The sequence below is a fragment of the Thermohalobacter berrensis genome (genome assembly GCF_003609645.1).
GTDB lineage: Bacteria > Bacillota > Clostridia > Tissierellales > Thermohalobacteraceae > Thermohalobacter > Thermohalobacter berrensis.
Map to the genome: position 1 here is coordinate 57,672 of NZ_MCIB01000040.1, position 49,485 is coordinate 107,156.

The 49,485-nt window shown below is 31.4% G+C and carries 53 protein-coding genes and 1 other annotated feature (1 of these 54 cut by a window edge); of the genes, 49 read left to right on the forward strand and 4 right to left on the reverse strand.

What is annotated here, in order from left to right; translation table 11 throughout:
- The 5 genes from dnaX to BET03_RS13260 form a co-directional block, all read left to right on the forward strand.
- A protein-coding gene (gene dnaX / locus BET03_RS13240; RefSeq protein WP_243096953.1) for a DNA polymerase III subunit gamma/tau crosses the window boundary here: on the forward strand, positions 1–673 show its 3' portion. It extends 1,037 nt beyond the left edge of the window; the window shows 673 of its 1,710 coding nt (coding positions 1,038–1,710); the start codon falls outside the window, past its left edge; the stop codon is at positions 671–673.
- 71 nt (positions 674–744) lie between these two features.
- Positions 745–1,074, forward strand: coding sequence for a YbaB/EbfC family nucleoid-associated protein (locus BET03_RS13245; RefSeq protein ID WP_120170771.1), 330 nt, complete (start codon positions 745–747; stop codon positions 1,072–1,074).
- A 49-nt stretch (positions 1,075–1,123) separates the two neighbouring features.
- A complete protein-coding gene (gene recR / locus BET03_RS13250; RefSeq protein WP_120170772.1) occupies positions 1,124–1,723 on the forward strand; it encodes a recombination mediator RecR in 600 nt (199 codons plus the stop codon).
- A 389-nt stretch (positions 1,724–2,112) separates the two neighbouring features.
- Entirely contained in the window at positions 2,113–2,292 is a 180-nt protein-coding gene (locus tag BET03_RS13255; protein WP_120170773.1) for a DUF6897 domain-containing protein, read from the forward strand.
- Positions 2,293–2,600: 308 nt separating this feature from the next.
- Positions 2,601–2,918 carry a MazG nucleotide pyrophosphohydrolase domain-containing protein gene (locus BET03_RS13260; protein ID WP_120170774.1) on the forward strand — a complete coding sequence of 106 codons (318 nt, stop codon included), beginning with the start codon at positions 2,601–2,603 and terminating at the stop codon, positions 2,916–2,918.
- Positions 2,919–2,986: 68 nt separating this feature from the next.
- Here BET03_RS13260 and BET03_RS13265 read toward each other — a convergent pair whose 3' ends face one another.
- Together BET03_RS13265 and BET03_RS13270 are read right to left on the reverse strand one after the other, a co-directional pair.
- Positions 2,987–3,202, reverse strand: a complete 216-nt coding sequence (locus BET03_RS13265) for a hypothetical protein (RefSeq protein ID WP_120170775.1) — start codon at positions 3,200–3,202, stop codon at positions 2,987–2,989.
- Positions 3,203–3,357: 155 nt separating this feature from the next.
- Positions 3,358–3,537: an aspartyl-phosphate phosphatase Spo0E family protein gene (locus BET03_RS13270; RefSeq protein ID WP_243096954.1), complete on the reverse strand. Its 180-nt coding sequence runs from the start codon at positions 3,535–3,537 to the stop codon at positions 3,358–3,360.
- A gap of 269 nt (positions 3,538–3,806) precedes the next feature.
- On the opposite strand from BET03_RS13270, the gene BET03_RS13275 reads away from it, so the two are divergent.
- From BET03_RS13275 to BET03_RS13410, 28 genes are all read left to right on the forward strand, one after another.
- The gene (locus BET03_RS13275; protein ID WP_120170776.1) at positions 3,807–4,088 is read left to right on the forward strand and encodes a YaaL family protein; all 282 of its coding nucleotides are present in this window, start codon (positions 3,807–3,809) and stop codon (positions 4,086–4,088) included.
- Between the two features lie 82 nt (positions 4,089–4,170).
- A complete protein-coding gene (locus BET03_RS13280) occupies positions 4,171–4,443 on the forward strand; it encodes a pro-sigmaK processing inhibitor BofA family protein (protein ID WP_120170777.1) in 273 nt (90 codons plus the stop codon).
- Between the two features lie 119 nt (positions 4,444–4,562).
- Positions 4,563–6,476: a sigma-54-dependent Fis family transcriptional regulator gene (locus BET03_RS13285; protein WP_120170778.1), complete on the forward strand. Its 1,914-nt coding sequence runs from the start codon at positions 4,563–4,565 to the stop codon at positions 6,474–6,476.
- Between the two features lie 165 nt (positions 6,477–6,641).
- Positions 6,642–8,465 (forward strand): aldehyde ferredoxin oxidoreductase family protein, encoded by a 1,824-nt coding sequence (locus tag BET03_RS13290; RefSeq protein WP_120170779.1) that lies wholly within the window; start codon positions 6,642–6,644, stop codon positions 8,463–8,465.
- Between the two features lie 117 nt (positions 8,466–8,582).
- The gene (locus BET03_RS13295; RefSeq protein WP_243096955.1) at positions 8,583–9,662 is read left to right on the forward strand and encodes a tungsten cofactor oxidoreductase radical SAM maturase; all 1,080 of its coding nucleotides are present in this window, start codon (positions 8,583–8,585) and stop codon (positions 9,660–9,662) included.
- A gap of 20 nt (positions 9,663–9,682) precedes the next feature.
- Positions 9,683–9,907 (forward strand): MoaD/ThiS family protein, encoded by a 225-nt coding sequence (locus tag BET03_RS13300; RefSeq protein WP_120170780.1) that lies wholly within the window; start codon positions 9,683–9,685, stop codon positions 9,905–9,907.
- Positions 9,908–10,585 carry a HesA/MoeB/ThiF family protein gene (locus BET03_RS13305; protein ID WP_120170781.1) on the forward strand — a complete coding sequence of 226 codons (678 nt, stop codon included), beginning with the start codon at positions 9,908–9,910 and terminating at the stop codon, positions 10,583–10,585.
- A gap of 687 nt (positions 10,586–11,272) precedes the next feature.
- Complete coding sequence (locus BET03_RS13310) at positions 11,273–11,860, forward strand: 2-oxoacid:acceptor oxidoreductase family protein (RefSeq protein ID WP_120170782.1); 588 nt, start codon at positions 11,273–11,275, stop codon at positions 11,858–11,860.
- Complete coding sequence (locus tag BET03_RS13315) at positions 11,850–12,152, forward strand: 4Fe-4S binding protein (protein ID WP_120170783.1); 303 nt, start codon at positions 11,850–11,852, stop codon at positions 12,150–12,152. Before BET03_RS13310 ends, BET03_RS13315 begins: the two co-directional genes overlap by 11 nt.
- A gap of 15 nt (positions 12,153–12,167) precedes the next feature.
- Complete coding sequence (locus BET03_RS13320) at positions 12,168–13,349, forward strand: pyruvate ferredoxin oxidoreductase (RefSeq protein WP_120170784.1); 1,182 nt, start codon at positions 12,168–12,170, stop codon at positions 13,347–13,349.
- Positions 13,350–13,361: 12 nt separating this feature from the next.
- Positions 13,362–14,294: a thiamine pyrophosphate-dependent enzyme gene (locus tag BET03_RS13325; RefSeq protein WP_120170785.1), complete on the forward strand. Its 933-nt coding sequence runs from the start codon at positions 13,362–13,364 to the stop codon at positions 14,292–14,294.
- A 170-nt stretch (positions 14,295–14,464) separates the two neighbouring features.
- A complete protein-coding gene (locus BET03_RS13330; RefSeq protein WP_183108863.1) occupies positions 14,465–15,091 on the forward strand; it encodes a 50S ribosomal protein L25 in 627 nt (208 codons plus the stop codon).
- A gap of 218 nt (positions 15,092–15,309) precedes the next feature.
- The gene (locus tag BET03_RS13335) at positions 15,310–15,942 is read left to right on the forward strand and encodes a 50S ribosomal protein L25 (RefSeq protein WP_120170787.1); all 633 of its coding nucleotides are present in this window, start codon (positions 15,310–15,312) and stop codon (positions 15,940–15,942) included.
- Positions 15,943–16,334: 392 nt separating this feature from the next.
- Entirely contained in the window at positions 16,335–16,511 is a 177-nt protein-coding gene (locus tag BET03_RS13340) for a hypothetical protein (RefSeq protein WP_183108864.1), read from the forward strand.
- Positions 16,512–16,635: 124 nt separating this feature from the next.
- Entirely contained in the window at positions 16,636–17,478 is an 843-nt protein-coding gene (locus tag BET03_RS13345; RefSeq protein WP_120170789.1) for a fumarate hydratase, read from the forward strand.
- Between the two features lie 66 nt (positions 17,479–17,544).
- Positions 17,545–18,099, forward strand: coding sequence for a Fe-S-containing hydro-lyase (locus tag BET03_RS13350; protein WP_120170790.1), 555 nt, complete (start codon positions 17,545–17,547; stop codon positions 18,097–18,099).
- Positions 18,100–18,109: 10 nt separating this feature from the next.
- Positions 18,110–19,273, forward strand: a complete 1,164-nt coding sequence (locus BET03_RS13355) for an NAD(P)-dependent malic enzyme (RefSeq protein WP_120170791.1) — start codon at positions 18,110–18,112, stop codon at positions 19,271–19,273.
- Between the two features lie 15 nt (positions 19,274–19,288).
- Positions 19,289–19,786 (forward strand): hypothetical protein, encoded by a 498-nt coding sequence (locus BET03_RS13360; protein WP_120170792.1) that lies wholly within the window; start codon positions 19,289–19,291, stop codon positions 19,784–19,786.
- Between the two features lie 117 nt (positions 19,787–19,903).
- Positions 19,904–20,086, forward strand: coding sequence for a sigma factor G inhibitor Gin (locus tag BET03_RS13365; RefSeq protein ID WP_120170793.1), 183 nt, complete (start codon positions 19,904–19,906; stop codon positions 20,084–20,086).
- A 132-nt stretch (positions 20,087–20,218) separates the two neighbouring features.
- Entirely contained in the window at positions 20,219–22,303 is a 2,085-nt protein-coding gene (locus BET03_RS13370) for a choice-of-anchor J domain-containing protein (RefSeq protein ID WP_120170794.1), read from the forward strand.
- Between the two features lie 114 nt (positions 22,304–22,417).
- Positions 22,418–23,836, forward strand: coding sequence for an aminotransferase class I/II-fold pyridoxal phosphate-dependent enzyme (locus BET03_RS13375; protein WP_120170795.1), 1,419 nt, complete (start codon positions 22,418–22,420; stop codon positions 23,834–23,836).
- Positions 23,837–23,848: 12 nt separating this feature from the next.
- Entirely contained in the window at positions 23,849–24,472 is a 624-nt protein-coding gene (gene tmk / locus BET03_RS13380; protein WP_120170796.1) for a dTMP kinase, read from the forward strand.
- 12 nt (positions 24,473–24,484) lie between these two features.
- The gene (locus BET03_RS13385; protein WP_120170797.1) at positions 24,485–24,814 is read left to right on the forward strand and encodes a cyclic-di-AMP receptor; all 330 of its coding nucleotides are present in this window, start codon (positions 24,485–24,487) and stop codon (positions 24,812–24,814) included.
- A 12-nt stretch (positions 24,815–24,826) separates the two neighbouring features.
- Positions 24,827–25,279 (forward strand): YaaR family protein, encoded by a 453-nt coding sequence (locus BET03_RS13390; protein ID WP_120170798.1) that lies wholly within the window; start codon positions 24,827–24,829, stop codon positions 25,277–25,279.
- A gap of 12 nt (positions 25,280–25,291) precedes the next feature.
- Positions 25,292–26,272 carry a DNA polymerase III subunit delta' gene (holB, locus tag BET03_RS13395; RefSeq protein WP_120170799.1) on the forward strand — a complete coding sequence of 327 codons (981 nt, stop codon included), beginning with the start codon at positions 25,292–25,294 and terminating at the stop codon, positions 26,270–26,272.
- A 3-nt stretch (positions 26,273–26,275) separates the two neighbouring features.
- Entirely contained in the window at positions 26,276–27,103 is an 828-nt protein-coding gene (locus BET03_RS13400; RefSeq protein ID WP_120170800.1) for a PSP1 domain-containing protein, read from the forward strand.
- A gap of 118 nt (positions 27,104–27,221) precedes the next feature.
- Positions 27,222–27,392, forward strand: a complete 171-nt coding sequence (locus tag BET03_RS13405) for a DUF362 domain-containing protein (protein WP_120170801.1) — start codon at positions 27,222–27,224, stop codon at positions 27,390–27,392.
- 157 nt (positions 27,393–27,549) lie between these two features.
- Positions 27,550–28,323 (forward strand): tRNA1(Val) (adenine(37)-N6)-methyltransferase, encoded by a 774-nt coding sequence (locus BET03_RS13410; RefSeq protein WP_243096956.1) that lies wholly within the window; start codon positions 27,550–27,552, stop codon positions 28,321–28,323.
- Positions 28,324–28,364: 41 nt separating this feature from the next.
- Here BET03_RS13410 and BET03_RS13415 read toward each other — a convergent pair whose 3' ends face one another.
- Positions 28,365–28,814: an Lrp/AsnC family transcriptional regulator gene (locus BET03_RS13415; protein ID WP_120170803.1), complete on the reverse strand. Its 450-nt coding sequence runs from the start codon at positions 28,812–28,814 to the stop codon at positions 28,365–28,367.
- 325 nt (positions 28,815–29,139) lie between these two features.
- On the opposite strand from BET03_RS13415, the gene BET03_RS13420 reads away from it, so the two are divergent.
- From BET03_RS13420 to rsmI, 6 genes are all read left to right on the forward strand, one after another.
- Positions 29,140–30,327 (forward strand): pyridoxal phosphate-dependent aminotransferase, encoded by a 1,188-nt coding sequence (locus tag BET03_RS13420; RefSeq protein WP_120170804.1) that lies wholly within the window; start codon positions 29,140–29,142, stop codon positions 30,325–30,327.
- 13 nt (positions 30,328–30,340) lie between these two features.
- Complete coding sequence (locus tag BET03_RS13425) at positions 30,341–31,720, forward strand: oxaloacetate decarboxylase subunit alpha (protein WP_120170805.1); 1,380 nt, start codon at positions 30,341–30,343, stop codon at positions 31,718–31,720.
- A 37-nt stretch (positions 31,721–31,757) separates the two neighbouring features.
- On the forward strand, positions 31,758–32,066 hold the full coding sequence (locus BET03_RS13430) for an OadG family protein (protein WP_120170806.1): 309 nt from the start codon (positions 31,758–31,760) through the stop codon (positions 32,064–32,066).
- Between the two features lie 23 nt (positions 32,067–32,089).
- A complete protein-coding gene (locus BET03_RS13435; RefSeq protein ID WP_120170807.1) occupies positions 32,090–32,476 on the forward strand; it encodes a biotin/lipoyl-containing protein in 387 nt (128 codons plus the stop codon).
- A 27-nt stretch (positions 32,477–32,503) separates the two neighbouring features.
- On the forward strand, positions 32,504–33,613 hold the full coding sequence (locus tag BET03_RS13440) for a sodium ion-translocating decarboxylase subunit beta (protein WP_120170808.1): 1,110 nt from the start codon (positions 32,504–32,506) through the stop codon (positions 33,611–33,613).
- Between the two features lie 848 nt (positions 33,614–34,461).
- On the forward strand, positions 34,462–35,310 hold the full coding sequence (gene rsmI / locus BET03_RS13445) for a 16S rRNA (cytidine(1402)-2'-O)-methyltransferase (protein WP_120170809.1): 849 nt from the start codon (positions 34,462–34,464) through the stop codon (positions 35,308–35,310).
- Between the two features lie 47 nt (positions 35,311–35,357).
- Here rsmI and BET03_RS13450 read toward each other — a convergent pair whose 3' ends face one another.
- Positions 35,358–35,600 carry an AbrB/MazE/SpoVT family DNA-binding domain-containing protein gene (locus BET03_RS13450; RefSeq protein ID WP_120170810.1) on the reverse strand — a complete coding sequence of 81 codons (243 nt, stop codon included), beginning with the start codon at positions 35,598–35,600 and terminating at the stop codon, positions 35,358–35,360.
- 170 nt (positions 35,601–35,770) lie between these two features.
- On the opposite strand from BET03_RS13450, the gene BET03_RS13455 reads away from it, so the two are divergent.
- The 10 genes from BET03_RS13455 to BET03_RS13500 all read left to right on the forward strand — a co-directional run.
- Positions 35,771–36,787 (forward strand): DNA double-strand break repair nuclease NurA, encoded by a 1,017-nt coding sequence (locus BET03_RS13455; protein ID WP_120170811.1) that lies wholly within the window; start codon positions 35,771–35,773, stop codon positions 36,785–36,787.
- A 743-nt stretch (positions 36,788–37,530) separates the two neighbouring features.
- A complete protein-coding gene (locus BET03_RS13460) occupies positions 37,531–39,381 on the forward strand; it encodes an ATP-binding protein (protein WP_120170812.1) in 1,851 nt (616 codons plus the stop codon).
- A gap of 41 nt (positions 39,382–39,422) precedes the next feature.
- Complete coding sequence (locus BET03_RS13465; protein ID WP_120170813.1) at positions 39,423–40,850, forward strand: CCA tRNA nucleotidyltransferase; 1,428 nt, start codon at positions 39,423–39,425, stop codon at positions 40,848–40,850.
- Between the two features lie 786 nt (positions 40,851–41,636).
- Complete coding sequence (locus BET03_RS13470) at positions 41,637–42,212, forward strand: nucleoside recognition domain-containing protein (RefSeq protein ID WP_120170814.1); 576 nt, start codon at positions 41,637–41,639, stop codon at positions 42,210–42,212.
- A 4-nt stretch (positions 42,213–42,216) separates the two neighbouring features.
- Positions 42,217–42,747: a spore maturation protein gene (locus tag BET03_RS13475; protein ID WP_120170815.1), complete on the forward strand. Its 531-nt coding sequence runs from the start codon at positions 42,217–42,219 to the stop codon at positions 42,745–42,747.
- A gap of 1,032 nt (positions 42,748–43,779) precedes the next feature.
- Positions 43,780–44,024: a binding site (T-box leader), on the forward strand.
- 57 nt (positions 44,025–44,081) lie between these two features.
- Positions 44,082–46,016 (forward strand): methionine--tRNA ligase, encoded by a 1,935-nt coding sequence (gene metG / locus BET03_RS13480; RefSeq protein WP_120170816.1) that lies wholly within the window; start codon positions 44,082–44,084, stop codon positions 46,014–46,016.
- Between the two features lie 75 nt (positions 46,017–46,091).
- A complete protein-coding gene (locus BET03_RS13485; protein ID WP_120170817.1) occupies positions 46,092–46,619 on the forward strand; it encodes a hypothetical protein in 528 nt (175 codons plus the stop codon).
- Between the two features lie 21 nt (positions 46,620–46,640).
- The gene (locus BET03_RS13490; protein WP_120170818.1) at positions 46,641–47,408 is read left to right on the forward strand and encodes a TatD family hydrolase; all 768 of its coding nucleotides are present in this window, start codon (positions 46,641–46,643) and stop codon (positions 47,406–47,408) included.
- Between the two features lie 71 nt (positions 47,409–47,479).
- Positions 47,480–49,189, forward strand: a complete 1,710-nt coding sequence (locus BET03_RS13495) for a methyl-accepting chemotaxis protein (protein WP_120170819.1) — start codon at positions 47,480–47,482, stop codon at positions 49,187–49,189.
- Positions 49,190–49,300: 111 nt separating this feature from the next.
- Positions 49,301–49,485, forward strand: a 185-nt coding sequence (locus BET03_RS13500) for a hypothetical protein (protein ID WP_147417161.1), incomplete at its 3' end; no start/stop codon positions are given.

Sequence of the window (49,485 nt, forward strand, 5' to 3'; positions counted from 1 at the left end):
AAGTAGTATTATAAGGACTATAAACATACTGTCTGAGGCAGAAAATAAGAGTAAATGGTCGTCACAACCTAGAATTATACTAGAGGTAGCTATTATAAAATTATTAAAACCTTCCTCAGATTTAAGTGTAGAGGGACTTATAGAGAGGATAAATCAATTAGAAGAAAAGCTAAAAGGTGGAACTATTAGTGTTGTAAAAACTAAAAAGGAAGCTAAAGTAGAAAAATCTAAAGATAACTATCAAAAGCAAACCATAAATATAGAGGAAAAAGCCAAAGAAAAAATAGAAACTAAAACTAAAAAGGATTCATCAAACAATACTTCTGGAAATATAGATATAAACAAAGTATCAAAATCTTGGCCAGATATTTTAAAAAGAATTAAAAAGGATAGGATTAGTATACATGCACTTTTAATGGAGGGTAAACCAACCAGTTTAGAAAATGGAATACTAACTATATCTTTTGATGAAGGCTTCGGTTTTCATAAAGATGCAGTAGAAAAGAAGGGAAATAGGGAATATATAGAGAAGGTAATTAGTGATTATTATGGTATTGAATTAAAGATAAAGCCTGTTATGGCTGGTGAAACAGCCCCAAGTGAAAAGGATCAAGATATAGTTAATCAGGTTATAGACATATTTGGAGAAGACATTGTTGAAATTGAAGAATAATTACAAGTGTAGTTATGTTGAATTAGAAATATAAAATTAAATTATTAGATAAATAAAGGAGGATGATTTAAATGGCAAGATTCCCAGGTATGGGAAATATGAATAAAATGATGAAACAGGTCCAAAAAATGCAAAAGAAAATGGCAGAAATGCAAAAAGAATTAGAAGAAAAAGAGGTTGAAGCAAGTGCAGGTGGTGGAGCAATTACTGTAAAGGTTAATGGTAAAAAAGAAGTATTAGATATAAACATAGATAAGGATGTTGTAGATCCAGATGATGTAGAAATGCTTCAAGATTTAATTATAGCTGCTACAAATGAGGCACTAAGAAAGGCCGAAGAAATGGTATCAAGTGAAATGCAAAAAATCACAGGAGGAATGAATATACCAGGCTTATTCTAGTGATTTAAGATATAAAACTTGTATATGAAAATCTAAAGGGATGAGTGATATGGAATATTTTGCATCACCTGTTGCCAGGCTTATAGAAGAATTTTCTAAATTGCCTGGAGTAGGTAAGAAAACAGCTCAGAGACTTGCTTTTTATGTATTAAATATGGATAAAAATGAAGCAGTAAGCCTTGCTAATGCTATAGTTAATGCTAAGGAAAAAATAAAATATTGTAATATATGTAGCAATTTAACAGATGGTGATATTTGCTATATATGTAGAGATAAAAGAAGAGACCAGACCACTATCTGTGTAGTTGAAGACCCTAGAGATATTATTGCAATGGAAAAAACTAAAGAATACAAAGGGTTATACCATGTATTACATGGAAGTATATCTCCAATGGATGGTATAGGGCCTGAAGATATAAGAATTAAGGAACTGCTTCACAGAATACAGGGTTCTGATGTAAAGGAAGTAATACTTGCTACTAACCCTACAATAGAAGGTGAAGCAACAGCAATGTACATTTCTAAGCTTTTAAAGCCTATGGGTATAAAGACTACGAGAATAGCCCATGGAATTCCAGTAGGTGGAGATTTAGAATATGCTGATGAAGTTACGTTATCAAGGGCTTTAGAAGGTAGAAGGGAAATTTAGAAATATAATTGACAATGGACAATTGGGAATTGACAATTAAAAATACAGATTGAGAAAGTAGCGCAGACTTTAGTCTGCGCTTATTTAATACTTTCTTTTAAAAAGAAATATAATATTAAAAATAATTAAATAAATAGAAATTTATAAAGGAGAATCATGTATTAAGTGGAATTCTTTTATAGTACCTTTTAAAGGAGTGGCTTTATTTCTGTTATGTGTTTCAAAAAAGTCAAAATTAACTAGAAGAAGGTGATATACATTTGAATTTTTCAACATGGATTAGTATATATATGCCATTATTTGTAGTGTTCTTTATCATTCTGCCACACCAAAATAAAATTAGAAAATATATATTATTTAAAATCAAAAGGAGAAAGGGGTTAATAACTATGAGTAATGATGTAATAAAAAAATATATAGGGAAAAAATGTAAAATAACTACAGGGTCCCTTGGTACAACAGTAGTAGGTAAAATAGTTGAAGTAAAGGAAAACTGGATTGAAGTTGAAACTAGAAAGGGTAATGAGTTGATAAATGCTGACTTTGTACAGAGCATCAAGATAAAATAGGCTTTATAAATGTATATATCCCTTTTATTAAGTGAAATTGATTATAATAAATATTCGAAGCTTGTATAAAAGAAGAAGGATTTAATTCAACCTGGTGATTTTGATATACTGAAAGATTCATTTGACGTTGTTAAATATATTGAGAATAAAGAAAATAGGGGATTTTTTGCAACTTATATTTTCCAAAAGAAGTAGACTTATACCATAATATTTAACAATGAGTTAGCATGAAATATTAACTAATAATCTTTATACTTTATTTTTTAGTGCTATATTAAAAAGAAAAGCATATATTTAGGAGAATCAATATGAATTTACAAGATATTCAACACAAGATAGACAAATTTACTAAAGAAAAAGCTATAAATTCAAGGGTTGACATTAGAATAATTGATCTGGCTTCAGAAGTTGGAGAATTATCTAAGGAAGTTCTAAAAGGAACTGATTATGGTAATAAAAAATTTGAGAAAACAAAAGAATGGAAAAGTGAACTTGGAGATGTACTATTTTCCCTTATATGTATTGCTAATGAAACTAATACTGATTTAGAAGAATGTTTAAATTCTGTACTTAACAAATATGAAGAAAGATTTAAAAATAAAGGTGATTTAGGTTCTAGCAAGTAGATAAGTTAAACTCAATACTTCAATTGAATATTCTGGAATAAATGGGAGTTAAGATAGTTTCCTATACACTAATAATATTGATTTAGGGTTGATTTAGCACTAAACAAGCCTTTATAATGAATAGCCCTTGATTTATGATAGTATTCTAATTCTGCATACTTATAATATAAATCATGTTTGTCTGCATTAGCCATCTTCATTCTAGCATAATGTTCTGAAAATGCTGCATGCTGTAGAAATTTTTCTTGATAATATCGTACATTAAGCATTTGATTATATTTCATTCTTTAAACCCCTTAATAGCTTATTTAATAACAATATATCAAATAAACCAATTGATGTTATACATTAGGGAAAATTAATAAAAATATTATTTGAAAATGTTAATTTTTTATCAAAAATCATTAAAGCCAATAACTTAAAGTTATTGGCTTTATATCTATATTAAACCAATTTTTTTATGGAAATTGTTTAAAACTCTATCTAGTTGTTGACTTACTGATATAACTTCAGGATCTAGCAAATTATTCTTATTCTTTATTAAATAATGTAATCTCCTTCGTAAACATTCCATCTTATTCATTTCATTTTTTGCCTTATTAATATCATAATCCTCCATGAAATCACCTTCCAAAGATAGATATAAGATAATTTATCAATAAAACTATAAATTCCTTATAAACACACGGAGAGTATTATATAACAATATTTTGTAAAACTCAATACTATTTTGTAAAAATAGTAGATAATTAGAAAAAAACTGATCCTTTAGTCTTCATGCAAATAGGGACGTTTTCACAAGCTCTACTTAAATTTTTAATAACTTAGAAGTATAAAAAGTTTAAAATTGTAAACAATTATGTCTAAAAAAGGGTTGGGGGTAAAATTATGTGTAAATTAGAAGATAATATTAAGGATAAATCTAACCTTATAAACATAATTTACAATATAAGAAATAAGTTCAAAACTCCTAAAAAAGATAATCATGATAATGATGATTTTTTGAAGGCCTTAGATGAAGCCCATAAAGAATGGAAAGATGCGGAAAACTATTTTAAAAATGTTACAGATAATGACTTAATAGATTATGCTATATATGAAATGAAAGCTGCAAGGAAGAAATATATATATCTTTTAAAAGAGGCTAAAAGAAAGGGAATAAAAGTATAATAAAAGAATAATGTAATATTTATGTCCAAATTCCTATATATTAAATTATAGATAGGTAATTTAATATATGGGAGAGGATTTTATGGGTATTGGTATAGAGCTTAGTGTTATTTTGGCATATGCATTTGGTCTTGTATTGTTATATTTTATTGCCTGTTTTTTATTAGTTCCATTAAAATTCTTAGTTAAATTAATTGTAAACGGGATAATAGGGGGAGTAATTTTATTATTAATAAATTTCTTTGGTAAATTTATAGGTATAGCAATAGGAATAAATCCAATAACTGCTTTAATAGTAGGTTTTTTAGGAGTGCCAGGTATAATACTCTTACTAGTTATTCAGTATATTATATAAGATTTAGAAGCTGATGGTTTAAACCATCAGCTTTTTTAACAACAAATTACATTTCCAACTTTTTCTCATACTGACAAAATGGTATAATCAAAAAATAAAGACTTCAGGGGGAAGGGAAAGTGAAAGCTTATATAAAGAAATCCCATGAAAGATGTAAAAAAATAGGATTAGATGTAAATAGAAAATATAGCAAAACTATAATTAATGGGGGAGAACTACAAAAAAGATTAGAGAAAAATAAAGACTTAATTTTAACGGCAAAGCCGATTATAAATCAACTTTATAACTTTGTTAAAGGGTCAAACTTTTTTGCTATATTAACAGATGAAGAAGGGTGTATATTGAATGTGATAGGAGATGAAAAAATTTTATCAGAGGCCTTTTCTCTTAAGATGGTTCCAGGGGCTTTTATGAATGAAGAGAATATAGGAACTAATGCAATGGCTGTTGCTTTAAAGGAAGGTATGCCTGTACAGGTATCTGGTTCGGAACACTTTATTAAGGCATATCATAGATGGACATGTTCTGCTGCACCTATAAAAAATAATGAGGGGAAAATAATTGGAACCTTAGACTTAACAGGATATAGTGAATTTGTCCATTCACATACACTTGGAATGGTTGTAGCAGCTGTTAACGCTATATCTAAAATGCTTGAAATAAAGAAATATACTGAGAAACTTGAAATGGCAAAAATATATACTGAAACTGTTGTAGATAGTATTCATGCTGGAATATTAACATCAGATTTACATGGCAATATAAAAACGGTCAATAAATACGTAACTAAGATGTTTGGATACAGCGTAGAGGAGATGAAACAAAAAAAGATATGGGAGTTATTTGATGGATGGGAAAGGGTTAAAGAAACTGTATTGTCAAATTGCAGCTTCTTAGATAATGAAGTGTTTATAAATGCTAGAAGAAATAAGCTGCAATTTAACCTTAGTGTTTATCCTATTTTAGACAATAATGATGAATTAAAGCATTTAGTATTTGTTTTTAAGGAAGTTAAAAAGGTAAGGAAGCTTGCTAATAAAATAATGGGAAGACAAGCGATTTATACCTTTGATAAGATAATTGGCAAAAATAAAGATTTTATTAAAGTAGTTGAATTTGCTAAAAAAATAGCAGATAGCAGGTCAACAATACTTATAACTGGAGAAAGTGGTACAGGAAAGGAAATATTTGCCCAGTCTATACATAACTATAGTGATAGACGGGAGGAACCCTTTGTACCTATAAACTGTGGAGCTATACCTAAAAACCTTATAGAATCAGAACTTTTTGGATATGAAGAAGGGGCTTTTACGGGAGCTAAAAAAAGAGGACATCCGGGGAAATTCGAAATAGCTGACGGTGGAACAATCTTTCTAGATGAAATTGGAGAAATGCCATTAGATATGCAGACAAGACTTTTAAGGGTTATAGAAGAAGGAACTGTAAGTAGAATTGGAAGCACTAAAGAAATAGTTGTTAATGTTAGGATAATTGCAGCAACTAACAAGGATTTATATGAGGAAGTAAAAAAAGGGAATTTTAGAAAGGATTTATTTTACAGATTAAATGTACTTCCAATTAAACTTCCAGCTTTGAGGGAAAGAAAAGACGATATTCCCCTTTTAATTGAATACTTCATAAAGAGAAAGTCTAAAAAATTAAATAAAAGGAGAATTAAAATTTCAAATGAGCATATGGAATATTTAATTAACTATGAATGGCCAGGTAATATACGGGAGTTAGAAAATTATGTTGAATTATTGATTAATACTGAAGGGATTACAGATTTTACATATAAAAACAATAGGACCATAAAGTTAGAGTTTAACAGAAAGAATATATATGAAGAGTTGACATTAGAAGAGGTTGAGAAAAGACATATAATAAATATGCTTAAAAAATATGAAGGAAATATAACAAAAACCGCGAAAGTTTTAGGTATAGGTAGAAATACATTATATAGAAAGATAAAAAAATATAAAATTGACTGTGCTAAAATGGAACACCGTTCTGTTATGGAACGTAAAATATAGAAATCTATGTTCTATTATGGAACGAATCTTTGTATTTTATTTTTTAGTAAAAAAATCAAAACTATCAAAAGTAATGAAAAAGGGCAGCCTACTAGGCTGCCCTTTTTGGTATGAATTTTGCTATTTATTATTTATATAGTTATAAAAAGAAAAAGGGGGAGTTTTATGTACGGTTATAATGGGAAACTTTTAAGAATTAATCTTAGGGAAAAAACCGTAAAAACTGAAGATTTAGATTTAGAAAAGGCAAAAAAATATATAGGTGGTAGAGGATTAGGTACTAAAATATTAATGGAAGAAGTAGATCCAAAGGTTGACCCTTTAAGTCCTGAAAATAAACTAATATTTATGACAGGACCACTTACAGGTACACCTACACCAACTGGTGGTAGATATATGGCTATTACTAAATCACCGCTAACTGGTACAGTTGCTTGCTCAAATTCTGGGGGACATTGGGGAGCAGAATTAAAATATGCAGGATATGATGGAATAGTTTTTGAGGAAAAGGCAGATTCACCTGTTTACATAAGTATTGAAAATGATACTGTTGAAGTTAAAGATGCATCTGAATTATGGGGGAAGACTGTATCAGAAACCACTGAAGCCCTTTTAGAAAAGTCACCTGAAAAATCAAAGGTTCTTACTATTGGACCAGCAGGTGAAAAACTTTCTAAGATAGCAGCTATTATGAATGATAAGGATAGAGCAGCTGGACGTTCAGGTGTAGGTGCTGTAATGGGTTCTAAAAACTTAAAGGCCATAGTAGTTAGGGGAACTAATAAGGTTAATGTATATGATAGTGATAAACTAAAGGCTGTTTTCTCTGATAGTCTTAAGAAAATAAAAGAAAATGGTGTAACCGGAGAAGGATTACCTACCTATGGAACTGCTGTATTAGTTAATATAATTAATGAAAATGGTGTGCTTCCAACAAATAACTTCCAGAAAGCACAGTTCGATAAAGCTGATGATATAAGTGGAGAGACATTAGCAGAAAAATATCTTGTTAAGAGAGAGGCTTGCCATAGATGTCCAATTGGTTGTGGAAGGTACTGCAAGGTTGATGATATAGAAGGTGGAGGGCCTGAATACGAAACACTTTGGGCATTTGGATCTGACTGTGGTGTATCAGATTTAAAATCAGTAATTAAGGCTAACTATTGGTGTAATGAGCTAGGTCTTGATACAATTTCAGCTGGTGCAACTATTGCTGCTGCAATGGAATTATATGAAAAGGGATATGTTAAGGATGATGAATTAGATGGATTATCGTTAGAATTTGGAAATGGAGAAGCAGTGGTAGAATGGACTAAGAAGATGGGAAGAAGAGAAGGCTTTGGTGATAAACTTGCAGAGGGTTCATATAGGTTAGCAGAAATGTATGGAGTACCTGAGTTATCAATGTCAGTAAAGAAACAAGAACTTCCAGCATATGACCCAAGGGGAATACAAGGACATGGGCTACAATATGCTACATCAAATAGAGGAGGATGCCATGTTAGAGGTTATATGATTTCTCCTGAAATTTTAGGAGAGCCTGAAAAATTAGATAGATTTTCATTAGAGGGTAAGACTGAATGGGCAAAAACATTCCAAGATATAACTGCAAGTATAGACTCATTAGGATTATGTCTATTTACTTCATTTGCCCTTGGGGCTGAGGATTATGGTGAATTATATAATGCAGTTTGTGGTACAGATTATACAGGAGAAACTATTTTAGAAGCCGGCGAAAGAATATGGAATCTAGAAAGAATATTTAACTTAAGGGCAGGAATAGACCCTAAAGAAGATAAATTGCCTAAGAGGTTACTAAAAGATCCTATTCCTGAAGGACCTTCTAAGGGATGGACCCATAAACTAGACGAACTACTACCTAAATATTATGAAGCAAGAGGATGGGATAAAAACGGTATTCCAACAGAAGAGAGATTAGAAAAACTAGGAATTGATGATGAAGGTTTAGCAGAGCCTGCTTGTGAATAAATAGGATAAAAAGTTAAGTTATCAACAATGGGGACTTCTTTGAAAGTCTCCTTTGTGGATAAAATTTTAATTTAGCCACAATTCCACAATTAATGTAATATAAAGGTGTTGATATGATTGGAGAAAATAGGCTGTACACCTAAATTTTTTAAAACAAGATATATTAAGAAAATTTATTTAGAACTTACAGATAGATGTAACCTTAACTGTACGATTTGTTATAGACGAAATTGGAAAGATGGTTTTTCGGATATGTCTAAAGATACCTTTAATAAATTTTTAAAGGATATTAAGGATATTAATGGGCTAGAAGAAATTGTTTTAGGTGGTATAGGTGAACCTACTATTTATGAGGAAATTTTAGAAGTACTTACTAGATTAAAAGAATATAATCTTAATATAACAACCAATGGAACGTTGCTTACAAACTCTTTAGTAGAAAAGATTGTTGATACAGTAAAAAAAGTAACAATATCTGTTGATGGTGTAGGCAAACAATTTGAAGATATAAGAGGGACAAATCTACGGATTATTTTAGAAGGAATTAAAAGAATCCAAGAGTTAAAAAATAGGAGGGGTTCTTCCTATCCAAATATCCAACTTCAGTTTGTTTCTTCATCTGAAAACGTAAGTAACATATTTAAGGTAATGGATTTAGCAAAGGAAATAGGATGCTTTAATATAATTGTATCCCATTTACTTCCTCAAACAGAAGAAAATAAAGATACTATACTTTACACTATAGATAGAAATGATAAGCTAAAAAATTTATGGAATAAGATAAGAAATTATTCTTTTAGAAAGGGAATTAAAATATATCTACCTAATGTAGAGCTAAAAACTGAAAGGAACTGTGATTTTATTAGAGATGTTACTACCTATATTACAGCAAAGGGTGAAGTAGTTCCTTGTTATAGATTTTCCCATGATTCTAAGGAGTATGTTTTTGGAAGGGAGAAAAATGTTAAAAAGCATAGTTTTGGCAATATCATGGATAAAAGCATTCTAGATATATGGAACTCAAAAGAATACAGAGAGTTTAGATATTATGTATACACTAACCAATTCCCTTCATGTCCAGATTGCGATTTAGTAGAAGGATGTGAATATCAAAAAGATACTTTAGAAGATTGCTATGGGTTAAGTCCAAGTTGTGGAGATTGTATGTGGGCAAGGAGATTTGTAAAATGTCCATAGATTTTTAAGGAGGTGGGTAAGTGAAGATAGAGGTAAGACTATTTGCAACTTTAAGGAAAGGTAGAGGAAAAAAGGTGTATATTGAAGAAGATGAAGGTTTAACTCCAAAAGACATTATAGACCAACTGAAAATCGATGAAAAGGATGTATCAATTTTACTTGTAAATGGAAGGGACGGAAAACTTGATACAGTACTTAAAGATGGAGATATAGTTTCATTATTTCCCCCCGTTGGAGGTGGTTAAATGAAACGCTACATAAAAAATATGAATATGCTTACAAAAGAAGAAAACGATAGATTAGGTAAGTTTAAAGTATGTGTTGTTGGATGTGGTGGATTAGGTGGATATGTTATAGAAATGTTAGCAAGATTAGGAATAGGATATTTGACTGTAGTTGATGCTGATAAATTTGACGAAACAAATTTAAATAGGCAAATTTTATCTAACACAGATACTTTAGGAAAAAGTAAGTCTATTACAGCCCAAGAAAGAATAAAGTTAGTTAATCCTTTGGTAGAAGTTGAACCCATTAATAAAAGGGTTACAAAGAATAATTGTGAGGATATTATTAAGGGGCATGATGTTGTAGTTGATGCTGTTGATAATATAGATACTAAAATTATTTTACAGGATACTTGCTCTAATATAGATATACCTTTAGTCCATGGAGCTATAGGGGGATGGTATGGACAAGTAACTACTATATTCCCCGAAGATAAAACATTAGATATTTTATATGTTTCTAGAGATAAAAAAGGAATAGAAAAAGAGCTTGGGAATCCATCTTTTACTCCAGGACTAGTAGCATCTATACAAGTAAGTGAAGTGTTAAAAGTATTAATAAAAAGGGGTAAGCCTTTAAAAAGAAGAGTATTGTTTATTGATACCTTTGAACAGGAATATGAGGTTATAGATGTTTAATACAAATAACAATTTACAGTTGATAATTTACAATTAGAAATACAATTAAAAATTAGAAATACAATTAAAAATGTAAAATTGAAAATTAAAAAATACAGTCATTAGTCCTTAGTTTTTAGTCCTTAGCTTAAATGTTGTTGAGGGATTACGAATCCCTCAACAACAAACCTAACCACTACCCACTAATCACCAAAAACTGCATTTGAAAGGCAATTGAGAATTGACAATTAGAGATGGTTGTTAGGAGCATGTAGTTAGGAAAATACAGTTACTAGCTTTGGTTATTAGTTCTTGTTTTTACTAAGAGCTAAATTTAAACCTTTGCTGATGGATTCACAATCCATCAGCTTTTTTGGTTCTACTAAATACTTCTATTGAATAATTTATAAATATCTGTTATACTTAAAAATGTTAGCTGTTATATACCCACAATACAGTTTAAGTCCGGGATTAAAAAACTGTTATACATTATTCGACAAACTGTATTATAACAGCTTTCAAATTTATCAACTGTAGTATAACACAAAAATTATATTATTAACCAAACTCATGAAAAATATCAAAACTTTTCAAAATTTCAAAAAAAAATAAAGGTTTTAGGAATTATTTCTAGAAATAATTCCTAGGATGAATATTGTTATTTCGTATTTTTTAAATTATTTTTTAACTATGAAGGGAGGAAAAACGATGTCAAAGGAAATGATTGAAATCCGTTGGCATGGACGTGGTGGACAAGGTGCTAAAACTGCGTCATTACTATTAGCTGAGGCTGCTTTCTCAACAGGTAAGTACATTCAAGGTTTTCCTGAGTATGGCCCAGAGAGAATGGGTGCTCCTATAACAGCTTATAACAGAATAAGCGACGAAAAAATAAGAATTCACAGTAATATTTATGAACCAGATTATGTAGTTGTTGTTGATGAAACATTATTAAAGGACGTAGATGTTACTGCTGGATTGAAAAAAGAAGGAGCTGTAGTAATTAACTCAGCTAAAAATCCAGAAGAATTAAGATCACTTTTAAATGGGTATGAAGGAAGTATATATACTGTTGATGCAAGAACAATTTCAATGGATACATTAGGAAAGTACTTCCCAAATACTCCAATGCTAGGTGCAATAGCAAAAGTAACAAATATCATGGAAGAAGAAGAGTTATTTAAGGCTATGGAAGAATCCTTCCAACACAAATTTGCTACAAAGCCAGAAGTTATTGAAGGAAACATGGAAGCTCTTAAGAGAGCATACAAGGAGGTGAAGGGAAGTGAAAGATAAAAAGACTCCTTTAGGAGGAAATGTTTCTTGGAAGGAAACAACACCAGGTGGAATAATCTATGATGCAGGTAATGCAACTAGGTATAAAACTGGTGAATGGAGATCTATGAAGCCAGTTTGGAATAAAGATAAATGTAAGCAATGTATGTTATGCTTCCCAGTATGTCCTGATTCATCAATATTAGTAGAAGATGGAAAAATGACAGGAATAGATTATGACCATTGTAAAGGATGCGGTGTATGCGTAGAAGCTTGCCCATTTAATGTATTTGATTTTGTGAAAGAAGAATAGTAGGGAGGGAGATAAATGGCTATTAGAGAGAGATTAAGTGGTAACGAAGCAGTTGCAACTGCTATGAAACAAATAAACCCTGATGTTGTTGCAGCATTTCCAATTACTCCATCAACAGAAGTACCTCAATACTTCTCACAATTTGTTGCTAATGGTTCAGTAGATACTGAATTCGTAGCTGTTGAGAGTGAGCACAGTGCTATGAGTGCTTGTGTTGGTGCTTCAGCTGCAGGAGCAAGAGTTATGACTGCTACTTCAGCGAACGGTCTTGCATTAATGTGGGAGATACTTTATATAGCGGCATCATCAAGGTTACCAATAGTAATGCCTGTTATAAACAGAGCATTATCAGCACCAATTAATATTCACAATGACCACAGTGACTCAATGGGTGCTAGAGATTCAGGTTGGATTCAATTATATTCAGAGGATAATCAAGAGGCTTATGATAACATTATTCAAGCTATAAGAATAGCAGAACATAAAGACGTACAACTTCCAGTAATGGTATGTATGGATGGTTTTATTGTGAGCCATGCTGTTGAAAATATAGAATTATTAGAAACTGAAAAAGTAAAAGAGTTTGTTGGTGAGCGTGAATTAGAAGATTATCTATTAAATGCTGAGAGACCTGTTTCAATGGGTCCATTAGATTTACCACCACACTATTTTGAGCATAAGCGTCAACAAGCTGAGGCAATGAAGAACGCTAAGAAGGTCATCTTAGAAATTGCTGAAGAATATGAAAAACTAACGGGAAGAAAATATGGATTATTTGAAGAATACAAAATGGAAGATGCAGAAGTTGCAATAGTAGTTCTTAACTCTACAGCAGGAACAGCTAAAGAGGTAGTAGATGAGTTAAGAGAAAATGGAGTAAAGGCTGGATTAATTAAGCTTAGAGTATTTAGACCATTCCCAGTAGATGAATTAAAAGAAGCTTTAAAAGATTTAAAAGCTGTTGCTGTTATGGATAAAGCTGATAGTTTCTCAGCTGCAGGAGGTCCTGTATTTACAGAAATTAGAGCTGCTCTTTATGATGTTGAAGATAGACCAGAAATAGTAAGTTACATCTATGGTCTTGGTGGAAGAGACGTAAGAGTGGATGACATTAAGAAAGTTTACGATGACTTAAAAGAAATTGTTGAAACTGGAAAAGTTGAATCAGTTTACAACTATTTAGGTGTAAAAGAATAGGAGGTGTAGTAATTGGCTTTAAATCTAAGAGAAGCTGTTAAAAGACCTGAAAGATTTACAGGTGGACATAGATTATGTGCAGGTTGTGGTGCTTCAGTTACTGTACGTTCAGTACTTAGAGCCCTAAAACCAGAAGATAAGGCAGTTATAGGTGCTGCTACAGGATGTCTAGAGGTATCAAGTTGCTTATACCCATATACAGCTTGGAAAGATTCATTTATTCACAATGCTTTTGAAAACGTAGGTGCTACAGTAAGTGGTGCCGAAGCAGCTTATAGAGTATTAAAGAAAAAAGGAAAAATTAATGATAATTATAAATTTATTGCATTTGGTGGGGACGGAGGAACATATGATATAGGTCTTCAGTCATTATCAGGAGCTATGGAAAGAGGACATGATATGGTTTATGTATGCTATGACAACGGAGCGTACATGAACACTGGTATCCAAAGATCATCAGCTACTCCAAAGTTCGCAAATACTACAACTTCACCAGCAGGTAAAGTTGTACCTGGTAAACAGCAATTTAGAAAAGACTTAACACAAGTTATGGCTGGACACCATATTCCTTATGTTGCTCAAACTGCTCCATTTGGAAACTTTAATGATATTCATGCAAAAGCTGAAAAGGCTATTTACACTGAAGGCCCAGCTTTCTTAAATGTATTTACTCCATGTCCACGTGGATGGAGATATGATACTCCAAAACTTATGGAAATAATTAAATTAGCAGTAGAAACTTGCTACTGGCCATTATACGAAATTGAAAATGGTAAGTGGAAGTTAAGCTACAAGCCTAAGAAGAAGCTTCCAATTGAAGAATTCTTAAGACCACAAGGTAGATTCAAGCATCTATTCAAGCCAGAAAATCAACATCTAATCGAAGAATTACAAAAAGAAGTTGACAAAAGATGGGAAGCACTTCTTGAAAAGTGTGAAGAATAAAAAGAAACGGCTGTTTTTTAACAGCCGTTTTTCTTTTTATAGGACTTTTTATGTTTAAAATAAAAATTTTAGGGTATAAATGTTAAGAAAATTCAAATATTTATAAATTTTTTATTAAACAAATAAATATATATTAAACAATAAACTAAATTAACTGAAGGGGGATGTTTATGGGAATACCAAAGTTAAAAGCAGAATTAAGAGAGAATGGGGGAAAAGCTTATTCTAAAAAATTAAGAAAAGAGGGATTTTTACCAGGTGTTATTTATGGCCATAATAAAGAAACAAGGCCTCTAAAAGTCAAGATAGCTAATTTAAAGAAAATACTAAACAGATATGGTATTGGTACTACTGTAAATATAGAATTAGAAGGCGAAGTAGTTCCAGCAATAATTAAAGAAGTACAGGATGCTATTGTTAAAGATGATTTAGTTCATGTAGATTTTCAACAATTATCTGCGAATGAAAAAATAAGAGTTCATGTACCTATCATTCTATTAGGTAAAGATAAAGCAGGAAGCTCAACAAGTACAATCCAACAGCAGTTAACAAAACTTGAAATGCAATGTTTCCCTAAATATATACCTCAAAATGTTACAGTAGATGTTTCAAATCTTGAAGAAGGAGAATCAATTACTATAGAGGATTTAGATATATACAATAATGAGAATATACACATTATGCATGAACCAAAGGAAATAGTAGCCTCATTAACTTCAACTAGTAGAGAAGAGAAAGAGGAAGAGAAGGAAGAAGTTTCTTTCTTTGAAAGTACTACAAGTATATTAGATTCTTAGAAAATAATAATTGTTAAACCTACATCTCTTAATATTTATGTTTAAAATACTGATGGGATTAACCCCATCAGTATTTTTTTGCCAAAAAAGTATACTATGAAAAGTACCAAAATACCAGAGAAAAAGTAATATAACTCTCTTAACGAAGTGATTTTATGACTAAAAATTATTGACTTTGGCCATACTGAATAAAAAACACTTAATTAGGAGGGGAGATTATGGATGCAATAGTGAACAGTAATTTGAGAAATGAGGTTGGAACTAACCAATCTAATAGACTAAGACGAAATGGGTATGTGCCTGGAGTTTTGTATGGTCAAAATCTTACTAATTATCCTTTAGAGATTGATGCAAAAGAATTAAATAGAATAATAAGGCAATATGGACAAAATGCACTAATAGATATAGATGTTAACGGGGTTAAATATCCTGCCATAATTAAAGAAGTACAAAGAGACCCTGTGAATGGAAGGATTATTCATGTTGACTTTCAATATATAAATACAGAAAAGAAGATACATACTACTGTACCGATTGTATTATCAGGAAAAGAACAGGCTGAAAAAAGAGGAGTTTTGCAACAACAAGTTAAAGATTTAGAAATAGAATGTTATCCAAATAGTGTTCCTAAGCATATTAAGGTTAACGTTTCAAACTTACCTGTTGGCAAATCATTAAAGGTGTCTGATGTAGAATTTGGAGAAGAACTTACAGTATTAAATGATAATAATGAAATTATAGTATCATTATCTACAGTAGAATATGAAGGGGATCACGAAGGAGGTGAAGAGAGCTTAAGTGAAGTTCCAGAGGAAATTGGCCAAACAGATACTGAAGCAATAGACAATTAGAAATAATTTAAAATTGAAAATGTAAAATGGGAAATTAGAAAATACAGTCATTAGTCCTTAGTTTTTAGTTCTTAGCTTAAATGTTGTTGAGGGATTACGAATCCCTCAACAACAAACCTAACCACTACACACTAATCACCAAAAACTGCTTTTTAAGTAACGTTTTACTACCTAGGCCAAGTAACGGCTTTCATAGTCATCACCTATATTGCAACAACTAGACAGATAATATTAAAATTATACAAATACTAACAAGTAGTTCTATACTACTATGGAAAAAAGAGAAAAAAAGTGGTATAATGTAAAAAAAAGTAAAATGAGTTTACTATATTTAGGGTATGGTGATGCCTATGAAGATAATTTTACTAATAATTTGCATAATCCCTATATTTATGTTTCAAGCATTTATAATATCTGATGTTATAAAGAATGCTTGGAGAAGAAAAACTAGGACAACTTTAAAAAGGAATCATTCTTATAATACTTATACCAACTATACATATAAGAGTTATAGAAGAAGGTATAAACCTACAAAACTTAACGGAAGTAATATAAGAATAGCAAAGTAAAATACTGATTAAAAAATCTGGTGGATATATCCACCAGATTTTTTTATTTGATATTTATATAAAGTTTTTATAGAATAATAAGCATAAAGTTTCATCTTAAAATTAAAAGAGAAGAAGGGGAAATATGAGAAAAATACATGTAAATACCATAATTAAGAAGATAAAGAATATGTGTATTAAAGGAAATTATAATCTTGGAGTAGATGTAATTGAAAGTTTTAAAAAAGCAAAAGAAAAAGAGGAGTCACCTATAGGAAAAGATATATTAGATAAGCTGTTATTAAATGCAAAAATAGCCAAAGAAAATGAAGTACCAATATGCCAGGATACAGGAATGGCAGTTTTTTTTATAGAGATTGGACAAGAAGTATATATAGAAGGTGGAACACTTACTGATGCAATAAATGAAGGAGTAAGACAGGGATATAAAGAAGGGTACCTAAGAAAATCTGTTGTAAAGGATCCATTATTCAGAGAGAATACTAACGATAATACACCTGCAATAATACATTATGATTTAGTGGAAGGTGATAAACTAAAAATATATTTTGCTCCAAAGGGATTTGGAAGTGAAAATATGAGTGCTTTAAAGATGTTAAAGCCATCAGATGGTATTAATGGTGTAAAAGAATTTGTTTTAGATGTTGTAGAAAAGGCAGGACCTAATCCCTGTCCACCAATAGTAGTAGGAGTAGGGATTGGAGGGACAATGGAAAAAGCAGCAATTCTAGCTAAAAAGGCTTTGTTGAGAGATATAGGAACATTTAATAAAAAGGAACATATTAAAAACTTAGAAACAGAATTACTTGAAGAAATAAATAAACTGGGAGTAGGCCCCCAAGGATTAGGAGGAAGAACAACAGCTCTAGCTGTAAATATTGAAACCTATCCAACACATATAGCAGGACTACCCGTAGCAGTTAATATAAATTGCCATGCATCAAGACACCTTATGGTTGAATTATAATTTGTAATTGGGAAACTAATAATAAATGATAACTGGTAATTGTAACCAGGCAAATGAGGTGATTTTTTGAAAAATATAGAAATTACTACTCCATTAACTGAAAGTATTGTAGAGAAACTTAATGCAGGGGATAAAGTTTATATTACAGGAACAATATATACTGCTAGAGATGCTGCACATAAAAAGATGATTGAAACTCTACATAATGGAGAAGAACTACCCTTTGATATAAAAGATTCAATAATATATTATGTAGGACCATGTCCACCTAAACCTGGCCAGATAATAGGTTCTTGTGGACCTACAACTAGCTACAGAATGGATGATCTTACACCACCATTATTAGAACTAGGATTAAGGGGCATGATTGGTAAAGGTAAGAGAAACCAAAAAGTAATTGATTCTATGATCAAAAATAAAGCTGTATATTTTGCTGCAATAGGTGGTGCAGGAGCTTTAATTTCAGATTGTGTTAAATCCTCAGAAGTTATTGCATATGAGGAATTAGGTACAGAAGCAGTAAGAAAATTATGTGTAGAAAAGTTACCGGTTATTGTTGTTATTGATTCTAAGGGTAATAATTTGTATGATATAGAAAACAAAAAATACAAGATAAAGTGAGGAGTAAAATATGGACATTAAGAAAAAAGCTTTGGACATTCACGAAAAAAACAAAGGAAAAATATATATAAAATCAAAAATAGAAGTTAATGATAGGGAAAGTTTATCACTTGCTTATACCCCTGGGGTTGCTGAACCATGTAGACATATTCAAAAAGATAAAAATAATATATATAAATATACTGCCAAAGGGAATATGGTTGCTGTAATTACAGATGGTAGTGCTGTTTTAGGATTGGGTGATATAGGAGCAGATGCAGCACTTCCAGTAATGGAAGGTAAGTCTATACTTTTTAAAGAGTTTGCAGATGTTGATAGTTTCCCTATATGTATAGATTCAAAGGATATAGATACTGTAGTAAATACAGTAAAACTTATAAGCTCATCATTTGGTGGAATAAACTTAGAAGATATATCAGCTCCTAGATGCTTTGAAATAGAAAAAAGACTAAAAGAGGAGTTAGACATACCGGTATTTCACGATGACCAGCATGGAACAGCAGTTGTAGTTTTAGCTGGATTAATAAATAGTGTAAGATTACTAGACAAAAGTTTAGAGGATTTAAAAGTTGTAATAAACGGAGCAGGAGCTGCAGGTGTAGCAATTGGAAAGTTACTTATAAAGATAGGTATTAAAGATATAGTTATTTGTGATAGTAAGGGAGCAATCTATAAAGGTAGGGAAAATCTAAACTGGATAAAAGAAGAAATGGTAGCTATAACCAATCCTAAAAACGAAAAAGGAAGCTTAAAAGATGTCATAAAAAATAGAGATGTTTTTATAGGGGTTTCTGCTCCAAATGTACTTACAGGTGAAATGATTGAAACAATGAATGAAAATCCAGTAGTTTTTGCCCTTGCAAATCCTATACCTGAGATTATGCCAGATAAAGCTAAAAAACATGGTGCTAAGATAATAGCTACTGGAAGATCTGATTTTGATAATCAAATAAATAATGTGTTAGCTTTTCCAGGAATATTTAGAGGTGTTTTAGATGCAAGGGCTAAAGAGATAACAGATGATATGAAAATAGCCGCAGCAAATGCCATTGCTTATGTCATAGATGATAAAGAACTAAAGGAAGATTATATAATACCTGATCCTTTCGACAAAAGAGTTACAAAAGCTGTTTCAGAGGCCGTAAAGGAAGTGGCCCTCAAAAATAGTAAATAGAAGGGAAGGGTTACTATGAAGGGGTTTGTGAAGGAAATAAATTCGAAAAAAAGAAGGCCTCTTTGGCAAGTCCTATTAGTTGCTTTTACAGCTATAGTTTTTTTAAATATACTCATCACTTCTTGCAATTATCTAGGTAATAAGTATGCAGCTATTACTAGTATTGGAATTCTTGCAGGTTTTGTAGTATTATCTTCTTTTGTTGTAAAGAGATTATTAAGAAGTTATGTATATACACTTTTTAATGATAAGTTAATATTTGAACAGGTTATTGGGAATAAAAGAGATGTTGTACTAAGGGTTGAACTTGATGATATAGATTATATAAAACCATATTCTGAAATAGATAGTGTAGATAATCCACAATTCACCTACAAATTTATATGTGATAAGAATTATAATAACTGTTATTTTGGGGATTTTTATAAAGGTGGAAGAAAATATAGGTTTGTATTTAGACCTAGTGATAGGCTAATAAATATTATAAATAGTAAAGTGAACCTAAACTGCTGATGGGTTTTTATCCATCAGTTTTTTTGTACATGAAAACGGGCACATCAGTTGTGTTGTAGGAATAAAATAATAAAAAGGGTCAATAATTATTATAAAACTGTTTAAGGGGTTGGTTATGTGGATTTAAAGTGTAAAATATGTGGGGACAACAATAAGAAGGGGATAGAGTTGTTAGGAGCACATATTTGCAGAGAATGTGAAAAGAATATAATGAAAGCTAAAATAAATGATATAAGATATAACTACTATAAGTTAGTTATAAAAAAAGTATGGTTAGATTACATACTTACCTCCTTCTAAAATGGCATGGATTAAAGACCATGTCATTTTTTAATTCATTATAATTTATATCATATTTTTTCCTTAGTCTTTATATATATATAATAGGTTGTCTAATTTTATTTACATTTATATTGTAAAAGGAGGGAGTTTATGAAAAAGTTATTATCAATTCTTTTAATTTTTACTTTAATATTTAGTACATTTTCAGTATTAGGAACCTCAAAAGTTGAAGCTTCAAGAAATGACTGGGATACACAAAGATATGGAGATGTTTTAGATATTGGTCCTAAGCTTAGGAAATTAGAAGATGATGAAGAATATAGGGAAAAGCTAGACAAAAATATAAAAGAAAAGGCAGCTAAAATTAATTTTAATGAGGTGCAAACGGCATCTGAAGAAGACCAAAATAGTAATTTTACATTTAATGGAGGAACTAAATTCTTTTTAGGATATGATAATGGTAATTACTATTTTAAAGAGTTTACATTAAGAAGTATTGGAGAACACGTTGAAATTTGGGTAGCAAATGATTTATCATATGGAGATGATGATGATAGACCAGCTCATATAGTTACTCAAGAACAGGTAGATAAATTAAGAGACGAGTTTGACAATAATATATATATAAAAGATACAGAATTCTTTGGAAAACCTGATGCCCATACAGGGGAAAAATCTCTACTAGAAGATTGGGGATCTGTTCCTGAAGATTACTATGTTCCACAAGATGGAAAAGAGAGAGTAATTATATTAGTAGATAATATAAGGGATGAAAATTATTATGACCCTACATATCCTTTCTTTATAGCAGGATTTTATTCATCAGCATATGAAGCATATTTTGATAGAAACATAATAAATATTGACAGTAGTAATTGGGAAGAAAGGCTTGAATCAACATTTTTCGGAACTACAGCCCATGAATTTCAACATTTAATTCATGATGATAATGACTCAGATGAGGAAACATGGATAAACGAAGGTATGTCAGATTTTGCTGAATATCTATGTGAATATGGACATCCTATGGGACATGTAAATTTCTTTTTAGACCACCCAGAAAATTCATTAGTAGTATGGGATGAATACTATTCTTATCCTACTGGACCAGAAACTTTAGCTGATTATGGCCAAGCATATTTGCTTCAGTTATATTTCTATGACCAGTTTGGTAAAGAATTTGTTAGGGAACTAGCAGTTGATAGTGATAATGGAATAGAAAGTGTAAATAAAATACTAAAAGAATTTGGTGTTAACAAAAGCTTTAATGACATATATAGAGATTTTAGTGTAGCTTTAGCAGTGGATAAACCAGAGCCAGGTAATGGTGTATATAACTTTGAAAGTATAGATTTACAGGTTAATTTTGAATCTGCATTAGAAACTGATAAACCTGGTGTACCAGCTTGGGGTTCTGATTATATAAAGCTTGAAGAAGCTAAAAAAATTGAAAACATGATTATGGATGGAGTAGAATTACTTCCGACACCTTGGAAAGTAGTAGACAATCCACTAGGAGAAGGTAAAGTATTATGGGGTAACCAAGGAAATGAGATGGATAACTTCTTAATTTTTGAAGCTGATTTAACTGATGTTGATAAGGCTACTTTGAAATTTGACAATTATATTCAAATAGAGGAACAATGGGATTTTGGAATAGTTCAGGTTTCAACGGACAACGGCAGAACATGGACTACTTTAGAAAATGTAAATACAAGAAGTGATATAGTTGAGGATGGATATCCAAAGATTAAAGAAAACTTACCAGGATTTACAGGATACTATGATAGCTGGGTAAATGAAGAATTTAACCTAACACCATATGCAGGAAAGAAGGTTCATATAGCATTTAGATATATGACAGATTGGGGCTACAATGACCCTGGTTGGTTTATAAAGAATATAGAAATACCTGAAATAGGATTAAAGTTTTCAGGAGAGTCTTTAGAAGGCTTTATGAGTCTAAATGAACTTCTTAAAGATTATGTAGAGTATCAAGTTTCTTTTGTTAATGAAAAGTCATTAGGGAATGGAGAAAATATATCTAATTATAGAGTTTTAAATATTGATCCATACAATGTAACTGAGGAACAAGTAATTAAATTAAGAGATTTCTTAAGTGGTGGAAATAACTATATGATTATATGGTATGCTGCTGGAATTGGAGATAAAAATCCAGTAGATTATAGCTACAAGGTAATAACTAAGAATGAAGCAGCGAAAATAAAGAAATAGAATCTGTAATTAAGAAACCCTACATCTTAAGATGTAGGGTTTTTTAAATATTTATCTTACATGGAAGGAAAACATTAATAAAAATTAGAATTAATAATTAGGGAGGTAAAAAGTATGGACATGCCTATCGTTAAAGGATTAGAAAAATACGCAAAAGAAAACAATATAAGGTTTCATATGCCTGGACATAAGGGCAGAAATTCATTATTAGAATGGGGTAAGCTTATTCCACAAATAGATGTGACAGAAGTAGATGGTACAGATAATTTGCATAATCCAACATCTATGATATTGGAAAGTCAAGACCTAGCAGCAAAAACCTTTGGGGCTAAAAAGACTTTTTATTCAATAAATGGTACTACTGGAGGCATATATGCAGCTATAACTTCAGTTTGTAAGCCTGGAGATAGAATACTTATACAAAGGAACTGTCACAAATCTGTATATAATGCAACAATACTAGGAAGATTAGAGCCAGTGTATGTTTATCCTGAATATGATGAAGACAATAATATAGTTTTAGGAATAAATCCTTTGGACATACAAAACATGTTAGAAAAATACAATGATATTAAGGCTATAGTTATAACATCACCTTCATATTATGGTATATGCTCTAATATAAAAGAGATAGCAAAAATAGTACACAGGTTTGGTAAAATACTAATAGTAGATGAAGCCCATGGTAGTCATCTAAAGTTTAGTAAAAGACTACCGGAATCAGCTTTAGAAGGTGGAGCGGATATAGTAATACAAAGTACTCATAAGACTCTTCCAGCCTTTACTCAAGCTTCTATGGTTCATGTTGGCACAGATAGAATAGATACTGAAAAGCTTAAAGAAAGAATGACACTTTATCAGACTACTAGTCCTTCTTATATACTTATGGCTTCTATAGATATGGCTAGAGCATATATAGAAAAAAAGGGAACAAGTAGACTTGATCTAATTATTAATGCTATAGAAGAAAATATTTTTAAGCTAAAAGATTTGGATGGAGTTAGAATATTTGATAATAATAGTATTAAAAGTAATAATTATTCTTTTGACTTAACTAAAGTATTGATAAGCCTTAAGGGTATAAATATAACAGGAAGAAGGCTGGAAAAGATATTAAGACAAAATTATAAAATACAGCTTGAGATGTCCGATTTGTATTATGGTATAGCTTTAACATCAGTTTTAGATGAGCCTAAATATATAGAAAAACTTACTAATGCTATAGCTGATATATATAATAAAAGGGATTATAGATTAGACATAATACCAACAATAGATGTAAAATATATTAAAACAGAGACCGTTATGCCATTATATAAAGCATACTATAAAGAAAAGAAGCTATTAAATCTTAACAAATGTAATGGAAAAATTGCTGGAGATTTTATAATACCTTATCCTCCTGGTATACCCCTTGTAAGTCCAGGAGAGAGGATAAATAGTGATATAATTGAATATATAAAAGTACTAAAGGAAAATAACATTAACATTTTAGGTATACAAGATGAAAGCAAAATAAAAATAATAGAGTAAAGGAATGGTAGAATGAAGGGATTATTCATAACAGTAGAAGGTCCAGATGGATCAGGGAAAAGTACTCAAATAAAGTTATTATCAGAATATCTACAAGACAAGGGTTATGATATTGTAATTACAAGGGAACCCGGAGGGACAAAAATAAGTGAAGATATAAGGGAGATTATATTAGATGATAAGAATACAGGTATGTCCCCTGTAACAGAGGCATTATTATATGCTGCATCAAGGGCTCAACATGTATATGAAAAGGTGATTCCTGCTTTAAAAGAAGGGAAAATTATAATATGTGATAGGTTCGTAGACTCTAGTTTAGTATATCAGGGAATTGCCAGGGGATTAGGAATAGAGAAGATTAAAGAGATAAATGAATTTGCTATACAAGGAATTAAACCAGATGTAACCCTATTTCTTAATATAGACCCTGAATTAGCTTCGTTAAGGAGAAGGGCAAGACAAAATCAGGATAGATTAGAAAAGGAAAGTATTGAATTTCATAAAAAGGTTTATGATGGTTATTTAAGGCTAACAAAAATGTATCCTGAAAGAATTAAAATAATTGATGCTAGTAAGAGTATAGAAAAGACATTTAATCAAATTAAAAATGAAATAGACTGTTTGTTAAAAAAATAAGGGGGAATTTCAATGAAATTAGTTATTGCCATTGTTCAGGATGAAGATGCTCCTAAACTGGTTGATAATCTTATGAAAAATAATTATAGGATAACCAAGTTAGCTTCAACAGGGGGATTTTTAAAATCGGGGAATACTACCCTATTAATAGGAGTAGAAAAGGAAAAGGTTGATGATGTAATAGAAATTATTAAAAAATTATGCAAATCTAGAAAGCAGGTTACAACTTCACCTTCACCAACTCCTATGACAGGAGGGGTATATATTCCATATCCAGTTGAAGTTCAGGTTGGAGGTGCTACAATATTTGTTGTGGATGTAGATAAGTTTGAGAAGGTTTAGGAGGATAAGTTTATGAAGATAAGTGATATTCTAAAGAAACCCTCTGGAAAAATAAATATAGACTTTAATGAAAATAAAAATAGGAATAATATAAAGGGAAATAGTTTTAAAGAAGAATTAGAAAAAATTGCTGGGCTAAATATAAAAGAGCGACTAGGTATATTGCTACAAAAAATTGATAGACAAGCAGAAAGGTTATCTAAAAATGTCAATATAAAGGAATTAATAGCATATAAAAAACTAGTATCGGAGTTTTTAAGGGAATCTGTTAATTCTACGGTAAAGTTCAGTAAAAATAGTTTTTTAGATAAAAGGGGAAGACATAGGATTTATGCTATAATAAAAAAAGTAGATGATGAGCTAGAAGAGCTTACAGAAGAAGTTTTAAAAAAGGAGAAGGATAATATAAAAGTTTTGAAAAAATTGGATGACATAAGGGGACTTATACTAGATATATATATGTAATGGAGGATAAGTATGGATTTTAGTAATATTATAGGACATGAAGTGATTATAAATAATTTAAAAAAGGCAATAAAAAATAATAGTATATCACATAGCTACCTCTTTGAAGGACCTAAACTAATAGGGAAAAGAACTGTAGCTAAGGCATTTGCTAAAACTCTTCTTTGTCAAAAAGAAGGTACAGAGCCTTGTAATACTTGTGCTTCATGTATCCAGTTTAACTCAGGGAATATGCCTGATTTTTATATAGAAAGTCCTGAAGGACAATATTTTAAGAAAGAACAGATTGATAAGATTCAAAAATCAATGAGAAGATTACCCTATGAAGGGAAAAGAAAAGTATATATCTTAGAAAACATTGATAAAATGACTCAAGAGGCTCAAAATAGCTTTTTGAAAACATTAGAAGAGCCCCCTACTTATGCTGTTATTATTATGACAGTTGTAAATAGTAACAGCCTCCTGCCCACTATAATATCTAGATGTCAGCTTGTTAGGTTTAGTCCTATAGAGAATAATAAAATAAAGGATTTTATTATTAGTAAATATGAAAAGACAGAAGAAGAAGCATCTTTTACTGCCTCATTTTCCAATGGAATAATAGGAAAAGCAATAAAAATATGTGAGTCAGAAGAATTTAAGCAGTTAAGAGAAGATGTTATATCTATAATTGATAATACCATTAATAGTGAAAAATTTAAGATATTTTCTATAAGTGAATTTTTCGAAAAGAATAAAGAGAGTATTGAAGATATATTAGATATGATTATAATATGGTTTAGAGATTTATTGATAATGAAGGAAACAGATAATTATAGTTTTATAATAAATAGGGATAAAATTCAAATCTTAGAACAACATTCCTCTAAATTATCAATAGACAAAATATATGATATAATAGAAAGAGTTAAGGAAACAAAGGATGATATAGCCTCAAAGGTTAATTTTCAATTAGCTGTTGAGGTTATGCTTCTTGAAATGCAGGAGGTATAAAAGATGGCAATTGTAGTTGGTATAAGATTTAAAAAGGCAGGGAAAATATACTATTTTGACCCTGATGGAATAGATATAAAAAAGGGAGATAATGTAATTGTAGAAACTGTTAGAGGAATAGAACTTGGGCAAGTAGTGGTAGGAATAAAGGAAGTAAGTGAAGATGAGATAGTGTCTCCACTTAAAAAGGTTATTAGAGTAGCAACAGAAGAAGATTTAGAAAAGCATAGAGAAAATAAGGAAAAAGAAGAAGAGGCCTTTGATATCTGCTTAAAAAAGATAGAAAAACATGGACTTGAAATGAAGCTTATAGATGTGGAATATACATTTGATAATAATAAGATAATATTTTATTTTACTGCAGATGGAAGGGTTGACTTTAGGGAACTTGTAAGGGATTTAGCTTCAGTATTTAGAACAAGAATAGAACTAAGGCAAATAGGAGTAAGGGACGAAGCAAAGATGATAGGAGGCTTAGGCCCTTGTGGTAGGCCTATGTGTTGTGCTACTTTCTTAGGAGAATTTGAGCCAGTATCTATAAAAATGGCTAAAGAACAAAATCTATCATTAAACCCAACTAAAATCTCTGGTATTTGTGGTAGACTTATGTGTTGTTTAAAATATGAGCATAGCATGTATAGTGATATAAACAAAAAATTACCGAAGATTGGGGCTACAGTTAATACGGAAGTAGGAGAAGGTATAGTAATTGATACAAATCCTTTACTTGAAAGTGTTAAAGTGAGAATAAAGAAGGAAGATGATACTGAAGAAATTGTAACTTTTAAATTAGATGAAGTTGAAGAAAAAGTTGAGAATGAAGAGGTCTAGAAATACTAGACCTCTTTGCATATATCAAAATTAATAAAAACTCTTTTATTACTTTATAATAAATGATAAAATAAAGGAGTAAACTATTTATACTGTTAACCTAAAGGAGGTGAACATAATGGCTTACGTAATTAATGATGAATGTATAAGCTGCGGAGCTTGTGAACCAGAATGCCCAGTTGAGGCTATTAGCGCTGGAGATGATAAATACGTTATTGATGCAGATACATGCATTGACTGTGGTGCATGCGCAAATGTATGTCCAGTAGATGCTCCACAACCAGAATAATATACATAAAAGACCCGATTTCGGGTCTTTTTTTTATTTTATATTGTTTATTAAACTGAAAATGGGGATGGTTCTGTTTTTCAGCCCTTAACTTTAGATTAAATTTTAAATAATGCTTTAAATTAATTACAAGTGATATAATATATAAATAGAACATATGAAAAGAGTAGGAGCGATAGTAATGGAAAAAGTTCAGCTAAAAGAACATGAGAGAATAGATGACCTTCAATGTAAAGGACTTAAAATCATACAGGATACAACAGGTTTTTGTTTCGGTATGGATGCAGTACTTTTAGCTAATTTTTGTGATATAAAAAATAATTCTACAGTTATAGATTTAGGTACAGGAACAGGAATAATCCCTCTACTTGTATGGGCTAAAAATAAGGTTAAAAAGATATATGGTATAGAAATACAAAAAGATGTTGCAGAGATGGCTAGAAGAAGTATCAGAATGAATAATTTAGAAGATTATATTGAAATACTTAATTTTGATTTAAAGGAAGCACCAGAAAAACTTGGAGTAAATCAATTTGATGCTATAACTACTAATCCTCCATATATGGAATATGGAGGGGGAAAGGTAAATCCTGAAGATAAAAAAGCTATATCGAGGCATGAAATAAAATGTACACTAGAGGATGTAATAAGGGTTTCTAGTAGGCTTTTAAGACATAATGGAAGGTTCTTTATGGTACATAGACCCCATAGAATAGTTGATATCTTATGGCTCCTTAGAAAGTATAAATTAGAGCCTAAAAAGATAAGATTTGTACATCCTAAGGTGGACCAAAAACCTAATCTTGTATTAGTAAAAAGTATAAAAGCTGCAAAACCAGAACTTAAATTTGAAAGACCTCTTTATGTATATAATGATGATGGTACATATACTGATGAAATATATGAAATTTATAATATGAATAAGGCTTAAGCCAATAAAAAAGGCTATGGAGTTTTAGATTCCATAGCCTTTTATTCATCTAAGGTAACTAACGGCTTTACAGTTTTACCTTTTACAGGACTTGATAATATTATAAAAGTTTCGGTATCGCCAAACTCCTGTACTTGATCAAGTAATTTTTCTAAATCTGACATTTTAGTTAAACTTGCCTTAATTATCATACAATATGGACCAGTTACATGATGGCATTCTACTATATTATCGTTTTTATTAACAAACTCTAAAAAACCTTTATGCTTGTCAACCTTCATAGCAACATTTATAAAAACATTTATTGCTCTTCCTAACTTTTCAGCATCTACTACAGCTTTATACCCTTTGATTATACCGTTTTCTTCAAGTCTTTTAACCCTTTCAGCTACTGCAGGTGGACTTAGGGCTACTAGTTTACCTAATTCCTTCATTGATATTCTGCCTTTAGTCTGTAATATCTCGAGAATTTTACAATCTGTTGAATCCATAAAAAGCACTCCCTTAATTTTATAAACTATAAGGATAAATTTTCTTATTATATTAAACTTTCTTAGTATCAAGACATTATTTAAGCCATTTACATGAAAAAGGTACTATGTTAGAATTTAGTCGAAAACAAAAAGGGTATTAGATTTATAGTTTTGTTTGGTAAAAAAATTATATCACATTGGATTAATAGCTTTCAACTTAAGGGCTGGTGTTTTTTGAATATTGAAATTATTCTAAAAATACTAAATATTCTGCCAAAGGTCTTTAAAAATCCTTTACATAGATTTATAACTGAAAATCAATATTTAAAAGGGGCGACTTTTTATGAATGATAATCTTTCTGTTAAAAATAGAAAAGTCTCACCATCTGTAACATTATCAATTACAGCTAAAGCTAAAAAGATGAAAAAAGACGGTGAAGATGTAATTAGCTTTGGAGCTGGGGAGCCTGACTTTAAAACACCGGCAAACATAAGAAATGCAGCAATTGAGGCAATTGAAAAGGGACATATTGGATATACAGCTGCATCAGGTTTACCAGAGCTAAAGAAAGCCATATGTGAAAAACTTAAAAAGGATAACAACTTAGAATATACGCCTGAGAACATAGTTATATCTAATGGAGCAAAACATTCACTATTTAACACTTTTCAGGCTATATGTAATCCAGGGGATGAAGTTATTATACCTGTACCATATTGGGTAAGTTATCCGGAATTAATTAAGATGGCAGATGCGACACCAGTATTTGTTAAGACTTCGGAAGAAAACGGTTTCAAATACACTAAGGAAAGTTTGCTTAATAGGATAACCAAAAAGACAAAGGCTATTTTGTTAAATAGTCCTAGCAACCCTACTGGAACGGTATACACAGAAGATGAACTAAAGGAAATAGCAGAAATTGCAGTTAAAAATGATATCTTTATTGTTTCAGATGAAATATATGAAAAATTAATTTATGATGGTAGGCACGTTAGTATAGCTACCCTAGGTGATGAGATTAAAGATTTGACAATTGTTATTAATGGGATGTCAAAATGTTATGCCATGACTGGTTGGAGGATAGGATATACAGCATCTAATAAAGAAATTGCAAAGACCATGACAAACATACAAAGTCATGCTACTTCAAATCCTAATACAATTGCACAGTATGCAAGTATTGAGGCCTTAAGGGGTGACCAAAGTCCATTAAAAGATATGGTAAAGGCCTTTAGAGAAAGAAGAGATTATATGGTAGATAAGATAAATTCCATAGACTATCTATCTTGCAAAAAACCAAAAGGTGCATTTTATGTGATGGTAAATATTTCAGAAATTATTGGTAAAAAGTTTAATGGATATAAAATTTCAGGTTCTATGGATTTTGCCCAATACCTATTAGACACTGTAAAAGTAGCCGTTATTCCTGGAACTGGGTTTGGAAATGATAATTACATCAGGCTTTCTTATGCTACTTCCTTAGACAATATTAAGGAAGGGTTGGAAAGAATTGAAAAAGCTCTTAATTAAAGAGGTGAATTATATGAAGTCAATAAAACCATTAAAAATTACTGAAACATCCCTAAGGGATGGACATCAATCCCTTATTGCTACTAGATTAAAAACGGAAGAGATACTACCAATATTAGAGAAGATGGATGAGGTAGGATATCATGCCATGGAGGTATGGGGTGGAGCTACCTTTGATGCATGCTTACGCTTTTTAAATGAAGACCCTTGGGAAAGATTAAGAAAAATCCGTTCAAAGGTTAAAAATACAAAGCTTCAGATGCTTTTAAGGGGTCAAAACTTATTAGGATATAAACACTATCCAGATGACATAGTGGAGAAATTTATCCAAAAGGCAATATACAACGGTATAGATATAGTGCGTATATTTGATGCTTTAAATGATACTAGAAACCTAGAAACATCTATAAAAGCTATTAAAAAGGAAGGAGCCCATTGTCAGTGTGCAATTTCCTATACTACAAGTAAAGTTCATACTACATCATATTATCTAGAAAAAGTAAAAGAATTAGAAAACTTAGGGGCAGATTCTATTTGTATAAAGGATATGTCAGGTATTTTAACACCATATCGTGCCTTTGAACTAATAAAGAAAATAAAACAGATAACAAAATTACCAATAGAATTACATAATCACGGTACTAGTGGAATTGCATCAATGAGTTATATGAAAGCAATAGAGGCAGGAGTAGATATTATAGATACTGCAATATCTCCATTTGCAACAGGTACATCACAGCCACCAACTGAATCCTTAGCAATTACTTATCAAAATACTAATAGAGATCCTAAGTTAAATTTAGATGCATTACATGAAGTAGCGGCCTATTTTAAGCCAATAAAAGAAAAGTATATTTCAAATGGAACATTAAAACATAAGGTATTAGAAATAGAACCAAAAACTTTAAGTTATCAGGTTCCAGGTGGAATGCTTTCAAACCTATTATCACAGCTGGAAGCACAAAATGCAGCCCATAAATTTGAAGAGGTGTTAGCTGAAGTACCTAAGGTTAGAGAAGACTTAGGATATCCACCATTGGTAACACCAATGAGCCAAATGGTTGGGACACAAGCAGTATTTAATGTGTTAATAGGTGAAAGATATAAAATGGTACCAAAGGAAATAAAGGATTATGTTAGAGGACTATATGGAAGACCACCAGCACCAATTAAAGAAGAGATAAAAAAGAAGATTATAGGTGATGAAGAAGTAATTGATGTAAGACCAGCAGACCTATTAGAAGATGGGTTTGAAAAATATAAGTCAGAGATAGAGGGCTTATATCAATCTGAGGAAGATATTTTGTCATATGCACTATTCCCACAGGTTGCAAAGAAATTCCTTCAAGATAGAGAACCAGAAGTATATTATATAGAATTATCCTTAGAATAGTGTTAATAATTTTAGGTTTTATAAGGTGGTGAATTAATTGTTAGAAGGAAGTATGAGTTTAGTAGAAGTATTGAAAATTTCAGCTATTAGTATGGTTATTGTATTTGTATGCTTATTAGCGATCTCATACATTTTAGAACTGTTTAAAGTATTATTTTATAGAGAGGAAAATAAAGGAGTAAAAATAAACCAAACTGAAACGGCTGTAAGAAAAAATGAAGATATAAAGGATATTAAAGAACTTGATGAAGAAGTTTTGGTTGCTTTATTTACTGCAGCTATAGCTGCTAGCAATGGAAAAAGTATTTCTAATGTACGCATTAAAAACTTTAGGAAAGTAAGTTAAATTAAGAGGTAGGAGGAAGAAAGATGAAAAAATATAGAATACGTCTTAATGGTCAAGTATATGAAATTGAGGTAGAAGAGATAACTAACTCAGAGGCTACAGAAACTAAACCTAAAGAGGATAAACCTAAGCCTAAATTAGTAAGAAAAAAGGAAATAGCAGAAACTCCAAATATTAATAGGGTAGCTAATGCTAAAGGAGAAGAAGTTAAAGCACCAATGCCAGGTACAATATTAGATATAAAGGTAAATGAAAATGATAGAGTAAAAGAGGGGCAAGTTTTAGTGATACTTGAGGCAATGAAGATGGAAAATGAAATAGTAGCACCAAGGGATGGAAAGGTAGTATCAATAAACGTTACAAAAGGTCAGGCAGTAAATGCTCAAGACCCATTAGTATCCCTTGAATAAAAATAGTTAGAAAGAGAGGTAACCTCAATGGAAATACTGCAGGAGTTTTGGACAAGTACTGGAATCTCTGCATTAACTTTAAAAGAGACAATAATGATTTTAATTGCTTGTGGACTCTTTTATCTAGCAATAAAAAAGGAATATGAGCCATATCTTTTAATACCCATAGGTTTTGGAATGCTATTAGTTAATCTACCCCTTTCTGGTGTTATGGAAGAGAGCGGACTTTTAAGGATAATATATTGGGGGACAGAAAACGGACTATATCCACCATTAATATTTTTATGTGTAGGAGCAGCAACAGACTTTGGTCCACTTATAGCAAATCCAAAGAGTCTACTATTAGGTGCAGCAGCCCAGTTTGGAATATTCTTTACATTCATAGGAGCAATACTTTTAGGATTCACAGGGCCGGAGGCAGCGTCGATAGGGATAATTGGAGGTGCAGATGGACCAACAGCACTATTCTTAACATCGCAACTAGCTCCAGACCTACTAGGGGCAATAGCAGTTGCAGCATATTCATATATGGCATTAGTACCTATAATTCAACCACCAATAATGAAACTATTAACAACAGAAGAGCAAAGAAAAATAAAGATGGAACAATTAAGACCAGTATCAAAGAAGGAAAAGGTAATATTCCCAATAGTAGTAACAGTATTTACAATACTATTATTACCATCATCAGCACCATTAATAGGAATGCTAATGTTTGGAAACTTAATAAGAGAGGCAGAAGTAGTTCCGAAGCTGGCAGAAACAGCCCAAAATTCACTTCTTTACATAGTTACAATACTACTTGGTATAACAGTAGGAGCAAAGGCAAAGGCAGATGTGTTTTTAACAGTAGATACAATAAAAATAGTGGTATTAGGATTAATAGCATTTTCAATAGGAACAGCAACAGGATTATTATTTGGAAGGCTAATGCATAAGCTAACTAAGGGAAAAGTAAATCCATTAATAGGAGCAGCAGGAGTATCAGCAGTGCCAATGGCAGCAAGGGTAGTACAAAAGGAAGGGCAAAAAGCAAACCCATCAAACTTTTTATTAATGCATGCAATGGGACCAAATGTTGCAGGGGTTATAGGTTCAGCAGTTGCTGCAGGAATATTACTTAATATATTTGGGTAATGAAATGCGAAATTTTTCGCATTTCATAATGTTAAATTTTAAATTGTGAATGTTAAATTAGGAAAGCAATTGAGAATTAAATAAGCTAGTATAGCGCAGACTAAAGTCTGCGTTTTTTTATGTTGAGGTATTACGAATCCCTCAACAACAAACCTAACCACTACCAACTAATCACTAAAAACTGCATTTAAAATGCAATTGACAATGGACAATTGAGAATTGACAATTAAAAAAACTGAAAAAAGACTTCATAGCGTTACTTACTAGGGTAAAGTAACGGACCACGTAGACTTACTCCCTAGGTCAAAGTAACAGACCTCATAGTCTTGCTTCATTGGTTAAGTAACGGTCCTCATAGGATAGACGTCTTTGGCATAGTAACGGTCCTCGTAGGCTAGACCCCATGGCTTAAGTAACGGACTGCGAAGCATAGCTTCTTAGGCTTAAGTAACGGTCATCGTAGCCTTACTTCTGAGGTTTAAGTAACGGACATCCTAGATTATCTTCTTTGGCATAGTAACGGTCCTCGTAGGCTAGACGTCTTGGTTTTAGTAACGGACATCAGAGCATTACAACCTAGGTCAAGTAACGGACGTCATAGGCTAGACCCTTAAGTATAGTAACGGACATCAGAGCATTACTACCTAGGTCAAGTAACGGACATCTCTGTTCTTCTTCTTTGGAATAGTAACGGACACCTTAGACTCTCTTTTGAGGTTTAAGTAACGGACCACAAAGCCTCACTCCTAAGGTAAAAAATAACTATATTAATGGTTAACAATAATGTTATAATAATAGAGAAGACAATAAGATCAGGCTATTTATAAAGTATAATATACCATGAAAGGATGGGAAACTTGCCGGATAAAGGAACATTATACATATGCCCAACACCTATTGGCAATTTAGAAGATATAACATTAAGGACTTTAAACGTATTAAAGGAAGTAGATTTAATCGCAGCGGAAGATACAAGACATACAATAAAGCTACTAAATCATTTTAATATAAAAAAACCCCTTACAAGTTATCATGAACATAATATGAAAAATAAAGGTCAGGTTCTTATAGGTAAGCTTATAAGTGGTGAAAATATAGCATTAGTTTCAGATGCAGGTATGCCTGGAATATCTGATCCTGGGGAAGATCTTATAAGATTAGCATTAGAAAATGATATACATGTAATAGGACTTCCTGGAGCTACTGCATCAATATTAGCATTAGTTGTTTCAGGTCTTCCTACAGATAGATTTTTATTTGAAGGCTTTTTACCATCAAATAAAAAAGAAAGACGAGAAAGACTTGTAAAGCTAAAGGATGAAGAGAGAACAACTATAATATATGAAGCACCACACAGACTGCTAAAAACTCTTAAAGATATGATAGATATATTAGGAAATAGAGAGGTTGCAGTAGTAAAAGAACTTACTAAAAAATATGAAAAAGTATTTAGAGGAAAAATTAATGAAGTTATAGAAAAACTTAATAATAAAAATATCAAAGGAGAATTTGTAATAGTAGTTAGGGGTTCAGAAGGAAATAAAGATAAAGAGGACTCTTGGGTAGAGATGAACATAAAAGAACATATATTATACTATATAAACCAAGGTCTTACAAAAAAAGAAGCAGTAAAGATGGTAGCAAAGGAACGAAATATACCTAAAAGAGAAGTCTATAAGGAGAGTATAGAATTATAACTTTCAAAAAAACATAAAAGCAGCTACTTCTAGCTGCTTTTATGTACTTACTCAGATTTTAGTTCTTCCAGGCATGAAGGACAAATATTTTTTCCCTTGAATACTTTTACATCTTTAGCTTGTCCACAGAAAATACATGCTGGTGCATATTTTCTTAGGATTATATGTTCACCGTCTACATAGATTTCAAGGGCACCTTTTTCAGCAATATCAAGAGTCCTTCTTAATTCAATAGGGATTACTACTCTACCGAGTTCATCAACTTTTCTTACGATGCCTGTAGATTTCATATTTATCACCCCTACTTTCTATTTTTAGTTTATTAACAGCCATAATTCGACAACATCCTACAAAGAAATAGTACCAGAGATACCAATAAAAGTCAATAATAATTTAATATTTAACAAACTTTTGTTAAATTTTACCTTAGGCAAATCTATAAATAATGGAGTGTGAAAAAATGCTTAACACTAGTAATGAACTTAAAGACAAGCTTATTAAGCTTAACAGGATATTAAATGAAAATTATAAATTAATTTCCAAAATTGACAATATAAACATAAAGGATTTTGTTAGCAAAAATATAGGCGAAATAAAAAGTTTATGTCGAATTAAGTCGAATGAATTGGAATGTTTTTCTAAGGAAGGAGGAATCTTAGGGGTAGATGGTTCTAAAAACAGAATGGGAGGAGCTTATCCCCATTTTGTTGAGGTTTTCCAAGGGTTAGCTAAAAGCAGTATATATCAAGATAATCCAATATATAAAGCTGACTTTTACACTCCACTTAATCTAAAGACAGAAAAAGAAATTATAGAAAAAATAGATAAAGAGAATCCTGCTAAAAATGAAATAGATTCTTTTATAAGAAATTATAAACTATCATCCATAGAAGTAGAGGTGGCAATTGAAGGGGCTAACAAGCTAAATCCTTATGTAATAATGATGGATGGTTCTCTTATAAGGTATAAGATAGAATGTACTGATAAATGGAATGAGCTAAAAAGTTTATGTGAGGAGAAGGGTATTATACTAATAGGTGTTATAAAGGATATAAAGACTAATATTATTGGAACTAGTTTAATTGAAAAAGATATATTACCTCCTAACATAGATAATTTATATGATAAGGAACTACTTTACGGGTTATTGGAATATGGAGAAATGATAACTATAAACAAAGAAAATACAAAAAAATATAATGAGGGATTAAGGTCATGCTTTATGCGAACCTCAAAGGATCCAAGTGTTGTAGGTATGGATATATTGAAGAGTCAAGAAAAATACATGAAAGAAATGGCTGATTTAGTATTTACTTTAACGCCCTATACTAGTAGAGGTGTTCCATTATGGCTTGATATAGTAGATAGTGAAGTTAAAATATCTGACAAAATGATGAAAGGGCTCCTAGAAAAATATTTAGATAGAGAAATACTCGAAAAGTTTTTTATATCAGAAAGAAGTAAAAGGACTATGTAAAAGTGCAGTTATTAGCTCTTGGTTCTTAGTTTTTAGATATTTAGCCTTTGGAGTAGTGCGTTGGTGTCTGTTACTATGCGTAAGACGTCTATCCTACGATGACCGTTACTATACCAAAGAAGTAGAACGGAGATGTCCGTTACTATACTTAAGGGTCCAGCCTATGACGTCCGTTACTTCACCTAGGAAGTCAGAGCTTTGGGGTCCGTTACCTGACCAAAGAAGCAAAACTACGAGGTCCGTTACTTAAACCTCAGAAGTAAGGCTACGATGACCGTTACTTAAGCCATGGGGTCTAGCCTACGAGGACCGTTACTATGCCAAAGACGTCTATCCTATGATGATTGTTACTATACCAAAGAAGTAGAACAGAGATGTCCGTTACTCAACCTAGGAAGATATGCTTTGATGTCCGTTACTATACTTAAGGGTCCAGCCTATGACGTCCGTTACCTGACCAAAGAAGCAAAACTACGAGGTCCGTTACTTTACCCTAGTAAGTAACGCTATGAAGTCTTTTTTCAGTTTTTTTTAATTGTCAATTCTCAATTGTCCATTGTCAATTGCATTTTAAATGCAGTTTTTGGTGGTTAGTGGGTAGTGGTTGGTTTGTTGTTGGGGGATTTGTAATCCCTCAACAGCGTTTAAGCTAAGGACTAAAAACTAAGGACTAATGACTATATTTTCTAATTTTAAATTATTTGTAATTGACTTTGTCAATTACAAATGAAGGGGGTTATAAAATGAAGGTTGTAGGTATAACTACTCAGCAGGAAGTATATGTAGGTTCAAATGAAAGGCCTTTTAGGATAAATGAAATGCTTATAATAATGGATAAATATCAAGGAGAACTAATGGGAGAAGTTGTTGAAACAAGTTCATACAATAGATATATTCCTCTAAATATAGACGGTGGAATGGTTGATTCTTCAGTAATAGAATCACTAAAAGCTATTGGGTACAGTATAGATGATGAAACAATACATATAGCTAAAGTAAGGCTATTAAATGAGGCTAAATATCCAGTTGAAACTGGTTCAGATGTAAGGGAGCCTAGATTTGATGAAGTAAAAGACTTATTAATTAAAACATCACCAGATGAAGGATTAGTTTTAGGGGTTATAAAAAGTACAGAACATATGGAAGAAGGAATGGATGAAAATTTAAAGGATATAGCTCCATTATATGAAGATAACGAAATAAAGGGACAAAGGGGTATTCCTTTTATATTTGACATAAAGTCAATGAATCAATATCCACATATCGGTATATTTGGAGGATCAGGTTCTGGTAAGTCATTTGGTATGAGGGTATTATTAGAAGAAATAATGAAACTAAATATTCCAACTATTGTACTAGATCCACATTTTGAGATGGATTTTTCTACATGTGCAGATTATCTAGAGGATAAATATAAAGAAGATTATACAGAGAAGTTTAAATGTCTCCAAATAGGTCATCATGTAGGGGTTAAGTTTACTGATTTATCTACTCAAGATTTAAAGGATCTATTAAATGCTTCAGCTCCGATTTCTGATGCTATGAGTAATGTTGTAGATGTACTTCACAAAAAAAGAGATTCATATCAAAGTTTTTATGACAGACTTAGAATGCTCTCAGAGGCTCAAAATATAGGTTCTCCAGCAAAGATTGATAGAATTATACAAACATGTGACAATAATATAGAACGGGAAAGATGGGAAAGGTGTAAGGAATTATATGATAGATATGATAAGAGTTGTCCTTCAAACTCTGTAAAGGGTATAATTTGGCGACTTACAAGGCTTAATAATGATGGTGTATTTAGTAATGATATAAGGGAAATAACTGAAGGTATAGAATCCGGAAAGTTAATTGTTATACAGGGTAATATAAGGCTATTACAGGTTTTTGCAACATATCTTTTAAACAAACTTTATAGAAAAAGAAGGGATTATAAAGATGCCCAATTTAAAAACATAGAGACTGATTATTTTCCCCCATTTATAATAGCAACAGATGAAGCCCATAACTTTGCCCCTAAAGGCTATGATTCACCTTCTAAATCAGTACTTAAAGAAATAGCACAAGAGGGGAGAAAATATGGGGTATTCCTAATTCTTGCTACTCAAAGGCCTACACTTTTAGATGAGACTATTACTGCTCAATTAAGCACAAAATTTGTTTTTAGAATTGTAAGAAGCTCAGATATACAAACTATAAAAGAAGAGACAGATTTAACTGGTGAAGAGGCTAAAAGACTTCCATATTTAAAATCGGGTGATACATTTATTTCTTCTGCTATTATGGGAAGGACTATACCTGTTAGAATAAGGGCAGCTAAGACATCTAGTCCTCATACTGAAAATCCTTTTGATGAATTAGTGAGTAAAAGGAATATGGAAGAGGAAAAGTTTTATAATATTATTAAGACAAAACTTCCTATAAATGAAATGAATATTTACGACGTGGTAAAGGAAATAGAACAGGATGAAGAATTTAATATTAAATTAGATATTGAATCCTTAAAAAATAAGCTTGAAAATCTTGTGTTAAGGGGTAAAATAAAGAAAAGGAAAACAGCCTTTTGTATAGTATATGAAGAGGCTAATTAGAATGAAATTTAATTTAGTGAGATTGAATAGGAGATGATTAAATGGACCCCATTTTTAAGACTTTAAAGGAAATAAGTAGAAATGAAAACATAAAAATATATGTAGTTGGGGGATATATAAGGGATTACTTTTTAGGGGGAAAAGGTGAAGATATAGATTTTGTGGTAGAAAAAAATCCTGCTAAAATTGGAAAAAAACTTGCAGAAAAGATAGGTGGAAAAGCTATACCTTTAGGAGATAGGTACAAATTTTATAGGGTAGTAGATAAAAATAGAGGATTAAATTATGATATTAATGAGATGGATGGAGAAACTATTCAGGAAGATTTAAAGAAAAGAGATTTTACTATAAATAGCTTAGCTATTGATATTATGAATATAGAGGATAATAGAATAAATAAAGATAATATTCTAGATGTAACAGGCGGGTTAAAAGATATTGAAAACAAAATCATAAGGCATGTAAATACTTCTACATTTTTAGAGGATCCTATAAGAATGCTTAGAGCTGTAAGATTTATGTCACAGTTTGAATTTGATATAGATGATGATACTGCTAGGTTAATCAGAGAAGATAAAAACAGACTTAGGGATATGCCTGGAGAAAGAATTACCTATGAATTATTTAAAATACTAAAACTTAGAAGAACTTATTACTATTTTAGATATATGGATAAGAAGCTTAATATATTAGAAGAGATTTTTCCTGATATTAATCCAATGAGGGATGTAGGCGAGTGCAAGTATCATGTAGTTGATTCCCTTACCCATTCTATATATACTCTGAAGGTAGCTGAAGATATTATTTATGCAGACGGATATTTTGAAGAACATGTCAAAAAAGCTTATGAGGAACATAGTGAAGAGGAAGTTGCGTCAGGGCATAAGCGTCTTGAACTTATGAAATTAGGTGCTTTCTTTCATGATATAGGAAAACCATCTGCTAAAAAGATTGATAAAACTGGAAGGGTTAGGTTTAAAGGTCATGAAATAACAGGGGCTGAAATTGTTAAAAATATAGCCGAAAGACTTAAATTAAGTATAAGAGAAAGGGATATACTCTACAAAATGATAGCTAAACACATGATTCCACTAGTACTCTATAAAAAGAATGATGTAAGTGGAAAAACTTTATATGGTGTGTTTTCTGAACTTAAAGAAGATACACTAGATATTTTACTTATATCCCTTTCAGATATAATAGCTACAAGGAAACTTTTAGACCCAACTGAAGAAATGGGTAAGTTTAAGGTTCATATTGAATACTTAGCAAATAATTATCTTACTAGGTTTAAAGAAGTAGAAAGAATTTCAGATATAATAACTGGTAAGGATATAATAGAAAGATTTGACCTTAAAAGTAATGTTATGATAGGTGACTTACTAGAAGAGGTAAAAAAGGCAATATATAATGGAAAAATCCCACCAACTAAAAATGGAGCACTAAGGTATATTGAAGAAATACTTTAATGTAATTAACAATTTACAATTGACAATGAACAATTAAATACAATTTAAAATTAAAAATTATTGTAGAGGCTGATGGATTCTTATAAAGAACAATTGAGAATTAGATAAGATAGTGTAGCGCAGACTTTAGTCTGCGTTTTTTTGTGTGTTGAGGGATTACGAATCCCTCAACAACAAACCTAAAAATGCAATTGACAATGGACAATTGAGAATTGACAATTAAAAAAAACTGAAAAAAGACTTCATAGCGTTACTTACTAGGGTAAAGTAACGGACCACGTAGACTTACTCCCTAGGTCAAAGTAACAGACCTCATAGTCTTGCTTCATTGGTTAAGTAACGGTCCTCATAGGATAGACGTCTTTGGCATAGTAACGGTCCTCGTAGGCTAGACCCCATGGCTTAAGTAACGGTCATCGTAGCCTTACTTCTGAGGTTTAAGTAACGGACCTCGTAGTTTTGCTTCTTTGGTCAGGTAACGGACCCCAAAGCTCTGACTTCCTAGGTGAAGTAACGGACTTCCAAGGCTAGACCCTTAAGTATAGTAACGGACATCAGAGCATATCTTCCTAGGTCAAGTAACGGTCCCCAGAGGCTAGACGTCTTAGGCATAGTAACGGACATCTTTGCCTTACTTCTCAGGCTTAAGTAACGGATAACAACACACTACTCCAAAGATTAAGAAGCTAAAAAGCCTGAGAACTAGCAACTGTTTTTTTACATATCCCCTATATTTACCTCATATAATTTGATATAGATTAATTAATAAAAAGGGGAGTTTAATTTGTGATTAACTATATATGGTTTTTTCTTATTATTACAGGTATAATTGTTTCACTTATAAATGGAAATGTTGAAGTTATTAATACAGTGGTAATTCAGGATACACAGGAAGCAGTAAAATTTGCAATAGGACTTACAGGAATAATGGCAGTATGGCTAGGACTTATGAACATTGCTGAAAAATCGGGTCTTATAAAAGCATTTGCTAGGCTTTTAAGACCTGTTACTAGCTTTTTATTCCCTAATATCCCTAAGGACCATCCAGCAATAAGTGCTATAGTAATGAATATGGTAACTAATATGTTTGGTGCAGGAAATTCTGCTACAGCTTTAGGTTTAAAGGCTATGGAAGAGATGGATAAGCTGAATACTAACAAAAAGAGGGCTACAAATGCAATGTGTATGTTTTTAGTTATAAATATGTCTTCCGTTCAACTAGTACCTCTAACTGTTTTAAAGATAAGGTCTGATGCAGGGGCTCTAAATCCTACAGAAATTATAGGAACCTCCCTTATAGCTACTACTATTTCTACAGTAGTAGGTATAATAAGTGCAAAGCTGTTACAATCTGGAAGGTGATTTGATGGTTACTATCCTGTCTATAATATCAGTATCTATAATTCCTTTTATTATAACTATAATTTTAGTCCATGGTTATATTAAGGGTGTAAATTTGTACGATGAATTTGTTGAAGGGGCCAAGGGTGGATTTAAGACTGCTTTAAAAATAATGCCATATCTTATAGCTATATTTGTAGCAATAGGTATATTTAAACGTTCAGGGGCAATGGGTTTATTTGTAAATATTATAAGTCCAATAACTGACATTTTAGGAGTGCCTAAAGAGGTAGTTCCATTAATTATTATGAAGCCTATATCAGGAAGTGGGTCATTGGCAGTAGTAAAGGATATTGTTACTACTTATGGACCGGAATCCTTTGCTGGCAGAGTAGCTTCTACCATGATGGGATCTGCAGAAACTATTTTTTATACCATGGCTGTATATTTTGGTGCTGTTGGAATAAAAGATAGTAGACATACTCTTCCAGCAGCCTTAATATCCCACTTAGCTGCAGTTATTGCCTCAGTTCTTGTTTGCAGAGTAGTTTTTTAAATACAATTGAGAATTGATAATTAACAATTAAATACAATTGAAATAAAAATTAAAAATTGAAAATGTAAAATATGATAAATACAAATGACAATTGAGAATTAATGAAGCAGGAAATTTTTCCCATTTAATAATGTTAAATTTTAAATTGTGAATGTTAAATTAGAAAAGCAATTGAGAATTAAATAAGCTAGTATAGCGCAGACTAAAGTCTGCGTTTTTTTATGTTGAGGGATTACGAATCCCTCAACAACAAACATAACCACTACCCACTAATCACCAAAAACTGCATTTAAAATGCAATTGAGAATGGAAAATTGAGAATTGAGAATTAAAAGAAAAAAAGACCACGTAGCTTTGCTTTTAAGACCAAGTAACGGACCTCAATGCTTGACTTTTAAGGTAAAGTATCGGACCTCAACGCTTTACATCTTAGGCTAAGTAACGGACTACGAATCCTCACTTCTTAGACTAAAGTAACGGACCTCGAAGCCTAACATCTAAGGTCAAGTAACGGTCATCATAGGCTAGACGTCTTAGGTATAGTAACGGACCACGAAGTTTAAACATCTTTGGCCAAGTAACGGACCCCAGAGGCTAGACATCTCTGACTAAGTAACGGACTTCAGAGGCTTGACCTCTTGGTTTAAGTAACGGACACCTTTGCATTACTTCTTTGGCAAAGTAACGGTCCACAAAGCATTACTACCCAGGTCAAGTAACGGACACCGTAGGCTAGTCGTTTTGGTTTTAGTAACGGACCTTCGAAGCATGGCTTCTAAGGTTAAGTAACGGTCCTCGAAGGCTATGACTTCCTAGGCATAGTAACGGACATTCTAGACTATCTTCTTTGGCAAAGTAACGGACACCGTAGGCTAGACATCCTGGTTTTAGTAACGGACATCTCTGTTCTACTTCTTAGGCATAGTAACAAACCACAAAGCTTTACCTTCTTATTTCCCATAATACCTTGACAAATTAACTGTATTTATGTATAGTTTTTGGTAAATAAGTGAAATATATATAATAAAATAATAAAAGGCTATGAAGGGAAGAGTAAGTTTAACCTTCTATCAACAGAGAGCCAGGTAAAGGTGAAAGCTGGCGATAGAAGTTAAGCTGAAGATGGTCCCAGAGCTGTACGACTGAAATTTTAGTAGGTCGTAACGGGATTGCAACCGTTATAATTGCAAGGTTATTTAGTGTAACCTACTGAGGTCTAGGTTGTGAAGCCTAGGCGAATTAGGGTGGTAACGCGAAGAATCTCCTTCGTCCCTATTAGGGGACGAAGGTTTTTTATTTTTGGCGTTTATTTTAAATAAAAGGAGGTAAAGAGTATGGAAAAGACTTTCTATGTCACTACTCCAATTTATTATCCTAGTGACAATCTTCACATAGGTCATACCTACACTACTATTGCTGCAGATACTTTAGCGAGATTTAAAAGACTTACTGGATATCATGTAAAATTTCTAACTGGTACTGATGAACATGGACAAAAAATAGAGTTAAAGGCAAAGGAAAAGGGAATAAAGCCTAAGGAATATGTAGATGGTATAGTAAAAAACATTAAAGAGTTATGGGAAAAACTAGATATAACATATGACTATTTTATAAGGACTACAGACGACAAACATGAAGAAATAGTTCAGAAAATATTCCAAAAACTATATGAACAAGGGGATATATATAAGAGTCATTATGAGGGCCCATATTGTACACCTTGTGAATCCTTCTGGACTGAAAATCAATTAGTTGATGGGAAATGTCCAGATTGTGGAAGGGAAGTTCAAATAGCAAAAGAAGAGGCTTACTTCTTTAAGCTTTCAAAGTATCAAGATAGACTGATAAAGTTTTTCGAAGAAAATCCAGAATTTTTACAGCCTGGGTCTAGAAGAAATGAAATGATAAACAATTTCTTAAAACCAGGTCTAGATGATTTATGTGTTTCAAGAACTTCATTTGATTGGGGTATAAAGGTTCCATTTGATCCTGACCATGTAATCTATGTGTGGTTTGATGCTGTATGTAATTATATAACAGCTTTAGGTTATTTAACTGATAATGATGAAGACTATAAAAAATATTGGCCAGCTAATGTTCATATAGTTGGTAAGGAGATAGTAAGATTCCACACTATTATATGGCCTGCTATTTTAATGGCTTTAGGAATAGAGCTTCCTAAAAAGGTATTTGGCCATGGATGGATATTATTTGAGAATGATAAGATGTCAAAATCAAAGGGAAATGTAATTTATCCAGAGCCTCTAATTGAACTTTACGGAATTGATTCTTTAAAATACTTCTTATTAAGAGAATTCTCCTTTGGACAGGATGGTTCATTCTCAAGGGAAAAATTCTTAAGAAGAATTAACTCTGACTTGGCAAATGATTTAGGAAATCTAGTAAGTAGAACAGTAGCAATGATTGATAAATATAATGGAGGAATTATGCCAGAGCCTAAAGCAGATGGAGAATATGACGATGAATTAAAGGATATGGCAACTAGTACTGGATATAAAGTTGAACAATTTATGAATGACCTTAACTTTGGTGAAGCAATTGAAGAAATATGGAAGCTTATAAGGAGAACAAACAAGTATATAGACCAAACAATGCCATGGGTTTTAGCTAAGGAAGAGGATAAAAAAGACAGATTAGATACTGTATTATATAATCTTTCAGATTCTTTAAGAATTATCTCTATTTTAATAAGACCATTTATGGAAAATACTTCAGATTCAATATGGAGACAGTTAGGTATAGATTCTGGTCAGGGAACTTCATGGGATGATGTATCTAAATGGGGTATATTACCTACAGGTGTTAAAGTAAGAAGAGAAAAGCCTATGTTTCCAAGACTAGACGTAAATAAGGAATTAAAGAAACTAGATAAAGCAAATGAAGAGTTTATAAAACAAAGAGAAGGAAATAAGGAAGAAAAAGAAGATTATATTACTATAGATGACTTTGATAAAGTAGATTTAAGGGTAGCAAGGGTAGTTGAAGCTAAGAAACATCCTAACGCTGATAGGCTGTTAGTTTTACAACTAGAAGTTGGGGATGAAAAAAGGCAAGTAGTATCAGGTATAGCTAAATACTATAAACCAGAAGAGCTTGTAGGTAAAGATGTTATTTTAGTTGCAAATCTAAAGCCAGTAAAACTAAGAGGAGTAGAGTCACAAGGAATGGTACTTGCTGCAAGTAAGGGTAAAAAACTTACACTAGCAACAGTAATGGATGAAATTAAGAGTGGAACAAAAATTACTTAAAAATTTAGATAAAAAATTACATTTGGGACAGAGATATCTCTGTCCCAATTATAGTATTCATAGGGGGATAGCAAATTGTATTTCTTTTTTATATTAACAATAACAATAGCTATAATCACCATATATGGCATTATTAAAAAGGTGAAATATAAGAGAGAAGCTGGAAAAGTATTATTTATTATAGAAAATTTAAAAATTAAAAGGATAATTCAAGTTCTTTCAGTATTACTGATTTTCACTATTTTGTATTCGTTTTTAAAAATAAAAGAGTTTAATCTAGAAGATTTATTTAAACTTACATTTTGGATTTTATGGTTAATATATTTCCTTATAATAAAAGATAATAATGAAAAAATAACAGAAAAAGGTATTATAGCCCTAGATAGATTTATAAAATGGGAGAATATTAACTATTATAAAATTAATAGGATTTCTCAGAATAGGAGACTGTATGCTATTATATTAAATGTAAAACTAAGGAGTAAATTTTTAAAAAAGGAGATATCTCGCAAAATAATATTGAGACATAAAATAAATGAAAGTCAAAAAGAAGAAGTGGAAAAATTATTAAAAAAACATATTACTAAAGAGGTTTCTAATTAGCCTTTTTGAGGAGGAATATAAATGCTTATAGATACACATGCGCATTTAGATGATGGTCGTTTTGATAGAGATAGGGAAGAAATTATTAAAAGCCTTAAAGAAAATGATATAGATATAGTAATAAATCCTGGGGCCAATGTTGCTACATCTGTTAAGGCTGTTTCATTAGCTGAAAAATATGAAAATATATATGCTGCTGTAGGAGTCCATCCCCATGATGCAAAAGATATAAATGATGATACTTTAGAACTTTTAAAATCCCTTGCAAATAAAGAGAAAGTTGTAGCAATAGGGGAGGCTGGATTAGATTATCATTATGATAATTCACCTAGAGATATTCAGAGAAAATGGTTTAGAGAGCAAATAAGGTTAGCTAAAGAGCTTGACCTTCCAATAATAGTACATAGTAGGGATGCCCATAAAGATACCTTTGATATTATAAAAGAAGAAAACACTGATAATCTTAGAGGGGTTTTACATTGTTATTCAGGAAGTGCAGAATTAGCTAGAGAGTATATAAAAATGGGATTTTATATATCCCTTGCAGGACCTGTAACATTTAAAAATGCTAAGACTCCTAAACAAGTTGCAAAGGAGATATCTTTAGATTATCTTCTTATTGAAACGGATTCACCATATCTTACACCTCATCCCCATAGAGGAAAAAGGAATGAGCCTTTATATGTAAGATATGTAGCAGGAATGATAGCTGAACTAAAAGAAATATCATTTGAAAAGGTAGCTAAAAAGACTTCAGAAAATGCAAAAAAGCTTTTTAATATTGGGTAAGATGGAATGGAAGCTGCCTTCCATTCCATTTATATATTTATAAACAAAAAAGTATAGGGGGAGAAAGATCAATGAAGTTTAAGATTAAACCAAAAATAAAATTCAATTTTAAACTTCAAGGCAAATTATTAGTTAAAATTATTTCTGTACTAATTTTATTTAGTGTAATAATAGTTTATCAAGTAGACAAAGAGGTCACTAAGTTAATTACTGATAACAAAATAAAATCTGTAGTAAATTTGGGTTACAGTCTCCTTGATGAAAAGTATCCAGGAGAATGGAAGGTAAAAGGGGACAAGCTTTATAAGGGAAAAAAGATAATGAATACTGAATCATTTGTAATTTACAAAATAAAAAAACAGACAGAATCTGTAACTGCTATTTTCTTAAAAGATAATATAATATGTTCTAATATAATTGATAATAACGGTTATAGAGTTGTTAATATAAAGGCACCTAAGGATATAGCTAATCATGTATTAAAAGAAGGTAAAGAATATATTGGTGAAACTAGGTATGGAGATAAAAGTTATTATGGTAAACATGTTCCTATAAAAGATAAAGATGGACGTATTATAGGAATGTGGTTTTCTGGTGTTGAAAAGGCTGTCATAAAAGAACAAGTAAAGGGATTAGTATATAAAATTGGAATAATAACACTTTTAATAATTGTAATTTCTATAATAATTTCAACAGTAGTAATTAGAAAGATAACTAGAGAAATTTCAAAGGTAGTTTCTACTCTAAATGAAGTAGAAAAAGGGAATTTTAATGTTAAGTGTGATGTAAAATCTAATGATGAGGTAAACCTAATTTCAAAAAGCTTAAATAATATGATTAGTAATGTAAAATATCTCATTAAAGAGGTAAAGAACTCTGTTAATCTTGTTTCAAATTCTGCTAAATCATTAGCTGAAATAACGGGACAGTCAACACAAGCAACTAATGAAGTTTCTAAAACTATAGAAGAAATAGCAGGTACTGCTAATTATCAAGCAGGAGAAACAGAAAAAGGTGCCTCTAAAACTAAGGAATTAGCACATAAAATTCAAGAAGTATCTAATTATATTAAAGATATAATAAGTAAATTTGATAGTGCTAATAGGTTAAGTGATAAAGGACTTGAGGTTGTAGAAATTCTTGGGGATAGGGCAGAAAGAACTAAAAAAGCAAGTATAGAAGTAAATGAGGTAATATCAGATGTTGATAGTAGTTCTAAGGAAATAGGAGGAATAATAGACACTATAGATGAGATAGCTGAACAGACAAGTCTTTTAGCACTAAATGCTAGTATTGAAGCAGCTAGAGCTGGAGAAGCTGGAAGAGGATTTGCAGTAGTTGCAGATGAAATTAGAAAGCTTGCAGAGCAGTCTGTAAGGGCAACAGATAAGATAAGGAACATTATAGAAAAAATTCAGAAAAACTCTACTAGACTAGTGTCAACAATGGATAGTGCTAAAGTAGTTATGGTAGAACAAGAAGAGGCTGTAAGTAATACAGAAATAATATTTAAGGATATTTCAGATACTATAGAGTCTTTAAATAAGCAAATTAAAGAAATAGAAGTATTAAACTCTGAAATGGTTAATAAAAAGGATGAAATTGTAGGTATAATAGAAAACATATCAGCATCAGCAGAGGAAACAGCAGCAGCAACTCAGCAGGTATCTGCATCAGCAGAGGAACAATTGGCTGCAGTTGAAGAGATAGACTCCTATTCTAAGGAGTTAAAGGATCTTTCACAAAAGTTACAGAATGAAGTAGATAAGTTTACAGTGTAAAAGTCGAGGGAAAATATTACCCTCGATTTTTTTTATGCAAAAAGTAACCAAGTATAAGCTTATTCATATACTGATAGTAAATAAGCAAAAAATCTAAAGGGAGTTGATTAGATGGAACATAGAGATAGAGACGAAAATAGAGAATATCCAAGAAGAATGCCAGAAGAAAATTATCCAACTATGCCTTATATGTATAACCCAATGATGATGTATAATCCAATGATGTATTGTATGATGTCATGTATGAGGAATTGGATGAACTATTGGATGCCATGTGCTGGAGAAAACCCAATGTA

Bases quoted from the DNA above. Each gene is read 5' to 3' on its own strand.
- holB (WP_120170799.1), top strand. From the start codon at position 25,292: ATGGATTTTAGTAATATTATAGGACATGAAGTGATTATAAATAATTTA.
- BET03_RS13435 (WP_120170807.1), top strand. From the start codon at position 32,090: ATGAAAAAATATAGAATACGTCTTAATGGTCAAGTATATGAAATTGAG.
- BET03_RS13260 (WP_120170774.1), top strand. From the start codon at position 2,601: ATGAATTTACAAGATATTCAACACAAGATAGACAAATTTACTAAAGAA.
- BET03_RS13490 (WP_120170818.1), top strand. From the start codon at position 46,641: ATGCTTATAGATACACATGCGCATTTAGATGATGGTCGTTTTGATAGA.
- BET03_RS13360 (WP_120170792.1), top strand. From the start codon at position 19,289: ATGAAGGGGTTTGTGAAGGAAATAAATTCGAAAAAAAGAAGGCCTCTT.
- BET03_RS13455 (WP_120170811.1), top strand. From the start codon at position 35,771: ATGCTTAACACTAGTAATGAACTTAAAGACAAGCTTATTAAGCTTAAC.
- BET03_RS13390 (WP_120170798.1), top strand. From the start codon at position 24,827: ATGAAGATAAGTGATATTCTAAAGAAACCCTCTGGAAAAATAAATATA.
- BET03_RS13270 (WP_243096954.1), bottom strand. From the start codon at position 3,537: ATGGAGGATTATGATATTAATAAGGCAAAAAATGAAATGAATAAGATG.
- BET03_RS13375 (WP_120170795.1), top strand. From the start codon at position 22,418: ATGGACATGCCTATCGTTAAAGGATTAGAAAAATACGCAAAAGAAAAC.
- BET03_RS13415 (WP_120170803.1), bottom strand. From the start codon at position 28,814: ATGGATTCAACAGATTGTAAAATTCTCGAGATATTACAGACTAAAGGC.
- tmk (WP_120170796.1), top strand. From the start codon at position 23,849: ATGAAGGGATTATTCATAACAGTAGAAGGTCCAGATGGATCAGGGAAA.
- BET03_RS13410 (WP_243096956.1), top strand. From the start codon at position 27,550: ATGAAAAGAGTAGGAGCGATAGTAATGGAAAAAGTTCAGCTAAAAGAA.
- BET03_RS13420 (WP_120170804.1), top strand. From the start codon at position 29,140: ATGAATGATAATCTTTCTGTTAAAAATAGAAAAGTCTCACCATCTGTA.
- BET03_RS13305 (WP_120170781.1), top strand. From the start codon at position 9,908: ATGAAACGCTACATAAAAAATATGAATATGCTTACAAAAGAAGAAAAC.
- BET03_RS13340 (WP_183108864.1), top strand. From the start codon at position 16,335: ATGTTTCAAGCATTTATAATATCTGATGTTATAAAGAATGCTTGGAGA.
- BET03_RS13400 (WP_120170800.1), top strand. From the start codon at position 26,276: ATGGCAATTGTAGTTGGTATAAGATTTAAAAAGGCAGGGAAAATATAC.
- BET03_RS13425 (WP_120170805.1), top strand. From the start codon at position 30,341: ATGAAGTCAATAAAACCATTAAAAATTACTGAAACATCCCTAAGGGAT.
- BET03_RS13255 (WP_120170773.1), top strand. From the start codon at position 2,113: ATGAGTAATGATGTAATAAAAAAATATATAGGGAAAAAATGTAAAATA.
- recR (WP_120170772.1), top strand. From the start codon at position 1,124: ATGGAATATTTTGCATCACCTGTTGCCAGGCTTATAGAAGAATTTTCT.
- BET03_RS13345 (WP_120170789.1), top strand. From the start codon at position 16,636: ATGAGAAAAATACATGTAAATACCATAATTAAGAAGATAAAGAATATG.
- BET03_RS13310 (WP_120170782.1), top strand. From the start codon at position 11,273: ATGTCAAAGGAAATGATTGAAATCCGTTGGCATGGACGTGGTGGACAA.
- BET03_RS13335 (WP_120170787.1), top strand. From the start codon at position 15,310: ATGGATGCAATAGTGAACAGTAATTTGAGAAATGAGGTTGGAACTAAC.
- BET03_RS13450 (WP_120170810.1), bottom strand. From the start codon at position 35,600: ATGAAATCTACAGGCATCGTAAGAAAAGTTGATGAACTCGGTAGAGTA.
- BET03_RS13460 (WP_120170812.1), top strand. From the start codon at position 37,531: ATGAAGGTTGTAGGTATAACTACTCAGCAGGAAGTATATGTAGGTTCA.
- BET03_RS13245 (WP_120170771.1), top strand. From the start codon at position 745: ATGGCAAGATTCCCAGGTATGGGAAATATGAATAAAATGATGAAACAG.
- BET03_RS13320 (WP_120170784.1), top strand. From the start codon at position 12,168: ATGGCTATTAGAGAGAGATTAAGTGGTAACGAAGCAGTTGCAACTGCT.
- BET03_RS13495 (WP_120170819.1), top strand. From the start codon at position 47,480: ATGAAGTTTAAGATTAAACCAAAAATAAAATTCAATTTTAAACTTCAA.
- BET03_RS13440 (WP_120170808.1), top strand. From the start codon at position 32,504: ATGGAAATACTGCAGGAGTTTTGGACAAGTACTGGAATCTCTGCATTA.
- rsmI (WP_120170809.1), top strand. From the start codon at position 34,462: ATGGGAAACTTGCCGGATAAAGGAACATTATACATATGCCCAACACCT.
- BET03_RS13370 (WP_120170794.1), top strand. From the start codon at position 20,219: ATGAAAAAGTTATTATCAATTCTTTTAATTTTTACTTTAATATTTAGT.
- BET03_RS13280 (WP_120170777.1), top strand. From the start codon at position 4,171: ATGGGTATTGGTATAGAGCTTAGTGTTATTTTGGCATATGCATTTGGT.
- BET03_RS13475 (WP_120170815.1), top strand. From the start codon at position 42,217: ATGGTTACTATCCTGTCTATAATATCAGTATCTATAATTCCTTTTATT.
- BET03_RS13385 (WP_120170797.1), top strand. From the start codon at position 24,485: ATGAAATTAGTTATTGCCATTGTTCAGGATGAAGATGCTCCTAAACTG.
- BET03_RS13355 (WP_120170791.1), top strand. From the start codon at position 18,110: ATGGACATTAAGAAAAAAGCTTTGGACATTCACGAAAAAAACAAAGGA.
- metG (WP_120170816.1), top strand. From the start codon at position 44,082: ATGGAAAAGACTTTCTATGTCACTACTCCAATTTATTATCCTAGTGAC.
- BET03_RS13465 (WP_120170813.1), top strand. From the start codon at position 39,423: ATGGACCCCATTTTTAAGACTTTAAAGGAAATAAGTAGAAATGAAAAC.
- BET03_RS13405 (WP_120170801.1), top strand. From the start codon at position 27,222: ATGGCTTACGTAATTAATGATGAATGTATAAGCTGCGGAGCTTGTGAA.
- BET03_RS13330 (WP_183108863.1), top strand. From the start codon at position 14,465: ATGGGAATACCAAAGTTAAAAGCAGAATTAAGAGAGAATGGGGGAAAA.
- BET03_RS13290 (WP_120170779.1), top strand. From the start codon at position 6,642: ATGTACGGTTATAATGGGAAACTTTTAAGAATTAATCTTAGGGAAAAA.
- BET03_RS13265 (WP_120170775.1), bottom strand. From the start codon at position 3,202: ATGAAATATAATCAAATGCTTAATGTACGATATTATCAAGAAAAATTT.
- BET03_RS13275 (WP_120170776.1), top strand. From the start codon at position 3,807: ATGTGTAAATTAGAAGATAATATTAAGGATAAATCTAACCTTATAAAC.